Annotated in this window: 50 protein-coding genes, 1 tRNA gene and 1 pseudogene (2 of these 52 only partly in view); 34 read left to right on the top strand and 18 right to left on the bottom strand. The window is 63.0% G+C overall.

What is annotated here, in order from left to right; translation table 11 throughout:
• From ACWTU8_RS21205 to ACWTU8_RS21190, 4 genes are all read right to left on the bottom strand, one after another.
• Nucleotides 1-145, bottom strand: the beginning of a protein-coding gene (locus ACWTU8_RS21205) for a glutathione S-transferase family protein (RefSeq protein WP_455849718.1). 509 nt of this gene lie to the left of the window's left edge; only the first 145 of its 654 coding nucleotides appear in the window; the start codon lies at nt 143-145; the stop codon falls past the left edge of the window.
• 146 nt (nt 146-291) lie between these two features.
• Entirely contained in the window at nt 292-1095 is an 804-nt protein-coding gene (locus tag ACWTU8_RS21200; RefSeq protein WP_455849717.1) for an alpha/beta hydrolase, read from the bottom strand.
• 64 nt (nt 1096-1159) lie between these two features.
• The gene (locus ACWTU8_RS21195) at nt 1160-2023 is read right to left on the bottom strand and encodes a prephenate dehydratase (RefSeq protein WP_455849716.1); all 864 of its coding nucleotides are present in this window, start codon (nt 2021-2023) and stop codon (nt 1160-1162) included.
• A gap of 20 nt (nt 2024-2043) precedes the next feature.
• Complete coding sequence (locus ACWTU8_RS21190) at nt 2044-2772, bottom strand: 3-deoxy-manno-octulosonate cytidylyltransferase (protein WP_455849715.1); 729 nt, start codon at nt 2770-2772, stop codon at nt 2044-2046.
• A gap of 193 nt (nt 2773-2965) precedes the next feature.
• Between ACWTU8_RS21190 and ACWTU8_RS21185 the strand changes: the two genes are divergently transcribed.
• The 7 genes from ACWTU8_RS21185 to ACWTU8_RS21155 all read left to right on the top strand — a co-directional run bounded on the left by ACWTU8_RS21185 (nt 2966) and on the right by ACWTU8_RS21155 (nt 12708).
• Complete coding sequence (locus ACWTU8_RS21185) at nt 2966-3670, top strand: c-type cytochrome (protein ID WP_455849714.1); 705 nt, start codon at nt 2966-2968, stop codon at nt 3668-3670.
• A 158-nt stretch (nt 3671-3828) separates the two neighbouring features.
• Nucleotides 3829-5709, top strand: coding sequence for an extracellular solute-binding protein (locus ACWTU8_RS21180; protein ID WP_455849713.1), 1881 nt, complete (start codon nt 3829-3831; stop codon nt 5707-5709).
• Entirely contained in the window at nt 5709-7595 is a 1887-nt protein-coding gene (locus ACWTU8_RS21175; RefSeq protein WP_455849712.1) for an extracellular solute-binding protein, read from the top strand. Before ACWTU8_RS21180 ends, ACWTU8_RS21175 begins: the two co-directional genes overlap by 1 nt.
• Before the next feature lie 279 nt (nt 7596-7874).
• Nucleotides 7875-8969: a microcin C ABC transporter permease YejB gene (locus ACWTU8_RS21170; RefSeq protein ID WP_455849711.1), complete on the top strand. Its 1095-nt coding sequence runs from the start codon at nt 7875-7877 to the stop codon at nt 8967-8969.
• Nucleotides 8969-10108 carry an ABC transporter permease gene (locus ACWTU8_RS21165; protein ID WP_029356996.1) on the top strand — a complete coding sequence of 380 codons (1140 nt, stop codon included), beginning with the start codon at nt 8969-8971 and terminating at the stop codon, nt 10106-10108. The genes ACWTU8_RS21170 and ACWTU8_RS21165 overlap by 1 nt, the downstream gene beginning before the upstream one ends.
• The gene (locus tag ACWTU8_RS21160) at nt 10105-11736 is read left to right on the top strand and encodes an ABC transporter ATP-binding protein (protein ID WP_455849710.1); all 1632 of its coding nucleotides are present in this window, start codon (nt 10105-10107) and stop codon (nt 11734-11736) included. The genes ACWTU8_RS21165 and ACWTU8_RS21160 overlap by 4 nt, the downstream gene beginning before the upstream one ends.
• Before the next feature lie 30 nt (nt 11737-11766).
• Entirely contained in the window at nt 11767-12708 is a 942-nt protein-coding gene (locus ACWTU8_RS21155) for a 2-hydroxyacid dehydrogenase (RefSeq protein ID WP_455849709.1), read from the top strand.
• 101 nt (nt 12709-12809) lie between these two features.
• On the opposite strand, the gene ACWTU8_RS21150 is transcribed toward ACWTU8_RS21155, so the two are convergent.
• Nucleotides 12810-13169, bottom strand: coding sequence for a hypothetical protein (locus ACWTU8_RS21150; protein ID WP_455849708.1), 360 nt, complete (start codon nt 13167-13169; stop codon nt 12810-12812).
• A gap of 216 nt (nt 13170-13385) precedes the next feature.
• Between ACWTU8_RS21150 and ACWTU8_RS21145 the strand changes: the two genes are divergently transcribed.
• Entirely contained in the window at nt 13386-14396 is a 1011-nt protein-coding gene (locus tag ACWTU8_RS21145; protein ID WP_455838348.1) for a ligase-associated DNA damage response exonuclease, read from the top strand.
• 51 nt (nt 14397-14447) lie between these two features.
• Nucleotides 14448-16049, top strand: a complete 1602-nt coding sequence (locus ACWTU8_RS21140; RefSeq protein WP_455849707.1) for a cisplatin damage response ATP-dependent DNA ligase — start codon at nt 14448-14450, stop codon at nt 16047-16049.
• Between the two features lie 83 nt (nt 16050-16132).
• Here ACWTU8_RS21140 and ACWTU8_RS21135 read toward each other — a convergent pair whose 3' ends face one another.
• Nucleotides 16133-17359, bottom strand: coding sequence for a hypothetical protein (locus tag ACWTU8_RS21135; protein ID WP_455849706.1), 1227 nt, complete (start codon nt 17357-17359; stop codon nt 16133-16135).
• Nucleotides 17360-17698: 339 nt separating this feature from the next.
• Between ACWTU8_RS21135 and ACWTU8_RS21130 the strand changes: the two genes are divergently transcribed.
• Nucleotides 17699-17774: transfer RNA gene (locus ACWTU8_RS21130), tRNA-Thr, on the top strand.
• Nucleotides 17775-17835: 61 nt separating this feature from the next.
• Here ACWTU8_RS21130 and ACWTU8_RS21125 read toward each other — a convergent pair.
• Entirely contained in the window at nt 17836-18963 is a 1128-nt protein-coding gene (locus ACWTU8_RS21125; protein ID WP_455849705.1) for a PQQ-dependent sugar dehydrogenase, read from the bottom strand.
• Nucleotides 18964-19269: 306 nt separating this feature from the next.
• Here ACWTU8_RS21125 and ACWTU8_RS21120 point away from each other — a divergent pair, with 306 nt between their 5' ends.
• From ACWTU8_RS21120 to ACWTU8_RS21110, 3 genes are all read left to right on the top strand, one after another.
• The gene (locus ACWTU8_RS21120) at nt 19270-19695 is read left to right on the top strand and encodes a globin family protein (protein ID WP_455849704.1); all 426 of its coding nucleotides are present in this window, start codon (nt 19270-19272) and stop codon (nt 19693-19695) included.
• A gap of 66 nt (nt 19696-19761) precedes the next feature.
• On the top strand, nt 19762-20088 hold the full coding sequence (locus ACWTU8_RS21115) for a hypothetical protein (RefSeq protein WP_455849703.1): 327 nt from the start codon (nt 19762-19764) through the stop codon (nt 20086-20088).
• A 128-nt stretch (nt 20089-20216) separates the two neighbouring features.
• Nucleotides 20217-20753, top strand: a complete 537-nt coding sequence (locus tag ACWTU8_RS21110) for a DUF2380 domain-containing protein (RefSeq protein ID WP_455849702.1) — start codon at nt 20217-20219, stop codon at nt 20751-20753.
• A 121-nt stretch (nt 20754-20874) separates the two neighbouring features.
• On the opposite strand, the gene ACWTU8_RS21105 is transcribed toward ACWTU8_RS21110, so the two are convergent.
• The 6 genes and pseudogenes from ACWTU8_RS21105 to ACWTU8_RS21080 all read right to left on the bottom strand — a co-directional run bounded on the left by ACWTU8_RS21105 (nt 20875) and on the right by ACWTU8_RS21080 (nt 27819).
• Nucleotides 20875-22473, bottom strand: coding sequence for an indolepyruvate oxidoreductase subunit beta family protein (locus ACWTU8_RS21105; protein ID WP_455849701.1), 1599 nt, complete (start codon nt 22471-22473; stop codon nt 20875-20877).
• On the bottom strand, nt 22466-24619 hold the full coding sequence (locus tag ACWTU8_RS21100) for a thiamine pyrophosphate-dependent enzyme (RefSeq protein ID WP_455849700.1): 2154 nt from the start codon (nt 24617-24619) through the stop codon (nt 22466-22468). The genes ACWTU8_RS21105 and ACWTU8_RS21100 overlap by 8 nt, the downstream gene beginning before the upstream one ends.
• Before the next feature lie 44 nt (nt 24620-24663).
• Nucleotides 24664-25143, bottom strand: a complete 480-nt coding sequence (locus tag ACWTU8_RS21095) for a MarR family winged helix-turn-helix transcriptional regulator (protein WP_455849699.1) — start codon at nt 25141-25143, stop codon at nt 24664-24666.
• Entirely contained in the window at nt 25143-26714 is a 1572-nt protein-coding gene (locus tag ACWTU8_RS21090; protein ID WP_455849698.1) for a phytoene desaturase family protein, read from the bottom strand. The genes ACWTU8_RS21095 and ACWTU8_RS21090 overlap by 1 nt, the downstream gene beginning before the upstream one ends.
• Nucleotides 26715-26757: 43 nt before the next feature.
• A pseudogene (locus tag ACWTU8_RS21085) lies at nt 26758-26933 on the bottom strand (precorrin-3B synthase); the annotation flags it as partial.
• 94 nt (nt 26934-27027) lie between these two features.
• Nucleotides 27028-27819: a cyclase family protein gene (locus tag ACWTU8_RS21080; protein ID WP_128345086.1), complete on the bottom strand. Its 792-nt coding sequence runs from the start codon at nt 27817-27819 to the stop codon at nt 27028-27030.
• A 121-nt stretch (nt 27820-27940) separates the two neighbouring features.
• Between ACWTU8_RS21080 and ACWTU8_RS21075 the strand changes: the two genes are divergently transcribed.
• The 20 genes from ACWTU8_RS21075 (at nt 27941) to ACWTU8_RS20980 (ending at nt 49908) form a co-directional block, all read left to right on the top strand.
• Entirely contained in the window at nt 27941-29515 is a 1575-nt protein-coding gene (locus ACWTU8_RS21075) for a phytoene desaturase family protein (protein ID WP_455849697.1), read from the top strand.
• 106 nt (nt 29516-29621) lie between these two features.
• Nucleotides 29622-31148 (top strand): ABC transporter substrate-binding protein, encoded by a 1527-nt coding sequence (locus ACWTU8_RS21070; protein ID WP_065005941.1) that lies wholly within the window; start codon nt 29622-29624, stop codon nt 31146-31148.
• A gap of 70 nt (nt 31149-31218) precedes the next feature.
• The gene (locus ACWTU8_RS21065; RefSeq protein WP_455849696.1) at nt 31219-32226 is read left to right on the top strand and encodes an ABC transporter permease; all 1008 of its coding nucleotides are present in this window, start codon (nt 31219-31221) and stop codon (nt 32224-32226) included.
• Complete coding sequence (locus ACWTU8_RS21060) at nt 32219-33067, top strand: ABC transporter permease (protein WP_455849695.1); 849 nt, start codon at nt 32219-32221, stop codon at nt 33065-33067. The genes ACWTU8_RS21065 and ACWTU8_RS21060 overlap by 8 nt, the downstream gene beginning before the upstream one ends.
• Nucleotides 33064-33951 carry an ABC transporter ATP-binding protein gene (locus ACWTU8_RS21055; protein WP_455849694.1) on the top strand — a complete coding sequence of 296 codons (888 nt, stop codon included), beginning with the start codon at nt 33064-33066 and terminating at the stop codon, nt 33949-33951. The genes ACWTU8_RS21060 and ACWTU8_RS21055 overlap by 4 nt, the downstream gene beginning before the upstream one ends.
• Entirely contained in the window at nt 33944-34774 is an 831-nt protein-coding gene (locus tag ACWTU8_RS21050; RefSeq protein WP_455849693.1) for an ATP-binding cassette domain-containing protein, read from the top strand. The genes ACWTU8_RS21055 and ACWTU8_RS21050 overlap by 8 nt, the downstream gene beginning before the upstream one ends.
• 106 nt (nt 34775-34880) lie before the next feature.
• Nucleotides 34881-35492, top strand: a complete 612-nt coding sequence (locus ACWTU8_RS21045; protein ID WP_455849692.1) for a VOC family protein — start codon at nt 34881-34883, stop codon at nt 35490-35492.
• 143 nt (nt 35493-35635) lie between these two features.
• Entirely contained in the window at nt 35636-37930 is a 2295-nt protein-coding gene (locus ACWTU8_RS21040; RefSeq protein ID WP_455849691.1) for a bifunctional salicylyl-CoA 5-hydroxylase/oxidoreductase, read from the top strand.
• Nucleotides 37927-38700: an SDR family NAD(P)-dependent oxidoreductase gene (locus ACWTU8_RS21035; protein ID WP_455849690.1), complete on the top strand. Its 774-nt coding sequence runs from the start codon at nt 37927-37929 to the stop codon at nt 38698-38700. The genes ACWTU8_RS21040 and ACWTU8_RS21035 overlap by 4 nt, the downstream gene beginning before the upstream one ends.
• Nucleotides 38694-39164 carry a MarR family winged helix-turn-helix transcriptional regulator gene (locus tag ACWTU8_RS21030; RefSeq protein ID WP_029357027.1) on the top strand — a complete coding sequence of 157 codons (471 nt, stop codon included), beginning with the start codon at nt 38694-38696 and terminating at the stop codon, nt 39162-39164. Before ACWTU8_RS21035 ends, ACWTU8_RS21030 begins: the two co-directional genes overlap by 7 nt.
• Nucleotides 39161-39973, top strand: coding sequence for an enoyl-CoA hydratase family protein (locus ACWTU8_RS21025; RefSeq protein ID WP_455849689.1), 813 nt, complete (start codon nt 39161-39163; stop codon nt 39971-39973). The genes ACWTU8_RS21030 and ACWTU8_RS21025 overlap by 4 nt, the downstream gene beginning before the upstream one ends.
• Before the next feature lie 104 nt (nt 39974-40077).
• Nucleotides 40078-41226 carry an acyl-CoA dehydrogenase family protein gene (locus ACWTU8_RS21020; protein ID WP_455849688.1) on the top strand — a complete coding sequence of 383 codons (1149 nt, stop codon included), beginning with the start codon at nt 40078-40080 and terminating at the stop codon, nt 41224-41226.
• A gap of 77 nt (nt 41227-41303) precedes the next feature.
• Nucleotides 41304-41699, top strand: coding sequence for a RidA family protein (locus ACWTU8_RS21015; protein ID WP_455849687.1), 396 nt, complete (start codon nt 41304-41306; stop codon nt 41697-41699).
• Nucleotides 41700-42058: 359 nt separating this feature from the next.
• Nucleotides 42059-42787, top strand: a complete 729-nt coding sequence (locus ACWTU8_RS21010) for a GntR family transcriptional regulator (RefSeq protein ID WP_455849686.1) — start codon at nt 42059-42061, stop codon at nt 42785-42787.
• A gap of 172 nt (nt 42788-42959) precedes the next feature.
• Nucleotides 42960-44099, top strand: coding sequence for an aminotransferase class V-fold PLP-dependent enzyme (locus tag ACWTU8_RS21005; RefSeq protein ID WP_455849685.1), 1140 nt, complete (start codon nt 42960-42962; stop codon nt 44097-44099).
• Nucleotides 44100-44198: 99 nt separating this feature from the next.
• Entirely contained in the window at nt 44199-44996 is a 798-nt protein-coding gene (locus tag ACWTU8_RS21000; protein ID WP_455849684.1) for an ABC transporter substrate-binding protein, read from the top strand.
• Nucleotides 44997-45166: 170 nt separating this feature from the next.
• A complete protein-coding gene (locus ACWTU8_RS20995) occupies nt 45167-45841 on the top strand; it encodes an amino acid ABC transporter permease (protein WP_065005955.1) in 675 nt (224 codons plus the stop codon).
• A 61-nt stretch (nt 45842-45902) separates the two neighbouring features.
• Complete coding sequence (locus tag ACWTU8_RS20990) at nt 45903-47180, top strand: cysteine desulfurase-like protein (protein WP_455849683.1); 1278 nt, start codon at nt 45903-45905, stop codon at nt 47178-47180.
• A 463-nt stretch (nt 47181-47643) separates the two neighbouring features.
• Nucleotides 47644-48339, top strand: a complete 696-nt coding sequence (locus ACWTU8_RS20985) for an RNA polymerase sigma factor (RefSeq protein WP_135933562.1) — start codon at nt 47644-47646, stop codon at nt 48337-48339.
• A 513-nt stretch (nt 48340-48852) separates the two neighbouring features.
• Nucleotides 48853-49908, top strand: coding sequence for a hypothetical protein (locus ACWTU8_RS20980; RefSeq protein WP_455849682.1), 1056 nt, complete (start codon nt 48853-48855; stop codon nt 49906-49908).
• A 375-nt stretch (nt 49909-50283) separates the two neighbouring features.
• On the opposite strand, the gene ACWTU8_RS20975 is transcribed toward ACWTU8_RS20980, so the two are convergent.
• The 5 genes from ACWTU8_RS20975 to ACWTU8_RS20955 are packed head-to-tail and all read right to left on the bottom strand — an operon-like array spanning nt 50284 to nt 55566.
• On the bottom strand, nt 50284-51114 hold the full coding sequence (locus ACWTU8_RS20975) for a dipeptide ABC transporter ATP-binding protein (RefSeq protein ID WP_455849681.1): 831 nt from the start codon (nt 51112-51114) through the stop codon (nt 50284-50286).
• The gene (locus tag ACWTU8_RS20970) at nt 51111-51986 is read right to left on the bottom strand and encodes an ABC transporter ATP-binding protein (protein WP_287087585.1); all 876 of its coding nucleotides are present in this window, start codon (nt 51984-51986) and stop codon (nt 51111-51113) included. The genes ACWTU8_RS20975 and ACWTU8_RS20970 overlap by 4 nt, the downstream gene beginning before the upstream one ends.
• A gap of 2 nt (nt 51987-51988) precedes the next feature.
• Nucleotides 51989-52906, bottom strand: a complete 918-nt coding sequence (locus tag ACWTU8_RS20965) for an ABC transporter permease subunit (protein WP_455849680.1) — start codon at nt 52904-52906, stop codon at nt 51989-51991.
• Nucleotide 52907: 1 nt separating this feature from the next.
• Entirely contained in the window at nt 52908-53915 is a 1008-nt protein-coding gene (locus ACWTU8_RS20960) for an ABC transporter permease subunit (protein WP_029357038.1), read from the bottom strand.
• Nucleotides 53916-53973: 58 nt separating this feature from the next.
• A complete protein-coding gene (locus ACWTU8_RS20955; RefSeq protein ID WP_455849679.1) occupies nt 53974-55566 on the bottom strand; it encodes an ABC transporter substrate-binding protein in 1593 nt (530 codons plus the stop codon).
• A 429-nt stretch (nt 55567-55995) separates the two neighbouring features.
• On the opposite strand from ACWTU8_RS20955, the gene ACWTU8_RS20950 reads away from it, so the two are divergent.
• A protein-coding gene (locus tag ACWTU8_RS20950; RefSeq protein ID WP_455849678.1) for a long-chain-fatty-acid--CoA ligase crosses the window boundary here: on the top strand, nt 55996-57544 show its 5' portion. It continues 314 nt past the right edge of the window; the window shows 1549 of its 1863 coding nt (coding positions 1-1549); the start codon lies at nt 55996-55998; the stop codon falls past the right edge of the window.

Genomic DNA, 57544 nt, shown 5'->3' with positions numbered 1-57544 from the left:
CGGGTTCGTTCATCGCTTTGAACGAAACAAGACGAACCTTGTAGGGCTGGCCGACTTCTTCAAGCGCCCAACGAACGCGCATGTCACGCGCCAGTCCCCTTCCGCGATCGGGCGACCGTTCAAAGGCGGTGATGGTGGGGATCATTGGAAGGCTCCGGATGATTGCATGACGCCATCGTGCGTGACGTCGTCGATTGAGATCAGTTTCCTCATCTCGTCGCGTCCCTTCTTCGATTGAGGCAACCAAAGGACGAATGTCGAGCCGGAATTCCGACATCTGGGAACTGCTCGTCAATCGCGCGTGACCGCTGCAACGGAGGCGCGTAGCGCTCCGGCGAAATCGGGATGGCCATAGAGGTCGTTGTGGCCAGCCGCTATGGCGATGTGGCTGCGCAGATCACGGGCAGCCTCGCGCAGAGGTGCCGAACGTGCGGCAGGAACGATGGTGTCGTTTTCGGCGGTAATTACGGCCGTGGGCACATCGAGGTCGCGCAGGGATTCTGCCGCCTCCATGCGGTGCCGCAGCAAGAGGCGAACCGGCAGCCAGGGATAGTGGTGAGCGGCGAGTTCTCTCAGCGAATCGAAGGGTGTAACCATGACGATGCCGCGCAACGGCCGGGCCGCCGCCAGATCGACCGCAACCGCAGCGCCGACGCTAAGGCCGATGGCGACGATGCCGGCTTTGGCATCGGTGGCCAGGTGGTCGTGGGCGCGTCGGGCGTCCTCGAACAGGGCGGCGGCCGACGGGCTTCCGCTGCTCGGCGCATATCCGCGGTAGTGCAGCGCAGCGACCTGATGTTCTGGGAAAAGCTGGTGCAGCATGAGGGCAAGTGCGTCGGCATTCCAGGCATTGCCGGCGAATCCCAGCAGGAGCGGGCGCGGCGTGGCCGGCGTCTGCCTTGCCGGCAGGCGCACCAGAACGACGCGCTCGCCGTCCTTCGTCGCCAGTTCGACATGGCGGGCCCCGGCCGGCAGATCGGGTCCGAACGCCGCAAGGCCGGCCGGAAAGATCAGCCAGGACTGAAGCACATACACCACAGTGACAACGGCCGCATACAATGCAGCGACTGCGAGCATCAGTTTCAGAAGCCACATCGCAGGAATGTCGCCCGACGCTCGTCACCTGGCAAGGCGCTAAGTCCGGACGCCGCAGGGGGAGCTAATCCGCCACTTTCCATTGCTCGCGCGATTCGCTGGCCGGGTAGACGCCAAGGATCCGCATTTCGCGCGAGAAGAAGGCAAGCTCGTCGAGTGCCAGCTTGACCAAAGGATCGTCGGGATGGCCCTCGATATCGGCATAGAACAGGGTCGCGGTGAATGCGCCGAGCTGGTAGCTCTCCAGCTTGGTCATGTTGATGCCGTTGGTGGCAAAGCCGCCCATCGCCTTGTAGAGCGCGGCCGGCACGTTGCGGACGCGGAAGATGAACGTCGTCATCATCCTGGCTTCGGCGGAAGGGCGTTGTGCCCACTGCCTGTTCTTGGTCAGCACGACGAAACGGGTGACGTTGCTGTCGGTGTCCTCGACATTCTCCTCGATGATGTCGAGCCCGTAGAGCGTCGCGGCCAAGGCCGGCGCCAGCGCCGCCATGGTGCGGTCCTTCAGCTCGGCGATCAGCTTGGCGGCACCCGCCGTGTCGCCGGCGACCACCGGCTTCCAGCCGTTCTTGCGGATGTATTTGCGGCACTGGCCGAGCGCATGGATGTGGCTGTGCACGGTCATGATCTCGTCGCGCCTGACGCCCCGCAAGACCATCAGCTGGAAATGGATCGGCAGGAAATATTCGCCGACGATGTGCAGCTTCGATTCCGGTAGGAGGTGGTGGATGTCGGCGACGCGCCCGGCAATCGTGTTCTCGATCGGGATCATGGCGAGGTCGGCCTTGCCGGTCTCGACCGCATTGAAGGCATCCTCGAAGGTCGGACACGGCAACGGCTCCATATCAGGGAACATGTTGCGGCAGGCAGTGTCGGAATTGGCGCCCGGCTCGCCCTGGAAGGCTATTCTGTTGGTTTTTTCAGGCATTCTCAGGTTGACCGGATGTTTCAGGTTGAAAGGAGGGTTCTGGCGCGTTCGAGATCGTCCGGCGTGTCGACGCCGAACGGCGCCGACTGCACAATCTCGGCGTCGATGCGCATGCCGGCCTCCAGCGCCCGCAACTGCTCGAGCTTCTCGCGCCGTTCCAACGGCGATGGCTTCAGCGCGACGAAGCGTTCGAGCGCTGAGCGGCGATAGGCATAGAGGCCGATGTGGTGATAGAGCGGCCCCTCGCCCCAGGGTGCCGTGGCGCGGGTGAAATAGAGCGCCCGCAGCCGTGCCTCCGACAGCGGCGAGCCGACGATCTTGACGACATGCGGGTTGGTCTTTTCCTCGTCGCGGACGATCTCGATACCGAGCGTGGCGATGTCGACCGTCGCATCCTCGAAAGGCCTCAGCGCGGCATTGATGATGTCGGGATCGATGGTCGGCAGGTCGCCTTGCACATTGACGATCGTTTCGACCTTACGCCCGGGGTCCAGCGTGGCCAGCGCCTCGAAGATGCGGTCGGAGCCCGATTCGTGGCCGACGCGCGTCATCACCGCCTCGAAACCGTGCGCGCGCACCGCTTCGGCCACGCTTTCGGTATCGGTGGCGACCACCACCCGGCCGAGCCCGGCTTCGGCAGCGCGGCGGGCGACATGGACGATCATTGGGACGCCGGCGATGTCGGCCAGCGGCTTGCCCGGCAGGCGGGTCGAGGCCATGCGGGCCGGGATGAGAATGAGCGTGGACATCGGGTGATGAAGCGTCCGAAAAAGAGGAAGGGAAAAGTGGCAAAAGGTCTCACTGGAAGCGCCCTTATAGGTGTTGCAACGCCAGAGCAAAAGACCTAGTTTCCGCCCGATTTGACCGCCTTGTGGGGTGGTTCACGATTACCGACGGACGGAGTGGACGGATCGGTCCGCCGGAAAAGGGAGCCTGGGGCGTATGGACTCTTTCGAAATCAACAAGCTGATCGGCGGCCTGCTCGGAACCGTGTTCGTCGTCTTCTCGGTCGGCATTGTGTCCGACGCGCTGTTCGCCTCCCCCGCACCGGAAAAACCCGGCTTCGCCATCGAGGCGACCGAGGAGCCTGCCGAGGGCGGCCCGGCAGCCCCCGCTGCAGAAGCCAAGCCGATCGCCGACCTCCTGGCCAACGCCAATGTCGAGGCGGGTGCCGCCGTGTTCAAGAAGTGCCAGGCCTGCCACTCCGGCGAGAAGGGCGGGCCGAACAAGGTCGGCCCTGATCTCTGGGACCTAATCGACCGTCCCGTCGCCGAGCATGAGGGCTTCGCTTATTCGGCCGGCATGGAAGAGTTTTCCAAGGGCGGCGCCGAGAAGTGGACCTATGACAACCTCAATCACTTTCTCCTCTCGCCGAAGAAGCTCGTGAAGGGCACGGCGATGGGCTTCGCCGGCCTGCCGAAGGACGAGGACCGCGCCAACGTCATCGCCTATCTGCGCACGCTGTCGGACAGTCCAAAGCCGCCGCCGGCACCCGGCGCTTCGGCCGAGAATGCCGCCGCGCCCGCCGAAGGCGCGGCGCCGGCCAAACCGGCAGAAAGTGCAGCACCGGCCAAACCCGCAGAGGGTGCAGCGCCGGCCGCACCTGCACCGGCCCCAGCTGCTCCGCCACCAGCGCCGGCGCAATAACGCAATTGTAATCGTACATTCCTTGAAAAAGCCGGGTTCAGCCCGGCTTTTTCAATGGGAAAAGCGCATGTGCGGCGACAAAGGCGACCTGTCGCGGTTTTCTTGAGCGTCAAATGAACTAGATTGTCGGCTGACAGCTATCGCGCAGAGGAGAAGGCATGACGGTTGGCCGAACGTTTCTCAGATCGACGCTGGTTGTGGCGGCTTTCGCCGGCGGCCTGCAAGCAGCCTTCGCGGACGAATGGCGCACCACCTCGTCGCTGATCGGCGAATCCAAATACGGCAACAACTTCCAGCGCTACGACTACGTCAATCCGGACGCGCCGAAGGGCGGCACCCTAAATTCGGTGGTGCTCGGCACGTTCGACAGCTTCAATCCCTATATCGTCCAGGGTTCCTTCGCCGCCGGCTTCGTCCCGTTCGGCGGCGGCCTGCTCTATGACACGCTGATGGAGCAGGCGACCGACGAAGGCAGCGTCAGCCATCCGCTGATCTCCGACGCCTACAAACATCCGGACGACTATTCCTCGGCGACCTACCGTCTCGATCTGCGGGCCAAGTGGCACGACGGCAAGCCGATCACCACCGACGACGTGATCTGGTCGTTTCAGGTGCTGAAGGCCAACAGCCCGATGTACAGCCGCTATTTCGAGAACGTAACCGATGCCGTCGCGATCTCGGACCGCGAGGTCGAGTTCCATTTCGACCAGAAGGGCAATCGGGAGCTGCCGAAGATCCTCGGCGATCTGGTGGTGCTGCCGAAGCACTGGTGGGAAGGCACCGACGCCAACGGCAAGAAGCGCGATATCACCAGGCCGACGCAGGAGCCGCCGCTCGGCTCGGCCGCCTACAAGATCGCCAGCTTCAAGCCTGGCACTGAGATCGTCTGGCAGCGCGTGCCGGACTACTGGGGTGCCAAGCTGCCGGTGAAGATCGGGCGAGAGAATTTCGACAGGCGGCGTTTCAGCTACTTTCTCGACGACAATGCCTCTTGGCAGGCCTTCACCAAGGGCGGCTTTGAGGATTTTCGCGTTGAGTCACGGGCCCAGAGATGGGCAGTCGAGTACACCTTTCCCGCCATCAAAGCGGGGGACGTCATAAAAGCGGAATATCCCACAACCTCGCCGGAACCCATGCAGGCCTACGTGATGAACACGCGCCGGCCGCTCTTTCAGGACGTGCGCGTGCGCCAGGCTCTGACCTACGCTTATGATTTCGAGAGCATGAACCGCACCATCTTCTTCGGCGCCTATACGCGCACGGACAGTTATTTCGAAGGTGGCGATTTAGCCTCAAGCGGCCTGCCGCAGGGCAAGGAGCTGGAAATCCTGCAGCAATATCGCGACAAGCTGCCGCCCGAACTGTTCACCCAGGAGTTCAAGCTGCCCGTCTACACCACGCCGCAGTCGGGGCGTGAAAATCTTCGGAAGGCCTATGATCTCTTCAAGCAAGCGGGTTGGGTCAATCGCGGCGGCAAGCTCGTCAACGAAAAGACCGGCGAACCGTTCAGGATCGAATTTCTCGGCAACGACCCCGTAGACGAACGCGTCGCCGGGCCCTTGATTGACAATCTCAGACGTCTCGGCATCGATGCCACGCTGCGCATCGTTGACGACAGCCAGTACACGAACCGGACCCGCGCCTTCGATTTCGATATGCTGGCGGTTGCCGGCTTCCAGCAATCCAATTCGCCGGGTAACGAACAGCGGGATTTCTTCAGCTCCACTGCAGCCGATACATCCGGGTCACGCAATTTGGCAGGGATCAAGAACCCGATCGTCGACGCCCTCATCGACCGAGTGATCTTTGCCACCGATCGGGACGATCTGATAGGGGCCACCCACGCACTGGACCGGGTGCTGCTCTGGAACTACTACATGATCCCACAGTGGCACTTGGGAAAAATTCGTATCGCCTACTGGAACAAATTCGGCATCCCGGAGAAGCAACCGGCCTATAGCGGCGTCGACCAGAATTCCTGGTGGATCGACCCGGACAAGGAAAAGGCGCTGGCGGCAAAATACAAGAGTGGCAATTGATGACGGCGCTCCCCCGCCGCGCTCCTCTGGCCCGCCGCGACTTTCTGGCCCTGGGCGCCGCGGCCACGGCGGCAGCTTTGCTGCCCGGCCGGGCCTTCGCCGCCATCGCGACCGGCGTCAAGCTGCACGGGCTGTCGGCCTTCGGCGACCTCAAATATTCCCCAGGTTTCACACATTTCGACTATGTCAATCCGGACGCCGCCGAGGGCGGCCAGATGAATTTCGCACCGCCGAACTCCATCTTCAATCAGAGCTTCCTGACGTTCAACACGCTGAATTCCCTGGTGTTGAGGGGCGAATCGCCGCCGCGCACCGAACTCTGTTTCGATTCGCTGATGGCAAGCGCACTCGATGAGCCGGATGCGGTCTATGGCCGGCTTGCCGAGTCCGTCACCTTATCGCCGGACCGCAATGGCTTCCGCTTCAGCCTGCGACCGCAAGCGCGCTTCCACGACGGCTCGCCACTGACGGCGGAGGACGTCGCCTTCGCATTGAAGCTTTACAAGGACAAGGGCCACCCGAACCTCTCCCAGGTGTTGCGGCATATGACGGAAGCGGTGGCGGTCGATCCGGTTACCCTCGACCTTACCTTCAACGGCAAACAATCCGCGCAGAATATCCTTGCGATCGTCGCAATGCCGATCGTGTCCAAAGCCTTTTATACGGTCAATGATTTCGATGCCTCGACGATGAAACCGCCGCTCAGCTCCGGACCATATAAAATAGGGCGCGTGGCCGCCGGGCAGACCGTCGAATATGAACGCGTCGCCGACTATTGGGGCAGGGATCTGGCCGTGAACCGCGGCCTCTATAATTTTGACCGCATCCGTATCGACTTTTACATCAATCGCCAGGCAGCGTTCGAAGCCTTGAAAAAGGGGGACACGCATTTTCGCGAGGAATTTACCTCGCGCGTATGGGCGACCGGTTACGACTTCCCGGCGCTGAAGGACGGCAGAGTCGTCAAACGCGAATTTCCCGGCGAGAAAACGCCATCCATGCAGGCTGTCGCGCTGAACCAGCGTCGTCCGCAATTCCGCGATGTGCGCGTCAGACGAGCGATTGCCAATTGCTTCGATTTCGAATGGACCAAGCGGGTTTTGTTTTACGGCGCCTACGAGCGCTCGCAATCCAACTTCGAACGGTCGGATTACAAGGCCGAGGGCCTGCCCTCGGCCGAGGAATTGGCCCTGTTGGAGCCGTTTCGAGCCGAGCTGCCGCCGGAAACCTTCGGCGAAGCGGTGATGCAGCCTGTCTCCGACGGTTCGGGCCACGACCGTAAGCTGCTGCGCGCGGGTTCGAGACTGCTTGCCGAAGCCGGCTGGAAGCGGGCGGGCAATTTCGTCGTCAATGAAAAGGGCGAGCGGCTGCGGGTGGAAATGTTGGCCGAGGACGATGGCATCGTTCGGCTTTTCTCGCCGTGGGCCGAGAACATGAAAACGATCGGCATCGACGCTTCTATCCGGCAGGTGGATTCGACGCAGTATGAACAGCGGCACAGCAATTTCGACTTCGATTTCACCCTGCTCGCGTGGTCGATCGGGGCGACGCCGACTGCCGACGGCCTGGAGATACTCTATGATTCCCGGATGGCGAAAACGCCGGGAATGCGCAACTATCCCGGTACGGAAAGCAAGGCCATCGATGCGCTGATCGAGGCAGCCGGCAAGGCGCAAAGCCGGATCGAACTGGTCACGGCGCTCAAAGCACTCGATCGGGTCTTGCGCGCGCGCCTAGACTGGATTCCAACATATTATCTCGCGAATCACCGAGTAGCCTATTGGGACATGTTCGGCTTTCCCGAGCAGAAGCCTGATTTCGGCTTTCCGGTCGAGGCGCTGTGGTGGTTCGACAAGGACAAGGCGGCAAAGATTGGCAAAGCCTAAACTTCTTGCGGGCGTTGGCGCCGCCCCTCACCTGCCTGCCGGCATCCTCTCCCCGTATAGCGACGGGGAGAGGGGCGCTTCCATCGAGGGTTTCGCCAATCACAAGCGTGGCGATAAAAGCGCCGAGATTGCGGCCAGCCCCTTTCTCCCCGTCACTATACGGGGAGAAATGTCCGGCCGGACAATGAGGGGCGGCGCCAGTTTCGAAAATTGGTTCGAGGCGATTGCCTTGGCGGCATCTCCAGACACAATGATCTCCCTCAAGGAAGACAACATCTGATGGGCGCCTATATCCTGCGCCGCATCCTGCTGATGATCCCGACCCTGTTCGGCATCATGGCGGTGTCCTTCGCCGTCATCCAGTTCGCGCCGGGCGGGCCTGTCGAGCAGGTCATCGCCAGGCTGACCAACCAGGGCGGCAGCGATCGCCTTGGCGGTGGCGGTGGCGACGCCGGCGCCAGCAATTTCGACGTGGCCGGCGACGTCGGTTCGAAATATCGCGGCGCGCAGGGGCTCGACCCCGAATTCATCGCCAAGCTGGAAAAGCAGTTCGGCTTCGACAAGCCACCGCTCGAGCGCTTCGGCATGATGCTGTGGAACTATATCCGGTTCGATTTCGGCGACAGCTATTTCCGTGACATCTCGGTGATCGATCTGATCCTGGAGAAGATGCCGGTATCGATCTCGATCGGGCTGTGGATCACGCTGCTGTCCTACCTGATCTCGATCCCGCTCGGCATCCGCAAGGCAGTCAAGGACGGCTCGGCATTCGACGTATGGACCAGCGGCGTCGTCATTGTCGGCTACGCCATTCCGGGCTTCCTGTTCGGCATCCTGCTGATGGTGCTGTTTGCCGGCGGATCCTTCTACGACTGGTTTCCGCTGCGCGGCATCACCTCCGACAATTGGGACCAGCTGTCCTGGCCGGCGCGGATCTTCGACTATCTCTGGCACATGACCTTGCCGCTGACGGCGCTGGTGCTGTCCGCCTTCGCCACCACGACGCTGCTGACCAAGAATTCGTTCCTCGAGGAAATCCGCAAGCAATATGTGGTGACCGCGCGCGCCAAGGGCCTATCGGAACGGCAGGTTCTCTATGGACACGTCTTTCGCAACGCCATGCTGATCGTCGTTGCCGGCTTTCCCGGCGCCTTCATCTCGGCCTTCTTCACCGGCTCGCTGCTGATCGAGAACATCTTTTCACTCGACGGCCTCGGCCTGCTCGGTTTCAGGTCGGTGGTCGAGCGCGACTACCCGGTGGTGTTCGCCAATCTCTACATCTTCTCGCTGCTTGGCCTGATCGTCGGGCTCCTGTCCGACCTGATCTATACCTGGGTCGACCCGCGCATCGACTTCGAGCGGAGAGACGTCTGATGGCCGGGGCCGCAGCCGAAACGGCGCCGGACCGGATTGCCCGGCCCTGGCTGTCGCCGCTCAACCAGCGGCGCCTGCAGAATTTTAGGGCCAACCGGCGCGGCTATTGGTCGTTGTGGATCTTTCTCGTGCTTTTCGTGCTGTCGCTGTTTTCCGAATGGATCGCCAACGACAAGCCGGTCCTCGTTTCCTACAAGGGCGAGATCCTGTTTCCGGTCCTGGTCGCTTATCCCGAGGAGAAGTTCGGCGGCTTTTATGCGGTCACCGACTATCGTGACCCGGTCATCCAGGACGAGATCAATGCCCATGGCTGGATGATCTGGCCGCCGGTCCGCTACTCCTACCGGACCGTCAACAACGCGATCCCCGAGGCGGCGCCCACCAAGCCGTCCTGGCTCTATGACGTCAAGACACGCTGCAACCAGTATCCGCAAGGTACCGCCGACCCCAATTGCGCCGTCGGCAACTGGAACTGGCTGGGCACCGACGACCAGGCCCGCGACGTGCTGGCGCGCGTTATTTACGGGTTCAGGGTCTCGGTGCTGTTCGGCCTGATCCTCACCGCCGGCTCGGCGCTGATCGGCGTGACGGCCGGGGCATTGCAGGGCTATTTCGGCGGCTGGACCGACCTTCTGTTCCAGCGCTTCATAGAGATCTGGTCGGCGATCCCGGTGCTTTATCTCTTGCTGATCGTCGCCGCCATCCTGCCGCCCGGCTTCTTCATCCTGCTTGGACTGATGCTGCTGTTCTCCTGGGTGGCGCTGGTCGGCGTGGTGCGGGCCGAGTTCCTGCGCGCCCGCAACTTCGAATATGTCAACGCCGCCCGCGCGCTCGGCGTACCCAATGGCACCATCATGTTCCGGCATCTGTTGCCAAACGCCATGGTGGCGACGCTGACCTTCCTGCCCTTTCTGCTCAGCGGCTCGATCTCGACGCTGACCTCGCTCGACTACCTTGGCTTCGGCCTGCCGCCCGGCTCGGCGTCGCTGGGCGAGCTCCTGAAGCAGGCGCAGCGCAACCTCAACGCGCCATGGCTGGGCATTTCCGGCTTCGTCGTCATCTCGCTGATGCTGTCGCTGCTGGTCTTCGTCGGCGAAGCGACCCGCGACGCTTTCGATCCGCGCAAGACGTTCAGATGAGCGAAGCCCCTCTCCTCTCCGTGCGCGATCTCAGCGTCGCCTTCGCGCAGGAGGGCCGCCAGTCGATGGCCGTCGACCACATCTCCTTCGACATCGCCAAGGGCGAGACGGTGGCGCTGGTCGGCGAATCCGGCTCCGGCAAGTCGGTCTCGGCGCTGTCGGTGCTGAAGCTGCTGCCTTATCCGGCTGCCAGCCATCCATCAGGAAAGATCCTGTTCCAGGGCGCCGACCTGCTCGCCACCGACGAGAAGGCATTGCGCCGCGTGCGCGGCAACAAGATCACCATGATCTTCCAGGAGCCGATGACCTCGCTCAATCCGCTGCACACGATCGAGCAGCAGATCATCGAGGTGCTGGCGCTGCACCAGGGCCTGGGCGACCGCCAAGCCAGGGCGCGCACCCTGGAGCTGCTCAACGAGGTCGGTATCCGCGAGCCGGAGAAACGGCTCGACGCCTATCCGCACCAGCTTTCCGGCGGCCAGCGCCAGCGCGTCATGATCGCCATGGCACTGGCCAACGAACCGGAACTGCTGATCGCCGACGAACCGACGACGGCACTCGACGTCACCGTGCAAGCGCAGATCCTCGAACTGCTTGCGGAGCTGAAGAGCCGCAAGGGCATGTCGATGCTGTTCATCACCCACGATCTCGGCATCGTCAGAAAGATCGCCGACCGGGTCTGCGTGATGACCAAGGGCAAGATCGTCGAGACCGGACCGACGAAAGATATCTTCGCCAACCCGCAGCACACCTATACGCGGCATCTGCTGGCCGCCGAACCGAAGGGCAAACCGCCCGCCGCCAACGCTGCCGCCAAGCCTGTGATGACCGGCCAGGACATAAAAGTCTGGTTTCCGATCAAGAAGGGCTTTTTCCGGCGCACCGTCGACAATGTGAAGGCGGTGGACGGCATCGACGTCACCGTGCGCGCCGGCCAGACGCTCGGCGTCGTCGGCGAATCCGGCTCTGGCAAGACGACGCTCGGCCTGGCGCTGGCCAGGATGATCTCGTCGACCGGGACCATTCGGTTCAACGGGCGCGATATCAATGAACTGTCATTCAATGCCATGCGGCCGCTGCGGCGCGAGCTGCAGATCGTCTTCCAGGATCCGTTCGGGTCGTTGAGCCCGCGCATGTCGGTCTCCGAGATCATCGAGGAAGGGCTGGAGATCCACGAGCCGAAGCTGTCGCACGATGAGCGCGACAAGCGCATCGTCGAAGTGCTCGGGGAAGTCGGGCTCGATCCCGCCACGGGCAATCGCTATCCGCACGAGTTTTCCGGCGGCCAGCGCCAGCGCATCGCCATCGCCCGCGCCATGGTGCTCAACCCGCGCTTCGTCATGCTGGACGAGCCGACCTCGGCGCTCGACATGAGCGTGCAGGCGCAGGTGGTCGATCTTCTGCGCAACCTGCAGGCGAAGCACGACCTCGCCTATCTGTTCATCAGCCACGACCTGAAGGTCATCCGCGCGCTTGCCAACGACGTCATCGTCATGCGCAATGGCAGGATCGTCGAAGCCGGCCCATCCGAACAGATTTTCGAACGGCCGCAGACCGACTATACCAAGGCGCTGATCTCGGCCGCATTCAGGATCGAAACGGCGCCGGTCGGCATCGTCAGCGAGTAGCCTGTACCGCATAAGGAAATAGAATCCGCAATGGAAAAAGGCCGTATCCTGCTTGCCCTCACCGGTATCCATCCAGGCCGTTGGCGCGAACTCTTGTCGGCGGAACGCGAGGTGGTGCTCGAGCCGGACGGCGCCAGCGATCCCTCGATCACCTATGCGGTGGTGTGGAAGCAGCGACCCAACCTTCTGTCGTCGCTGCCCAATCTGCGCGCTGTCTTTTCGATCGGCGCCGGCGTCGACCACATCTTCGCCGATCCCACTTTGCCCGACGTGCCGATCGTCAAGGTCGTGGCCGACAACCTGACCCAGTACATGACCGAATACGTCGTCTGGCGGGTGCTCGATCACCATCGCCAGGGCATGCTCTACCGGTCGCAGCAGCAAAAGAAGATCTGGCACGAGCCACCGCAGCGACCGGCCGGCGACATCTCCGTCGGAATCATGGGGCTCGGCACACTTGGCCGCGCGGCGGCGTCGGTGCTTTTGTCGCTCGGCTTTGCGGTCAATGGCTGGTCGCGCAGCGAGCGGCCGATGAACGGCGTTTCGACCTATGCAGGCGAGGCCGGATTGGTCCCCTTCCTCAACGCCACCGACATTCTGGTGGTGCTTTTGCCACTCACGCCGCAGACGCAAGGCGTGATCAATTACGGCGTGCTGAAGGAATTGAGGAAACGCAACGGCCTCGGCGGCTCGGTGCTGATCAATGCCGGGCGCGGCAAGTTGCAGAAGGACGCCGACATTCTGCGTGCGCTGGAGGACGGCACACTCAAGGAAGCGAGCCTCGACGTGTTCGAGGTCGAGCCGCTGCCGAAGACCAGCCGGCTGTGGACCCACCCGAAAGTGTTCGTGACGCCGCATGCGGCGGCGACCTCCGACCCCGTGCATCTGGTGCCGATTATGCTGCGCCAGATGGCCGCCTTCGAGCGCGGCGGGAAGCTCGAGAACGTGGTGGATCGCGACGCGGGGTATTAGAGCGCCGCGCGTCCAATTGAACGCGCAAAGGACGCTTTAACATTTTTTGAATCGACGCATGATCCTTCCCGGAAATCGATTCCGATTTCCGGGATCATGCGCTAACCCGGCAGGCCAAGCTTGGTCTGCTTGGCCGGCTTGCCACATTCGCGGCGGGCGATCGACCGGTTCATGGCATCGATCCGGCCGCTCGCCTGTTCGACCTCTCGCTGGGCCTTGGAACGGGCGTCCGGCATGAACGGGCCGAGGCCCACCCCGGTATCGGAGAAGGACGGCTTGGCATCCTGTGGAAGGCGGTATTGCTGTGCCAGCCGGTTGCGTTGCGCCAGCAATTGATTGCAGGGCACGCTGTCATATTGCAGCGAGGACTGGACATTCGCGTCCTGTCGCTCGGCAATCGAGGTGCCGATGCAACCGGCTATTGCCAGGCAAGATGCCAAGACCACCAAGTTCCAGCGCATGCAACGTCCTCCGTGTCGGTGTCCTGCCCTTTCGGGCATTCGAATCGGACTTTTTTCGCAGCCGCCGCCACGTGTGGCGCAGGTGAACGAAAATGATCGCCGACGAGGCCTGATGCGGTTTCACGATAGACGTCCCGCCGACAGTTGCCTGTAAGCCGAGTCAGCAGTCACTTGCAACAGGCTTCCCGCGCCGCAATTAGCAACTATCTTGGAGCCATGCGCGCCAGTGACCTGCTTCATCCCCGGCCCGAGGGTCTCTATTGCCCACCCGGCGATTTCTTCATCGACCCGGTGCGGCCGGTCAACCGGGCGCTAATCACGCACGGCCATTCCGACCATGCCCGTTCAGGCCACCGCTCGGTGCTGGCCACACAACAGACGCTTGACATTATGGGGCTGCGCTACGGCGAGGACTTTGCCGGGACGACGCAAGCGGCAGCACTTGGCGAGGCGATTGCGCTGAACGGCGTCACCGTAACCTTCCATCCGGCCGGCCATGTGCTGGGCTCGGCGCAGATCGAGGTCGTGCATCAGGGCTCATGCATCGTCGCTTCGGGCGACTACAAGCGCCATAGGGACGCGACTTGCGAGCCGTTCGAACCGGTCAAGTGCGACGTGTTCATCACCGAGGCGACTTTCGGCCTGCCGGTGTTCCGTCACCCGCCCGATACCGAAGAGATCGCCCGCCTGCTGAAATCGACGGCGCAGTTTCCCGAACGCGCGCATCTGGTCGGCGCCTATGCGCTCGGCAAGGCGCAGCGCGTCATGCGGTTGCTGCGCGACGCCGGCTACGACAAGCCAATCTACATCCACGGCGCGCTGGCCAAGCTCAGCGACTACTATCAGAGCCAGGGCATCGACCTCGGGACGCTGGAGCCGGCGACCGTCGAAAGCGGTGGTAAGGACGACTTCACCGGGGCCATCGTCGTTGGCCCGCCCTCGGCCTTCGCCGACCGCTGGGCGCGACGCTTTCCCGATCCGATCTCGTGCTTTGCGTCCGGCTGGATGCGCATCCGCCAGCGCGCCAAGCAGGGCGGCGTCGAACTGCCGCTGATCATTTCCGACCACGCCGACTGGGACGAGCTGACCGCCACGATCAGGGAGACCGGCGCCGGAGAAATCTGGGTGACGCATGGCCGCGAGGAGGCCCTGGTGCGCTGGTGCGAACTCGAAGGCATCGCCGCGCGGCCGCTGCATCTCGTCGGCTACGAGGATGAGGGCGATTGAGCTGATGGAACGAACAATCGTCAACGCAGCGCTGACGCGGTTCTCACCGCCATGAATCGCTTCGCCGAACTCCTCGATCGCCTTGTCCTGACTCCGTCGCGTAACGGCAAGCTGACGCTGCTGAGCGATTATTTCCGCAGCGTCGAGGATCCGGATCGCGGCCTGGCGCTGGCTGCCATCACCGGCGACCTGACCATCGCGGCGGTCAAGCCGGCTATGCTTCGCATGCTGGTGATGGAGCGGATGGATCCGGTGCTGTTCGGCTATTCCTACGATTATGTCGGCGACCTGGCCGAGACCGTGTCGCTGGTCTGGCCGCAATCGCCCGCGGATATCGCCAGCCATGAGCCGACGCTCGCCGAGGTCGTCGCAAAGCTGCAGGCGGCGAGCCGTTCCGACGGGCCGAAGGTGCTGGCCAGACTGCTCGACAGCGCCAGCATCTCGGCGCGTTTCGCCATCATCAAGCTGGTCACCGGCGGGCTGCGCATCGGCGTCTCGGCGCGATTGGCCAAGCAGGCGCTGGCCGATCTCGGCAAGGTCGACATCGCCGAAATCGAAGAACTCTGGCATGGGCTGACGCCGCCCTATGCCGAGCTGTTCGCCTGGCTGGAAGGCAAGGCAGAAAAACCCAGAAAGACGGCCCTGGCGCTGTTCCGGCCGGTGATGCTGTCGAACCCGATCGGTGACGGCGATCTCGAAAAGCTCGACCCGGCCGACTACGCCGCCGAATGGAAATGGGACGGCATCCGCGTCCAGGCCGTATCGGAAGGCGGCATTCGCCGGCTCTATTCGCGCACCGGCGACGACGTCTCCGGGGCCTTTCCGGACCTCGCAGAGGCGATGGATTTTTCCGCCACCCTCGACGGCGAGCTTCTGGTCGGCGATCCCCTGCAGGCGACCGGTACGTTCTCGGACCTGCAGCAGCGGCTGAACCGCAAGAGCGTGACACCGAAGATCCAGCAGCAATACCCAGCCTTCATGCGCTGCTACGACGTGCTTCAGGTCGGCGACGAGGACTTGCGCGCGCGCTCTTTCCGCGAGCGGCGCGGCCGCCTCGAAGCCTTCGTGCAGACGCTCGATCCGAGCCGCTTCGATCTTTCGCCGCTGGTCGAATTCACCGACTGGCAGGCGTTGGAGAAATTGCGCCGCAAGCCGCTGCATCCGGTCATCGAAGGCGTAATGCTGAAGCGCTGGGATTCGCCCTATCTCACCGGCCGGCCCAAAGGTCCATGGTTCAAATGGAAGCGCGATCCGCACACGGTCGACGCCGTGCTGATGTATGCCCAGCGCGGCCACGGCAAGCGTTCGAGCTTCTATTCCGATTACACGTTCGGCGTCTGGTCCGGCCCGGAAGGATCGGAGGAACTGGTGCCAGTGGGGAAAGCCTATTTCGGCTTCACCGACGAGGAACTGAGGCAGATCGACAAATATGTCCGCGACAACACGATCGAGCGTTTCGGCCCGGTCCGCTCGGTGCGGGCCGACCGCAGACAAGGCCTCGTGCTGGAGGTGGCGTTCGAAGGGCTCAGCCGCTCGACACGGCACAAATCCGGCGTCGCCATGCGCTTTCCCCGCATTTCACGGCTGCGCTGGGACAAGCCGGCGGCCGAGGCCGACCGCATCGAGACGCTGCAGGCGCTGCTTGACAGTTAGATTTTTGTTTTGAGCATCGGATTTTCCCAAAACCGGTTTCCACCCCGGGTCAAGCCCGTGAGCATGCTTTTGGGTCCGATGCTCTACGGAACAATCGAGACGCGGATCTCGTAGATGTCGACCGACTTCCCCTGCTTTTCGAAGTCGGAATTGATGGCGATGGTGCCGGCAGCGCCCGGACGCTTGTCGGGAAACCGCACGTCGAAGAGATATTCGTTGCGCTCGTGGCCGACCGCGTAGCGCTTGCGGCCGCAGTCGCCGAGTTCGCCGAAATTGCAGTCGACGGAGATCTGCGTCTCCTTGCCCTCCTCGGAGCGGGCGATGATGTCGAACGTGGCGTGCTTGCCGGCGAGTTTTTCCAAAACGCCTTGCCCGACGTCGAAGCTGATCGCCGAACCGGAGGCGCCCGACCGGATGCGCAGGAAGGAACCGCTGTCGTCCTGCATGACTTCGGCCTTGGCATCCGAAGGCGCACTGACAAGCGTCGGGTCGCTCGGCGAAAACACATTGATCCAGTCGCGCTCCACATCGCCGGGGTTCAGCGGCGAGGCCGTGTCGCCTGGTGGCGTGAAATCATCGTCTTCCACAGTCGGAGCCGTTTGCGGCGGGGCCGTGTCGAGTTCGGCCGCTGACTTGAAGACGCCGGTCTGCGCAGCGAAATAGAGACCGATACCGACAGCTGCGAGCAGCGTCACGCCGAGGAAGATCGCGGTGAGAGGCAGGCGGGGGCCTCGCACACGCCTGTCGTCGCGGTCGGGCATCACCTCTGCGTCATCGTCTCCGGTCGATGGAGGGGACGACAAGTCGATCTCCGGCGCACCGGGAAAAGCCGCTTCGGGCATGATATCGGGAACGACCGGCAAGACGCGCGAGCGCGGAGCGTCGGAAGCAGGGGGCGCGTAGGAAGCAGGGGGCGCTTCGGATGCAGGAGGCTTCGGCGGACCGTCGATAACGACGTCAGGCGGGGACGCGGGTTCAGCATCTGCGCCGCCATCCGGTTCGGCTTCGGCCTCGGCTTCGGCTTCGGCTTCGCTGTCAGCCGGCTGCTTCACCGCCGGTGCGGCAGCGTCATCATCGGTCGGCCGGCCCACGCCGGAAACCGCCGGCAGGAACTCGGATTCGATTTCGGTGATCTTGGCCTGCACCGCCTTGCGGCGCTTGATGGCGACTTCCACCGTCACGCCCGGGTTGGCCTGCAGGGCACGGTCAAGTGCGGCGAAAGCCGATCGATAGACCCGCTCGCGAAACGCGCGGTCTTCGGCATTGCCTTTCTCCAAGGCATTCCGGATCGCTTTTTCGATCGCGTCCAAACGGGACCCCTCTGCACGTACGGTCACATTGTCATGATCGTTAGCCGTAGGCGATCAATCAATCAACGGGCCAGCGGCCGCATTCTGCCTTGGCGAGGCATCCAAAGCCCATTTCGGCGGTTTTCGGTAAAGGAATCAACATTTTTCGCCGATTTCCCGATGCAGCGGCGACGCGACCGCGCGCAACCTGCCGGTACCGCATCGCGCCACCGAATGACGGATCGGCGCGGCGGCCGCTTGTAGGCGCGGCATGAGCCACACGAAATGCCAAGTCCCATCTTGAATTTATGGTGGGTTGCGTCTATCACCCAGCGCATCTTGGAGGCCTCGGCTTCCCGGGCCGCTTTAGCTCAGTTGGTAGAGCACATCATTCGTAATGATGGGGTCAGGTGTTCGAGTCACCTAAGCGGCACCACTATTTCATTTTTCAAGGCTTTGCGCTTCTTTCCATCGGAAGTCTGTCGCGCCGCATGGGGTCACTGCGACGCTGCCGGCGCCAGTCGCAATATCCTTCCCGCTGGCTCGTCGGTCAACGCCATTACCGCGCCGTCGGGAGCCTGCACCACGTCTCGGATACGCCTGCCGAGAGCGAGGACTTCCTCGCCGGCGACCTGCTTTCCGTCGATCCTGACACGAACGATGCCTTCCGCCGAAAGTCCGCCAATCAGGAGGTCGCCTCGCCAATCGGCAAACATGTCGCCGGTGTAGAAGGTCATGCCGGAAGGCGAGATGACCGGCGTCCAGCTATGGATGGAATCGGCAAACTCCGGCCGGGTCGAAGGATCGGGGATGCGTTCGCCCGAATAATGCCGGCCCCAGCTAACCACAGGCCAGCCGTGATTCCTGCCCGCTTCCGGAATGTTTAGCTCATCGCCGCCGCGCGGTCCCATTTCCGCCGTCCAGAGCACGCCGGTTTCGGGATGGATCGCTGCGCTTTGCACATTGCGATGCCCGTAGGACCATATCTCGTCGGCGCCGTCCTTGCCGACGAAAGGATTGTCGTCAGGCACAGAACCATCGGGATTGATGCGGACGACCGTGCCGAGATGATTGTTCGCGTCCTGCGCCTGTTGCGCCTTGCCGCGATCGCCGAGCGTGACGAAGAGCTTGCCGTCCGGCGCGAATACCAGGCGGGAGCCGTAGTGGTGCCGGCTGGACACGGCTGGTTCCTGCCGGAAGATCACTTCGAAGTTCGAAAGCGCGCTGCCGTTCTTATCCAGACGTCCACGGCCGACGGAGGTGGCCGCGCCGCCGCCGCGTTCCTCCGAGTAGGAGAGATAAACCGTCCGGTTGTTGGCAAAGTCCGGATCGAGCGCCACATCCAGCAGACCGCCTTGTCCGCTGGCGAGGACGTCCGGCACACCGTCGATCGGATCGGAAACGGCCCCCTCGGTCGAGACGAGCCGCAGGCGCCCCGGACGCTCGGTGACCAGCATTGCGCCGTCGGGCAGGTAGGTCGCGCCCCAGGGATGTTCGAGCCCTTCGGCAAAGGTCTCGACCGCAATGCGCCCGGTCTCGCTCTCGATGCTGCCGTCCTGCGCGAGCGTGGTCGAGGGCGCACCGAAGGCAAGAAGAAAAGACGAAGCAATGAATATCTGCAGCATGATTTCTCCATCCGAACGGGGGCATAGGGGAGGAGCCGCCGGCTCCCCGATATAATGACCGACTGCCGATGCAGTTCCAAGCTGGCGCGCGCGCCTAGGTTTTCAACTATGACCAGGTCCGGATCGAGCGAGATGAGCACGGGGCCCTGTGGCACCCTTAGTACGATCTACCTAAAAAGAAGCCAAATGAGCGCGAACTGAAAAACCATCGAGACACAACTGAAACACATCTGCGCGCAGGCGACATGCACGCGAAACGCTTTGGGGCGATGGTCACCCCAAGCCAGGAACGCAGGAGCGTCGCCGATGACACCCGACCAGATCAGACTTGTCCAGGATAGTTTTCGCGAGGTCGTCCCGATTCGCGTGGCCGCCGCCGCGCTGTTCTATGACCGCCTGTTCGCGATCGACGCGGACCTTCGCGCGCTGTTTCCGGTGAGAGACATGACCGAGCAAGGCGCCAAGCTGATGGCGAGCCTGGGTTTCGTCGTGCACGGATTGGACCGTGCCGACACCATCCTCCCAACGGTGCGCGTGCTCGCCAAGCGTCACGAGACCTACGGCGTCGAGGAGCGTCATTACCCGATCGTCGGGCAAGCGCTCATCGAGACCCTGGCAGTCGGCCTCGGTCCGGCTTTTACACCGGCTGTCCGCGACGCTTGGGAGGCAGCCTACGGGTTGCTCGCGAATGTGATGATCGCGGCTGCCCGTGAGGATCAGCTCGCAGCGTGATTTTATTGGATGCAGCCGAAGGCAACCATCCAGCCGAACGGCAAATCATAAATAGAGGAGAAAACGATGTTCAGATACACAGCTCTTGCAGCGCTTTGCGTTGTGGCAGGTGCCGCTTCTGCCGGCGAACTCACGGCCCGTCAGGGTGGGAGCGTCGATCTCGGCAACTTTCACGGCGTCGTCTACTACACGGAGGCGGCTGACGGCTACCGGGTGGTCACCACGATGACGGCGGGCGAAGAAAGTTTGCCAGTACGTTTGGTCGCGACCCTCACCGAGGGCCAGGCGTTCGTGATCTCGGTTCCGGGCGAGTTGGCAGGGGCCGGCCAGGCACTCGAAATCTCGCGCGCCCAAGGCAAGCTCGTTGTCGCCAAGGTGGAGTCCACTCAGTAACGGGCGGAAAGTTGACGTTGCGACGTAACTGGATAGCCTTGCGCTTGCTTTCCGCGTCTTCCATCAACGCGACGAGACAATCGGCACCGCCAAAGGGGATGACTATCGTCCCAACCTCGGAGAAAAAGATGCTCAAGGTGCAATGCGCAGAGGTTCGTTTTCGACTTTTTGAGTGCGGACGATTTCTCCTGACGCTGATCGGCGCTGGCGTGCTTGCGTCGGCCGCGTTTGCCGATGCCGAGCCCACGATCCTCGCCGTCGCGGATTTCGAGTTCAAGGATACATCAGGCGAAGTCAGGGACCAGACCGCCGAACACGAGGCGCGACTGAAGGCATTTGGCGTTGCGTTGCATGATGGTCTTTCGGGCAACCAGAAGATCGACCTCGTCGCACTACCCTGTCAGGCAGAACAGTGCACCATTAAAGACCCCGGCCTTGTCGATCTCTCCAAGCGGGCAAGAACAGTCAGCGCGAAATATCTCCTGATCGGTCAGGTGCACAAGATGAGCACGCTGGTTGGCTGGGTGAAGTTCGCAGTGCTGGATTTGAACGACAACAAACCTGTCTGCGATCGCTACCTGACCTACCGCGGGGATACCGACGAAGCGTGGCGACGCGCAGCAGAGTTCACGGCGCGCGACATCGAGAAGCACTGCATTCCGTAGCTATCCACAGGAAGCCCGGCGACCGAATAGGTCGCAGCAACGCAGCAGCGTCGGTGATCAGACCGGCAGGAATGCGATGACGTCTATGTTCAGTGACGCAAGCGTCACCTGGATCTGCCGATCAGCTTGATGAACCCGGGCCATCGCCCAACGACGCCACCGTTTTCAGCGCGCCGTCGAGCATGTCGCCCTTCTCGTCCTTCAACGCGGCTTCGCGCAAGCGGCGGATCCAGTCCGCGGCGTCGGCGCGGCCCTTGAGCAGATCGAGTGCCGACAGCAGGCGGTCGAATTTCGACTGGGCGCGGGCATGGGTGTCGCTGTAGCCCTTGATCAGGCGGCGACAGTTGAGGATTTCGACGGAGAGTGCGTAGTCCTCCCTGACATGGCCGAGCGCCAGCGCATACCAGCGCTCGAGATGTGCGGTCTCGACCTTGTGGCGCAGCAGGCGACGGCGCCAGCGACGCAGGCCGCCGATGAACCACAGCGCGACGAAGCCGGCGAAACTGTCGGTGCGGATGCGGCGGCCATGGTTGATGCGGCGGTCAAGGAAGGCGGCAAGCTTCGGCCGCGCCTCGATGTAACTGCCGAGGCCGGACGGCAGCGTGCCGCAGAATTCCTCGATGCGCGGATGGAAATATTCGGTCACCTGGAGGATCGTTCCCTCCTTAACACCGACCTCGCGGCGCACCCGCTTGTCGCGCGTCGAACGCGTCTTCAGGTCGGCGACGCGGATCATGTCGTCGTAGCACATGGCGTTGGCCAAATGCTTTGCCGCTGATATCGATAGCGCGTAGTCATGTTCGGCATTGTCCAGAGCGACGGCCCGGTCGAGCCGGTCGAGATACTCGCCGCCATAGGCGATGTCCTGATAGTCGACGACTTTTTTCAGACCGCGAAACGCCATGTCGTGCAGGGGAAGCGGTAGCGCATCGACGCGCGCCGCAAGGTCCTGCCAGCCCTTCAACAGGCTTTCCGGGCCGCTCACCTTTGCCGCCGCGCCCGAGCCGGTTTCAGCAGCTTTCGGCTCTGCGATCTTGTCGCCCAGAGGTGGCGTGTTCGGGATGTCGCGGGCGCGATCAAAGGACACGCCGAAGGCGGCGAGGCTGGCCTTCACGCCGCGGCCGCCGGCACTGATCGCCTGTTCATAGCTCTCGCGTGTGAACGGCAAGACATCGGAGCCGGCCAGCGCGCCGAGCAGGCTGGCCGAGATCATCGAGCCGTTGTCGGCGGCGATCTTCTCCATGTCGAAGGCGATGAAGCGCTTGGCCGCCGTTTCAGCCGTGGCATGCACCTTTGAGGACGAGGCGCGGCCATCGCCGGGCTCGATCTTTTCCGAGACCGCGGCGATGCGATGCGACGAGGCAATCAGCGTCGTGCGCTCCGGCGTGACGAAGCCGCGGATGATGGCGCGGCCGGCTTCCATCAGTTCGGCGGCGATCAAGATGTCGACGTCGCCCTGCGAGGGCGACAGCGCAAAGACCGGCAGGCGGCCGGTGTCGCGGCACATTTCGACATAGTAGATCGTGGCGCCGGTGCGCTGGGCGACGCCGGCGACCGAGGTCGATTGCGCGACATAGCCATTGCGTTCGGCGACGTCGGTGATCCAGTCGGCGAGCACGCCGCCGCCCTGGCCGCCGACCGCCAGCACGGCAAGCTTGATGACGCGCTCGCCTTCGGGAGCACCGGCGTTCGAGCGCGATGAGGGAACGGCGTCAAGCATCGGCGAATGTCAGGCGCCGGCTTTCACGGCGCCGCTGCAAGAGGCTGATCGTGGCGCGACGCGCGGCTTCGAGGAAACGGTCCCAGCGGCTGGGATTGTGCACCACGTCGGCGCGGTAGAAGGACGGGCACAGCACCGCCGCATCGGCAACCTCGCCGCAATTGCCGCAGCCGACGCAGCTCTGGTCGATATGCGCCACCGGATCGTCGCGCAGAGGATCGTCCAGCGACTTCACCGACAGCGACGGGCAGCCGGAAAGCCGCATGCAGGCATGGTCGCCGGTGCAGATGTCCTCGTCGACGCCGAATTTCGGCTTGACGATCCTTTTCCCGCCCTTGATCGCCTTGTCGACCAGCGGCTTTTCGCGGCGCTGCCGGTTCAGCATGCATTCGGACGAGGCGACGATGACTTTTGGGCCCTTCTCGTCCGTCGTCAGCGCCTCGCGCAGCGTGTCCTGCATCTTGGTCACGTCATAGGTGCGGTCGATGTGGCGCAGCCATTTGACGCCCATGCCCTTCACCGCCTCGGTGATCGGATGCTTGGTCGATTTCGTCTTGTTGCCGGCGCGGGATGAAAGGATGTCCTGCCCTCCCGTCGCCGCCGAATAGAAATTGTCGACGATGACGATGACGCCGTCGTTCTTGTTGAACACGGCGTTGCCGATCGATGAGGTCAGGCCGTTGTGCCAGAAGCCGCCGTCGCCGACGAAGGAGATCGACCGGCGCTTGGCATCGGGCGAATTGAACGCTGAGGCCGAGGCCGGCCCCAGCCCGTAGCCCATGGTAGTAGCGCCAAGCTCGAAAGGCGGCATGATCGAAAACAGATGGCAGCCGATGTCGGAGGCGATGTGGTGCTTGCCGAGCTCCTGCTCGACCAGCTTGGTGGCGGCGAAGATCGGCCGTTCCGGACAGCCGACGCAGAAGCCGGGCGGACGGCCCGGAACGACGTTGATCAGGTCGGCGGTATCGAGCCCGTCGCCGATCTTGTTCGGCGCGCGGACTTCGCCCGGCAGCAGGTGCGGGATGGTGGCGCGCAGGAACGATCCGATGCCGTCGAGCATGACCTGGCCGGTGTATTCGCCGGCCATCGGCAGGTGCTCCTTGCCGACGAGTTTCGTGCCACGCCCGGCCTTGTGCAGCATCGATGCGAAAGCCTGCTCGATATAATTGGGCTGGCCTTCCTCGACGACGAGCACAGCGTCCTTGCCCTCGCAGAAGGACAGGAACTCGTCGTCGACCAAGGGATAGACGGCATTCAGCACGTAGAGCGGCACGTCTGTCACACCATAGGTGTCGGCAAGGCTTAGCCGTTGCAGCGCTCGGACGACCGAATTGTACATGCCGCCCTGCATGACGATGCCGACCGAGCCGTGCTCGGGACCGAAGAACTCGTTGATCTTATTCTTGCGGATAAAATCGACCGCCGCTGGCCAGCGTTTCTGCACCTTTTCCTTCTCGTGTAGGAAGGAGGCGGGCGGCAGCACGATGCGGCCGGTGTCGCGGCGCGGCGCGTCGAGCGCATCAGCCACCGTCATGGTCGGCCGCTTGTTGTCCTTGGCGATGAAACGGCCATGGACGTGGCAGCAGCGGATGCGGACCTGCAGCATGACAGGCGTGTTGGAAACCTCGGACAGCTCGAAGCCGTCCTCCACCGCCTTGACGATCGACGGCAGGTTCGGCCGCGGGTCGAGCAGCCAGACCTGGCTTTTCATGGCAAAGGCGTGGCTGCGCTCCTGCATGATCGAAGAGCCTTCGCCATAGTCCTCGCCGACGATGATCAGCGCGCCGCCGGTGACGCCGCCCGAGGCGAGATTGGCGAGCGCGTCCGACGCGACATTGGTGCCGACTGTCGACTTGAAGGTCGCCGCACCGCGGATCGGATAATGCACAGATGCGGCCAGCATGGCGGTGGCGGTGGCTTCCGAGGCGCTCGCCTCGAAATGCACGCCGAGCTCGCCCAGAATATCCTGCGCATCGGCCAGCACATCCATCAGATGGCTGATCGGCGCGCCCTGATAGCCGCCGACATAGCCGACGCCGCATTGCAGCAGCGCCTTGGTGATGGCGAGAATGCCCTCGCCGGAAAACTCCTCGCCGGCGCCGAGCCTGAGCTTTTCGACTTCCTTGGCAAAAGACCGTTCGGCCATTTTGGGCTCCTTCCGTTACCGCCGGCATCCGGCAGCGCGTAAGATCAAATGTCGTGCTTGCGAATGTTCTTCAGCATCTTCTGCAGCGTCGCGATCAGCGCCGCATATTCGGCATCGTCGACGTCGTCGAACATCGCCTCGAACGCGTCGTGCATGGCCGGCCAGGCGCGGCCGAACTCGGCGCGACCCTCGTCGGTCAGGAACACATGGCGGATGCGGCTGTCGGTGACTCCCTGCTCCCGCCGCACAAACCCTTGCCCTTCCAGCGTGTCGAGCGTCCGGCTCAACGTGGATTGTTCGATGACCGTGTAGACCGAGAGATCGTTGACGGTGACGCCGTCGGCGACCGACAGCACGGCGAGTGTGCGCACCTGTGGGATGGTCAGGCCCTGCTTGCGAAAATCGTCGCGCAAGGTGGCGTTGTAGCGGCCCATGATGCGGTTCATCAGATAGGGCGCGAATTGCTGCAGTCCGATCTGGCCCAATGTCGAGATGCGCTGGCGCTTTTCAACCTTCTGTTCCATCACAGCCTCCCCGCCAGCAGAAAGCCGGAACCGCCGCCAAGCCCGGCGCCGGGATGGGTCGAGGCTCCGATATGGTAGAGGCCCTTAATCCCGGTGTCGTGATTGCGGCTCGTCTTGAACGGCCGCCACAGGAACGACTGGTCGATGGTCGATGAGCCGCCATAGGGATCGCCGCCGACCAGATTGACGTTGATCGCTTCCAGATCGGCCGGCGAATAGGCGCGGCGTGCAATGACGCTGTCCTTGAACCCGTCGATATGGCTGGCGAGGATCGCTTCGGCACGGTCCGCGTAGGCCTCGCGCAGCGCGTCGGTCCAGCGGCCGTCGGCCGGTGTCTGCAGTTTGCCGGCGGCATCGCCCTTGATATGGCGTGGCGCCTCGGGCAGTTGCAGCCACAGGATCGCCTTGCCTTCCGGACAGCGCGAAGGATCGAGCGCATGCGGCTGGCCGACGCAGATGGTCGGCACCTCCGGCAGCGTGCCCCGCGTGGCCTCGTTGCAGGCTTTCGACACGCCGTCGAGCCCCGGTGTCAGATGCAGCAGCGCGACCTTTGCCAGGCCCTCGCCGCGCCATGCGGGCGGCTTGTCCAGGGCATAGTGTATTTGGAAATTGCCCTTGCCGTAGCGGTATTTCTGCGCCGCCTCGAGGTCGGCTTTCGGAGCCGCGTCGCCGAGCAGCCGCCCGTAGAGATGGGTCGGCGTGACCGAGCAGATCACGCTCTTCTTCGCGGTGACCGTTTCGCCCGAAGCCAGCCGTACGCCCGTGGCTCGGCCTCCGCTTTGGATGATGGAGGCAACGTCCCCTTCAGTCCGGATCACGCCGCCGCGCTCCTTGATCAGCGCTTCGAAGGCGGACAGTAGATTCCTAGCGCCGCCCTTGACGATCGGCGCGCCGGCAGCTTCCAGCGCAAAGGCGATAACCCTGGCGATCTGGCCGGAGAACGCGTCTTCAGGCCCAAGACCGGCATGCAGCACCCAGGGCGCCCACAGCGCCCGGGTGATCTCCGACTGGTAAGTGTTCTCCAGCCAGCCGCGCGCCGGCACCAACGCATCTCCGAGAAAGGCGGCAAGGCCGCGCGGGCCGCGCCGCCAGGCTTCGCCCGCCAGCAGCCTGGTCGTGGGGTAAGACCACAGGCTGCCGCCGAGCAGCCCGAACAGCAGGCCGGCATTGCGCTCGATCTCGCCGACGTCGCTGCCGTGTCGGTCGCCATCGCCTGCGGCAAGCGCATTGGCAGCCGCGACATTGGCGGGCCGATCGGTGCGTAGGACGGCATAGCTGCCGTCCGGCCGCAGCACGCCGGTCGGCGTGCTGGTGTTGCAGAATTCCAGGCCGTGCCGCGCCAGATCCTTGCCCAGCGCCGCATAGGCAGGCGAGGTGATGAACAGTACGAAGGTCGTCGCCATCACGTCGTGGATGAAGCCGGGCGCGGTGATCTCCTCAGTGCGCATGCAACCGCCGATGCGGTCGTTGCGCTCGAGCACCAGCACCTTTGCCCCCTTGCCGCCAAGCATCGCCGCGCAGACCAGCGCGTTGATGCCGCTACCGACGATGATGTGATCGGGCGCGTTCATCTGCGATTGCTCCTCGTCCTCGGGAGGTTGGAGTCAATTGCGCGGGTTGGCGTTCCTTCGCGCCCCCCTCTGTCCTGCCGGACATCTCCCCCACTTGGGGGGAGATCGGCCGTCGCTACGGCCTTCACCAATCTCCAATGTCGCAGGAACAAGCGCCTCGCCAAAGCTGCCAATCTCCCCCCTCGTGGGGGAGATATCCGGCAGGACAGAGGGGGGCGCCGTAGAGCGACAGCGCTACAAGGCTGCCGCTCCAAATCCGTCACTACAGCATTGCCTAAAAGCATGATCTTCTCCCGAAGACCGCCACCTCGTCCTAATGCCTTGGCACCAGAGCCAGCGCGCGGATCGGGCTGCCGGTGCCGTGCTCGATTTTGAGCGGTGCGGCGATCAGGATCGCGCCTTTCGGCGGCAGCCGGTCGAGATTGCACAAGCTGGCGAGGCCGTAGCGGTTGGCTTTGTGCATCAGGCTGTGCGCTGGGAATGGCGGCTCCATTCCCCCTGCTTTGCCGGCATCCGTGCCGATCGTCTCGCTGCCCCAGCCCTTGATGTCTTTGCTGATCAGGTACTGGATGGCCTCGGCCGTCGGTCCGGGGGTGTGCGGTCCGGTCTCGTCGGCGTTGAGGAATTCGGCTTCCGAGCCGTTGCGCTTATACCAGTCGGTGCGCATCACCACCCATTCGCCGGCGTTAATCGGGCCGTGCTCGGCTTCCCACGCCTTGATGTGGTCGACTGTGAGGAGGAAATCGTTGTCGGCGGCGGCTTGCTTCGAGCAGTCGATGACATTGACCGGGCCGACGAAATTCTGAACCGGAATGGTGTCGGTGGCACCGTCCGGATAATCCTTGCCGGTAATCCAGTGCTGCGGCGCGTCGAAATGCGTGCCCGAGTGTTCGCCGAGCTTCAGCCAGTTCCATGCCCACCACGGACCGTTCTTGTCATAGTGGGAGATGGCGTGGATCTCGACCTTCGGCGTGTCCACCGCCAGCTCCGGCGGCAGCTTGATCAGCGGCGTGTTGGGCCCGAGCGGCGCCGTCAGGTCGACCACCTGGATGGTGCCTGAAAGAAGCTGGCCGGCGACCTCGCCGAGGAGTTGTTGCGTGTCCATGGTCTCTATTCCCTCTTTCTTGGTGATGATCAAGGCTCTTTGCGGCCTTTAATATCCTACTAGACTAAAACATATGCATCTGCAATTATCTTTAAGCATAAAGGAAATGGGTTGGGTGGGTGTGAGCGAGTTTGACGCCATATTCGTCGGGGCAGGCCACAACAGTTTGGCATGCGCCGCGCATCTGGCGCTCAAAGGTTGGAACACCGGGATTTTTGAGCGCAGCGCAACTATCGGCGGCGCTGTCCAGAGCCGCGAATTCACGCTTCCGGGCTTCCGGCACGATTTCGGCGCGATGAATCTGAGCCTGTTCGCCGGCTCGGCCTTTCACAAGAAATATGCAAATGAATTGAAAAGCCATGGGCTGGAATTTGCGCCGGTCGCCGATTGCTTTGCCAGCGCCTTTCCCGACGGACGGTGGTTCGGCGTCAGCAACGATCTGGAAAAGACCGCGTCGCGCATGGCAGCTTTTTCCGCAACCGACGCCGCCACATGGCGCCGGCTGGTCGGCGCCTTCCCGGTGGAAGCCGAGCATCTGTTTCGGCTGCTCGGCTCACAGATGAGCGGGCGGGCGCTGGCCGGCACCGCATGGAACCTGTGGCGCAAGAAGGGCCTTGCCGGCGCGCTCGACACCGGCCGGCTGCTGCTCTCATCACCACGCTCGTGGCTCGAGGAGAATTTCGAGTCGCCGCATGTCAGGGCGACGCTCGCCACCTGGGGCATGCATCTCGACTTCGCCCCTGACATCGCCGGCGGCGCGGTGTTCCCCTATCTGGAATCGATGGCCAACCAGTGCTTCGGCATGGTGCTCGGCAAGGGCGGCGCCGATACCATCATCCGCGCGCTGACCGGCATGGTCACCGTTGCCGGCGGCCAGATTAGCACCGGTGCTGAGGTGGCCGAGATCACGGTGTCCGGCGGCCGAGCGACAGGCGTGCGGCTTGCTTCCGGCGAGACCCATACTGCCACCAAGGCGGTGATCGCCGGCGTTGCACCCGGGGCGCTAGCCGGAAAGCTTTTGCCTGATGGTTCCGGAGACGCCGGCTTCGACACGGCGATGAAAAAATTCCGACATGCGCCGGGCACGATGATGATCCATCTGGCGCTTGACGATCTGCCGGACTGGCGCGCCGGCGCCGAGCTTCGGCAATTCGCCTACGTCCATCTTTCGCCGTCGCTCGACGCCATGTCGCGGACCTATCAGCAGGCAATATCCGGCATGCTGCCGGACGAGCCGGTCCTTGTCGTCGGCCAACCGACTGCGGTCGATGCATCGCGGGCGCCGGAAGGCAAGCACGTTCTATGGGTACAGGTGCGGATGCTGCCCGCCGAAATTTTTAGCGATGCGGCCGGCAAGATCGCGCCAGCTCATTGGGATCGGGTCAAAGAACGCTACGCCGAGCGCGTTCTCGACATCATCGAGACCTATGCGCCCAACCTTCGCCGGAATATCCTCGGCCGTGCCGTGTTCTCGCCCCTCGACCTCGAACGCGAGAACCCCAACCTCGTCGGCGGCGACCAGATTTGCGGCAGCCATCATCTGGCGCAGAATTTCCTGTTTCGTCCGGCGCGCGGCTTTGCCGGCTGGAATACGCCGGTCATGAATTTGCATCTCACCGGTGCTGCAACATGGCCGGGCGCCGGCACAGGCGCGGCCTCGGGCTATATGCTCGCCCAACAGCTCGGCGGGAGGTAGAATTCAAAACACTTGCGGGTGAAGGAGAGGCAATGCGCGGTTGCCCAAGGAGCCTGAACCCACTGCATGATAACGACGCGCATAGAAAACCAACAGGGGAACGACCATGACAATCAACAGACGAGAATTGCTCGGATATGGCGCAGCAGCACTTGGCGCCACCGTCATCGGCCTGCCGCAAATAGCCAAGGCAGCCGGCGAACTGACCATCGCGTACAACGTCAACCTGCCGTCCTGGGACCCGACAACCGGGCCTTCGGCGGTCAACCCGACGATCCAGGGCCTCTACCAGTCGGTGTTCGATCAGTTCATCCCGCAGAAGCCGGACCTTTCCTTTGCGCCGGGCCTGCTCACCGAATGGGGCTGGAACGACGACCGCAGCAAGATCATGATGACGGTGCGCGAGGGCGTCACCTGGCATGACGGCTCGCCGTTCACCGCCGAGGACGTGGTATGGTCGCTGCAGCGGGCGGGCGACGAAAAGACAGGGAATCCGATCCAGTTCGTCTGGAAGAACGTCAACAACTTCAAGATCGCCGGCAACAAGATCACTGGCGACGTCGTGCAGTTCGACCCGGTGTATTTTAAGTGGATGTCGTTCCTGACCGGCTACATCATGCCGAAGGCTTACTACGAGAAGGTCGGCGCCGAAGGCTTCGAGAAAGCCCCGATTGGCACCGGCCCTTACATGGTCGACAAGTTCGAGCGCAACGCCTTCCTGCGGCTCAAGGCCAACCCGAACTACTGGGGCGGCAAGCCGGCTTTCGAGAATGTGACGATCAAGTTCGTCACCGACGCGGCGAGCCGCGTTGCCGAAATCGAGTCCGGTTCTTCGCAGGTGACGCTCGAAATCCCCTATGAGGAATATGATCGCCTGGTCGCCAAGGACGGGCTTGCCGGCTCGTGCAAGAACGTTTCCGACATCGGCATGATCTTCTTCAACGACATCGATGTGATGCTGGACAAGAACGTCCGCCAGGCCGCGGTGATGGCGGTCGACAAGAAGCTGCTCGTCGAGCGGCTGCTGCGCGGCTACGGCCAGCCGATCGATACGCTGGAGACGCCGGAATACGAGGCCTACGACCCGTCGATCAAGGTCGAGCACAATCCGGAAAAAGCTAGGGAATTGCTGGCCGCGTCGGGCTACTCGCCGGAGAAGCCGGTCAAGTTCACGATTCAGACGACTAAGGGCTTCAAGCCCAAGGATTACGAGATGGTCCAGGCGATCGTCGGCATGTGGCGCAAGGTCGGCATCGAGGCGTCGATCGAGGTCTACGAGATCGCCAAGCACTACGAGCTGCGCGCCGCCGACAAGCTGGCCCCGGCCGCCTTCTACAATTGGGGCAACGCCATCGGCGATCCGACCACCTCGACCGGCTTTGCCACGTATGGCCCGAGCCCGCATTCGGTGTGGGACAGCCAGGATCTGATCGACATGATCAACCCGCTATGGGGCGAGAAGGACGAGACCAAGCGCATCGCCGGCTGGAAGGCTGTCGACAAATACATCGCCGAACAGGCCTATGTGCTGCCGCTGATCCAGTATGCGCAGCCGATCGTGCACGCCAAGGGCGTCAATGTCGTGCAGCATGTTTCCGGCGCGCTTTTGCCGGCGCTGATGACCCCGGCCTGACATCGGCCAGGGATCGACGCGCGCCGACCGCAATGACGGCGCGCATTTTCCGCCACGCATACAGGCGACCATGCTGCTGCAAAGATTCCTGATCCGTCTTTTGACGATGGCGATCACGCTGCTCGGCGTCGCCGTCGTGGTCTTTGTCGTCATTCGCGTCGCGCCCGGCGATCCGATCGCGATGATGCTGCCGCCCGGCGCGACCGATGCCGACATCGCCCGGCTGCGCGCGCTCTACGGGCTCGACAAAACAATCGTCCAGCAGTTCTTCATCTGGCTGTCCGGCGTCATCAGGGGCGATTTCGGCACCTCGATCTCGCTCCGGCAGGATGTGCTGGGCCTGGTCTTCAACCGGCTGCCGGCGACACTGGAACTCGCCATCGTCGCGCTGTTGATGGCGCTGGCGATCGGCGGCACGACGGCGATCCTTGGGGCGCGCGAACGCGGCACGGCAGTCGAAGCCGGTATCGACATCGCCAGCGGTGCAGCGCTTTCCATTCCCGACTTTTTGTGGGGCCTGGTGCTGATCCTTTTGTTCGGCGTGCTGGTGCCGGTGTTCGACATTTCCGGCCGGGTGTCGCCGCAGCTCGACCTGCCCTTCGTCACTCAGTTCTATCTGTTCGAGAGCATGGTGCGGCTGCGCTTCGACCTGACCAAGGACCTGCTTGGGCACATGCTGATGCCGGCCGTGGCCCTGGCGCTGCCGCTCGCCGCGATCATCTCGCAGCTGTTGAAACAGTCGCTGAAGGAAGTGCTCGACCTCGATTACGTCGTGTTGGCGCGGGTGAAGGGCTTTTCGGAAACGCAGGTCATTTTGCGTGAGGCGCTGAAGAACGCCGCCCTGCCGACGCTCACTCTGGTCGGCGTGCAGTTCACCTTCCTGATCGGCGGCACGGTCATCGTCGAACGGCTGTTTTCCTATGAAGGCCTCGGCAACATGGCGATCGACGCCGTCATCAACCGCGACCTGCCGCTGATCCAGGGCATCGTGCTGGTCTTCGCGCTGCTGTTCGTGCTGATCAACCTCACCGTCGACATGATGTATGCGCTGCTCAATCCGAGGCTGCGCCATGGATGAGGGCCGCATTTCAAGACATGGCTCGGGCGCAAGGCTGTGGCTGGCCGGCGGCTGGCTGCTGCTGGCTTTGCTTGCCGCGATCTTCGCGCCGCTGGTCGCACCGCAGAACCCGCTGGCGCAGGATCTGATGTTCGAACGCCTGCCGCCCTTCTGGATGAGCGGCGCGGAGCCCGGCTTCTGGCTCGGCACCGACAGCCTCGGCCGCGATCTCCTGTCACGGCTGATCTTCGGCGCCCGCATCGCCTTGATCGTCGCCTTCGCAGCGGCCTTGGCCGCCTGCCTGATTGGCTCGACGCTCGGCCTGATAGCAGGCTATTTCGGCGGCTGGGCCGATCGCATCATCTCGCGCATCGTCGACGTCTGGATGGCGTTTCCGCCGGTGCTGTTCGCCATCCTGCTGGTTGCCGTGCTCGGCACCGGTCTGAGCTCGGTCATCATTGCCATCGCCGTCATCGACTGGACGCGCTTCTGCCGGGTGATCCGCGCCGAGACCATGGGCCAGGCGCGCATGGATTATGTCGAGAACGCCCGCATCGCCGGCTATGGCCGCATCGGTATCATGCTGCGCGAAGTGCTGCCCAATGTGGTGCCGTCGATCGTCGCGTTGCTGTCGCTCGAAATGGGCATCGCCGTGATCGTCGAGGCGATCCTGTCCTTCGTGAACCTGTCGATCTCGACCGACGATCCGACCTGGGGCGGCATCATCGCCGAGGGCCGCCTGTCGATCCATCAGGCGTGGTGGGTGCTGGTGTTCCCGCTGGTCACCCTGATCCTGACGGTTCTGTCGTTCAGCCAATTCGGCGAGGGTCTTAAGGCGCGTTTCGATCCGGTGCTGCGATGAACGCCACGAGACCTTGCCTCGACATTCAGTCCTTGAGCGCCGTGCTGCCGAATGGCGCGCGCGTGCTGCGGTCGGTGTCGCTCGCCGTTCAACCGGGCGAAGTTCGCGCGCTGGTCGGCGAGAGCGGCGCCGGCAAGACGATGATCGGCAAGGCGGTACTCGGCGTGCTGCCGCCCAGCGTGCGCGTCGTCGATGGCGATATGCTGCTCGAGGGCGAGGACCTCGGCCGGCTTCAGCCAAAGGCGAGGCGCACGCTGATCGGAGCGCGCACCGCACTGATCCCTCAAGACCCGCTGACCGCGCTCAATCCGTCGCGCCGCATCGGTCCGCAGATGACCGACCGGCTGGTGCGCATCCTCGGATGGAGTGGGCCGCGAGCCGACGCCCGCATCCGCCACTTGCTCGACGCGGTACAGATCCGCGACCCGGACCGCGTCCTCAAATGCTATCCGCACGAGCTTTCCGGCGGCATGCGCCAGCGCGTGCTGATCGCCGCAGCCTTCGCCGCCGAACCAAGGTTGATCGTCGCCGACGAGCCGACCACGGCGCTAGACGTAACCGTGCAGAAGCAGATTTTGCGGCTGATCGCGCAATTGCAGCGCGAGCACGGCACGGCGATCCTGTTCGTCACCCATGATCTCGGCGTGGTCGCCAAGATCAGCCAGAAAGTGTCGGTGCTCTATGCCGGCAAGGTGGTGGAGGAGGCCGAGACGGCGGCGCTGTTCGCGGCTCCGCAGCACCCCTACACGCGAGCGTTGATGGCGGCAACACCGCGCTACACCGATCCGTTCGCCTCGCTGAAACCGGTGGACGAGGCGGTATTGGCCGGACTGGCCTCGGAGATCGCCGCTGCCGACCAGGCCTGGAGGCGGCCGCATGGCTGATCCGCTGTTTTCCGTGCGCGGGCTGAAAGTCGCGTTGCCCGACTTTACGCGCAAACCACTGATCGGCCGGGCGCCGATGGCCGAGATCCTCAAAGGGCTTGATTTCGAGCTGCCCAGGGGATCGGTGACCGGCATCGTCGGCGAATCCGGATCCGGCAAATCGACGCTCGGTCGCGCTTTGGTGCGCCTCCTGGAGCCGAGCGCCGGCAGCATCATCTTCGACGGCCGCGATATCACGCATCTGCCGGAGGCGGAGCTCAGGCCGCTGCGCCGCAACCTGCAGATGATCTTCCAGGATCCGATGTCGTCGCTTAATCCGCGCCGCACCACCTTCAGCATTATCGCCGCCCCACTCAGGCAAAACGGGTTTGGCGACAATCTCAAGGGTCGTGTCGCGGAGGCGCTGCAGCGCGTCGGCCTGCCGCTAAGTTTCGCCAGCCGCTATCGTCACCAGCTGTCGGGCGGCCAACGCCAGCGCGTCGGCATTGCCCGGGCACTGGCGCTGGCGCCGAAATTCGTGCTGGCCGACGAGATCGTCTCCGGCCTCGACGTGTCGACCCAGGCACAGATCCTGACGCTGCTGGAACGGCTGGCCGCCGAAATGGGCCTGACCGTCGCCTTCATCAGCCACGACCTGTCGGTAATCCGGCGGCTTTGCCGGCAAGTGATCGTCATGCGCGAAGGCGTGATCGTCGAGGCAAGCGCCACCGACGCTTTGTTCGCGAACCCGCGGCAGGCTTACACGCGCGATCTTCTCGCAGCCATCCCGCTGCCCGAGATCGATGACGGCTGGCTGCTGCCTGCCGCGAAGGCGCCGGCATGACATCGGTCGCAACGATCATTCACAGCACATCTCATTCGCACGCCGAAGAGCGGGCCTCGGGCGTGCGCCCGGCAAGTCACCCATGTCCCGCGAGAGGATGACTGAGATGAAGAATGCACTCCTAACTGCAACGCTTGCGGCCGCCGTCCTGGGCACCATCGGTGGAACCATCAGCACAGCCTCAGCCGATTCCATTCCTGGCATGCGCGGACACGATCACACCGGGGTTACAGTCCCCGACATGAAGCAGGCCGTCGACTTCTTCACCGAGATCGTCGGCTGCAAGAAGGCGATGTCCTTCGGGCCGTTCGCCGATGATAAGGGGACGTTCATGCAGGATCTGCTGGGAGTCGACCCCAAGGCGGTGATCGAGGAGATCACCCTGGTCCGCTGCGGCTACGGGTCGAATATCGAGCTGTTCAAATATACCGCGCCCGAACAGAGAGACCTGCAGGCCCGCAACAGCGACATTGGCGGCTTCCACATCGCCTTCTATGTCGACGATATCGCTGCCGCGAAAGCCTATTTCGATGAAAAGGGCGTCAAGACGCGTATGGGGCCGCTGCCGGTTACCGAAGGGCCGGCGGCCGGCCAGAGTATCCTTTATTTCCAGGCGCCCTGGGGCCTGCAGCTGGAAGCGATCAGCTATCCCAACGGCATGGGCTATGAAAAGGACGCAGAGACGGTGCTGTGGAGCCCGAAGTCCCCGGAAAAATGATCCGGCAGGCGCGTGCTTGCGGGTCTGACCGCAGGCACGCGATAGGCACCTGAGACGAATCGCTTCAATTATAAAACTTCAAGCTTGAAATAATATACGTCAGGCGCGATACTGAAGATAGGAAGCGAGAGGAGATCGCACAGATGAAGGTTGCGGTTCTCGGCGGCGGACCAGCCGGCCTCTACTTTGCCATTTCGATGAAGCTCAGGGACGCCGCGCACGAAGTGACCGTGTTCGAGCGCAACCGCGCCGACGACACATTCGGCTGGGGCGTCGTACTGTCGGCCGAAACGCTCGACAATCTGACCAGGAACGATCCGGTCAGTGCCGTCTGGATCAGGAAGAATTTCGCCTATTGGGACGACATCGCCGTCATCCATGATGGGGTGCGCACGGTCTCGACCGGCCATGGCTTCTGCGGCATCGGCCGCAAGCGGCTGCTCACCTTGCTGCAGCGGCGGGCCCGCGAGCTCGGCGTAAAGCTGGTCTTCGAGACCGATATCGCCGACCCCAGACCCTACATGAAGAGCCACGATCTGGTGGTTGCCGCCGACGGCTTGAATTCGAAGGCACGGAGCGCATTCGTCGACGTGTTCAAGCCCGATATCGACACCCGCAAATGCAAGTTCGTCTGGCTTGGCACCCAGCAGAAGTTCGACGATGCCTTCACCTTCATCTTCGAGAAGACGGAGCATGGCTGGGTGTGGGCGCATGCCTACCAGTTCGACAAAGATACCGCGACCTTCATCGTCGAATGCAGCGAGCAGACCTGGGGGCGCTTCGGCTTCGGCACGATGTCGCAGCAGGAATCGATCGTCGTCTGCGAACAGATCTTCGCCAGGCATCTCGCTGGCCATTCGCTGATGACCAATGCCAACCACATCAGAGGTTCGGCTTGGATCAATTTTCCGCGCGTGCTGTGCGAACGCTGGTCCTACAAGAATTTGGCGCTGATGGGCGACGCAGCGGCAAGCGCGCATTTCTCGATCGGCTCCGGCACCAAGCTGGCGCTGGAAAGCGCGGTGGCGCTGGCCGACTATGTCGATTCCGAGCCCGGCCTCGAGGCGGCGTTTCGCAAATATGAGGACGCCCGCCGCACCGAAGTGCTGAAGCTGCAGTCGGCGGCGCGCAACTCGCTCGAATGGTTCGAGGAGGTCGAGCGCTATCTCGGCCTCGATCCGGTGCAGTTCAATTATTCGCTGCTGACGCGCTCGCAGCGCATCAGCCACGAGAATTTGCGGCTGCGCGATGCCGAGTGGCTGGCCGGCGCCGAAGAATGGTTCCAGCGCCAGGCCGGCGCCGGCGGCAACAGTCTTCGTCGCGCGCCGATGTTCGCACCGTTCCGGCTGCGCGACATGGCGCTGCAGAACCGCATCGTCGTTTCGCCGATGGCGCAGTACAAGGCCGTCGACGGCTGCCCGACCGACTGGCACTTCGCCCACTATGCCGAACGGGCCAAGGGTGGCGCCGGCCTCGTCTACATCGAGATGACTTGCGTCAGCCCCGAAGGCCGCATCACGCCTGGCTGTACCGGCTTTTACGCGCCCGAGCACGAAGTCGCCTGGAAGCGGCTTGTTGATTTCGTCCACACCGAGACCGAGGCGAAGATCTGCGCGCAGATCGGCCATTCCGGCGCCAAGGGTTCGACCCGGCTCGGCTGGCAAGGAACCGACGTGCCACTGACATCAGGCAACTGGCCTGTCATGGCGGCGTCGGCGGTGGCATGGTCGCCTGAGAATCAGCTGCCGAAGGCGATGGACCGCGCCGACATGGATTTGGTGCGCGATCAATTCGTCGCTTCGGCCGAGATGGCTGAACGCTGCGGCTTCGACATGCTCGAAATCCACGCCGCGCACGGCTATCTCCTGTCCTCCTTCATCACGCCGCTGACCAACCGGCGCACGGACGCCTATGGCGGCTCGCTCGAAAACCGCATGCGCTACCCGCTCGAAATTTTCCATGCCGTGCGCGCCGCCTGGCCTGATGAAAAGCCTGTTTCAATACGCATCTCGGCCAATGACTGGGTCGGCATCGAAGGCGTGACACCGGCCGATGCGGTCGAAATCGCGCGGCTGCTGCATGAGGCCGGCGTCGACATCTGCGACGTGTCGGCCGGCCAGACTTCCGCCGAGGCAAGGCCGGTGTATGGCCGTATGTTCCAGACGCCGTTTTCCGACCGCATCCGCAACGAGGTCGGCATGGCGACCATGGCGGTCGGCAACATCTACGAACCGGACCATGTCAATTCGATCCTGATGGCCGGCCGGGCCGACCTGGTCGCGATGGCACGACCGCATCTCGCCGACCCCTACTGGACGTTGCATGCGGCCGTCACGCTCGGCGACCGCGGCGTCAAATGGCCGGATCCCTATCTGCCTGGCCGCGACCAGATCTACCGGCTGGCCGAACGCGACGCGGCAGCGGGGCTGAAGGTATGAGCGTCGTTGAAACGATGGCGGGACGGCATGCGCTGGTCACCGGCGGCGGCTCCGGCGTCGGCCGCGCCATCGCGCTGGCGCTCGCCGATGCCGGCATCGATGTCACCATCTGCGGCCGGCGCGAGGCAGCGCTGGTCGAGGTCGCCAGGGAAAACGACCGCATTTTCGGCATCGCCGCCGACGTCACCAATGAGGCGGCGATGGCGTCGCTCTACAGCCAGGCCGAGGCGGCGCGCGGGCCGATCGATATCGTCGTCGCCAATGCCGGCATGTCCGGCAGCGCGCCAGCACCGCGGACCTCGCTTGCGGACTGGCAGCGCACGCTCGACGTCAACCTGACCGGCGCGTTCCTGACGGTGAAACCGGCGCTGGCCGGCATGGTCGCACGGAAGATCGGCAGGATCATCTTCGTTGCTTCGACGGCCGGGCTAAAAGGCTATCCGTATGTCGCCGCTTACGTTGCCGCCAAGCATGGCGTCGTCGGCCTGATGCGAGCGCTGGCGGTCGAGACCGCCAAATCCGGGGTGACGGTCAACGCCGTCTGCCCGGGCTTCATCGAAACCGACATGCTCGAGGAATCCATCCAGCGAATTGTCGAAAAGACCGGCCGCTCGGCCGAAGAAGCACGGACGAGCCTTGCCTCGACCAACCCGCAAGGCCGCTTCATCCAGCCGGAAGAAATTGCAGCCGCGGTGCAGTGGTTGTGCGGCGATGCTGCCCAATCGATCACCGGACAGACGATTTCGATCTCGGGAGGCGAGACATGGTAGCCGGTCCCCTGCCCGCGCCGTCCGGACCCGGCAAGGATCGGCTGCGGCTGTGGGTGCGGCTGCTGCGCGCCTCGCGCAGCATCGAGGCCGAGCTGCGCGAGCGCCTGCGGCAGGAATTCAACACGACGCTGCCGCGCTTCGACGTGATGGCGGCACTCTACCGCGCGCCGGAAGGCATGTTGATGAGCGACCTGTCGCGCTTCCTGCTGGTGTCCAACGGCAATGTGACCGGGATCGTCGACCGGCTGGTTTCGGAAGGGCTGGTTACCCGCGCCCGGCGCAATGGCGACCGCCGCACCTCGATGGTGCGATTGACGGAGGAAGGTTCGAAGGCTTTCGCTGTGATCGCCGCCGCGCATGAAAGCTGGATCGGCGAGCTGCTGGGCAACGTGAGCGAGGACGAGGCGCGCCGGCTGACCGGCATGCTGAATTCCTTCCGCAGCAATTGGGAGGGACGGGAATGACAAAGATGGCCGGCCGCATGCCGAAGCATTTCCTCTGGCAGGTCGAAGGCAAGATCGCAAATATCCGGCTCGACCGGCCGGAGCGCAAGAACCCGCTGACCTTCGAAAGCTATGCCGAGCTGCGCGATACTTTTCGCGACCTCGTCTATGCCGACGACGTCGATGCGGTGGTGTTCCTGCCTAATGGCGGTAATTTCTGCTCCGGCGGCGATGTTCACGACATCATCGGCCCGCTGGTGAAGATGGACATGAAGGCATTGCTCGCCTTCACCCGAATGACCGGCGATTTCGTCAAGGCGATGCTCAATTGCGGCAAGCCGATCATTGCGGCGGTCGACGGTGTTGCGGTGGGCGCCGGCGCCATCATCGCCATGGCGTCCGACATCCGTATCGCCACGCCTGAGGCCAAGACCGCGTTCCTGTTCACGCGTGTCGGTCTTGCCGGCTGCGACATGGGCGCCTGCGCGATCCTGCCGCGCATTATCGGCCAGGGCCGCGCCGCCGAGCTGCTTTACACCGGCCGGACGATGAGTGCTGAGGAGGGCGAGCGCTGGGGTTTCTACAACCGGCTGGTCGATGCCGCAGCACTTGAAGCCGACGCGCTCGACATGGCGGCGCGCATCGTTTCCGGCCCGACCTTCGCCCACGGCATCACCAAGACGCAGTTGAACCAGGAATGGTCGATGGGCCTCGACCAGGCGATCGAGGCGGAAGCGCAGGCGCAGGCGATCTGCATGCAGACCGGCGATTTCAAGCGGGCGTACCAGGCTTTCGTCGCCAAGGAAAAACCGGTGTTCGAGGGCAATTAGGATGAGAGCTGCATCCATAAGAACGGACAGATTGGCGGGACAGCGCCCCCCTCTGTCCGACAGAGGGGGGCGCCGTGGAGTGCAGTTCGGGACGAGGCATTCCCATGCCTGACCGCTCCTTCCTCAACTGGCCGTTCTTCGAGGACCGCCATCGCGAGCTTGCCGAGCGGCTGGACGCCTGGTGCGGAAGAAACCTGCCGGTCGCGCATGACGATGTCGATGCCGCCTGCCGCGAGCTGGTGGCGAAGCTCGGCCAAGACGGCTGGTTGAAACCGACGGCGCTCGACATCGCAAACCCCGGACCGCTTGACGTGCGCACGCTGTGCATTACGCGCGAGACGCTGGCCCGGCATCACGGACTGGCCGACTTCGTCTTCGCCATGCAAGGGCTCGGCACCGGGGCTCTGAGCCTGTTCGGAACGCCCGACCAGCAGCGCTGGCTGGCGAAGACACGCGCCGGCGAAGCGATTTCCGCGTTCGCGCTGTCGGAGCCACGCTCCGGATCTGACGTCGCCAATATGGAGATGACGGCCGCGCGCGACGGCGACGACTATGTTCTGTCAGGCGAGAAGACCTGGATTTCCAATGGCGGCATTGCCGATCTCTACGTCGTTTTCGCTCGCACTGGCGAGGCGCCCGGCGCCAAGGGGCTTTCCACCTTCATCGTGCCTGCAGACACCGAGGGCCTGACAATCGCCGAGCGGCTGGAGGTGATCGCGCCGCATCCGCTTGCACGCCTGTTCTTCGACAATGTCCGCGTTCCGGCCTCGGCATTGATCGGCAAGCCAGGCGACGGTTTCCGTCTCGCCATGTCGGTGCTCGACGTGTTCCGCTCGACGGTCGGCGCGGCGGCACTCGGCTTTGCCCGGCGCGCGCTGGACGAAAGCATCACAAGAGTGGCCGAGCGCAAACTGTTCGGCGCTGCGATGGCCGAGCTGCAAATGGTGCAGGGCCACATCGCCGACATGGCGCTTGATGTCGATACCGCCGCCCTGCTGGTCTACCGCGCCGCCTGGACCAAGGACATGGGCGCCGCCCGTGTCACCCGCGAAGCGGCGATGGCCAAGCTGTTCGCCACCGACAAGGCGCAAGAGGTGATCGACAAGGCCGTGCAGCTGCATGGTGGTGACGGCGTGCGTAAGGGCCACATCATCGAAAGCCTCTATCGCGAGATCCGCGCGCTGCGCATCTATGAGGGCGCATCCGACGTGCAGAAGGTGGTCATCGCCAGGCAAGTGATGGGAGCGGCCTGAGACCGAACTTGCGACAGAAAATTGCTGGTTTCGAATTTTGAACACTGCGACCGGATTTGAGTATCGGGAGGCTTGATATGCACACCATCCTGCAGCCAGAAGGCTGGGCGAAACCAATCGGTTACGCCAATGGCGTCGCCGCGCGCGGGCAGCTGATCTTCATCGGCGGCCAGGTCGGCTGGACCGGGCAAGGCCAATTCGAAACCGATAATTTTGTCGGCCAGGTGCGGCAGACGCTTACCAACATCGTCGCGGTGCTCGCCGAGGCCGGCGCCAAGCCTGAGCATATCACCTCGATGACCTGGTACTTTACCGACAAGTCCGAGTATATGGCCAACCTCAGGGGTATCGGCGAGGCCTATCGCGAGGTCATCGGACGACATTTTCCGGCCATGGCCGCCATGCAGGTGATGGCGCTGGTCGAGGATCGCGCCAAAGTCGAGATCCAGGCGACAGCGGTGATCCCGGACTGAGGCGAGGCGTGCCTCCCTTCTCCCCTTGTGGGAGAAGGTGGATCGGCGCGTAGCGCCGAGAACGGTTGAGGGGTGTTGGACGGAGCGCGGTCGACGCCAAGCTGGAACACCCCTCATCCGACCGAGCTTCGCTCGGCCACCTTCTCCCACAAGGGGAGAAGGGAGAGCCACACGCTGGCGCCCTTTTTCTCCCAGTTTCTTCAACGGAAGAGGGGGAGGCTGAGAGCGATTGCCCCAGCGTGCCAGCCTGACAGCTTGGCTTAACGCCCATCTTGTGATCAGATGATCACGCCTGCTTCGGGTGGGGCGATTACCGCGTGTAACTTGCACATAGCTTCTGTCGGGAGAAAAGCGAAACCGTGGCTCTGGGATTTGAACCGGTATCGGGACGTGTGACCGTCCAGGATGGTGTCTACCAGCAGCTTCGGCATGCCCTGATGGTCGGCAGCTTCGATCCGGCCCAGGTGCTGACCATCGCCTCGCTGGCCGAAGCCTTCGGCACCTCCAACATGCCGGTGCGTGAGGCCTTGCGGCGGCTCGCCGCCGAGAACGCGCTGGAGATATCGCAGAATGGCTCGGCCTGCGTGCCGGTCGTCACCCGCGCGCGGCTCGACGATCTCTGCCGGGCGCGCGTCGCCGTCGAAGGGCTGGCGGCCGAGCTCGGGGCGCCGCGCCTGACCGCTTCCGAGATAGCCACATTGCAGAGGATCACCGGCGACCAGCAAGCGATCGGGCGCGATGGCAGCATCTACGAACTGATCGCCAAGAACCAGCAGTTCCATTTCACCATCTACCGCGCCTCCGGCTCCGACGTGCTGTTTCAGTTGATCGAGACGCTGTGGCTGCGCTTCGGCCCCTATATGCGGCTGTTGTCCAACCATGTCGCGCCCTTGATGCGCGCCGGCACGATGGAGCCGTCCGGGCGGCACACTGCGATCATCGCAGCACTGAAGGATCGCGATTTTGCCCGCGCCCGCGAAGAGGTGATTGCAGACATCAGGACGACGCAGGAGACGCTGCGCGCAATCTGCCCCGACGTGCCGGAAACCAGGCCGGTCGAGTTCGCCGGGTTCGGCAAGGCCTCCTGAAGCTCCGCTGCGGATTGAACGCCAAATTGACGCCGCAAAGTGCCGATCCGCGACCACTCGCGGTCGGAAAAAATCGCCCCCGATTTTCCCGATTGAATCGCATTTCTTCGCGGGCAGCGATTGATCCGTATTCGGTTTTGTGATCACATGATCACAAGGGAGCAAAAGCGTCGTGCCTGGTTATTTTCTCTACCATTCGATCGGGACGTTTCCCGGTAAGGCGGAGCGCATGGCTGCTGCCCTGTCGGAATTCTCGGGCGTATGGTCGGCGGAAGATGACGGCCAGTGGCCGGCGGCCCTTGCCGCGCGGCAGCGCTTCGTCGATGCCTGGGGCCGGCTGATCGATGCCCCGCAAGGCACCCTGACCACCGCCGAGAACGTCACGTCAGCGCTTTATAGTCTGATCGGCGGCCTGCCGTCCGAGCGTCTGGCGGGAAAGCGCCTGCTGGTCGCGGCCGACTGTTTCCCGAGCCTGCACTTCCTGCTTGCCGGACTTGCCGAGCGCTTCAACTTCGTGCTCGACACCGTGCCACTGCGGCCTGGCGAGAGCTGGGTGCGCGACGAGGATTTCATCGCCCGCTGGCAGGACGATGTCGGTCTGGCCTTGCTGACCTTCGTCACCTCCACGGCCTCACACCGCTGCGACGTGGCGCGACTTGCCGAGCATGGCCGGGAGATGGGCAGCATCGTCGGTGTCGACATTACGCAAGGCGTCGGCGTGACGCCCTTCTCGATTGCGAAGACGCCGGTCGATTTCGTCGTCTCGACCTCGTTGAAATGGCTGTGCGGCACTTCGGGCGCCGGCGTCCTGCAGGTGGCGCCCGATCTGGTGTCCGCCTGCCGGCCGGAACTTCGCGGCTGGTTTAGCCAGCCGAACCCGTTCTCCTGGGATCTCGACAGTTTTTCCTATGCAAGCGATGCGCGCCGTTTCGACCATGGCACGCCGGCCATCCTGGCCAGCGTCGCATCGCTGCCCGGCCTCGAATGGGTCGCCGAGACAGGCGTCGACGCCATCCGCTCACAGAATGCCAGCATGACCGAGCGCATCATCGGCTGTGCGATGGACAATGGCTGGGTATTCCGTACGCCGCTCGATCCAGACAAGCGCGGCGGCAGCGTCATGCTGACCTTGCCGCAAGGCGTCGACCCGGTGAAAACGGTGTCGACGCTGCGCAGTGAGCGACTTTACTGCGACGCGCGCGGCGCGACGCTCAGGCTGTCGCCCGGTATGGTCACCACGGACGACGCGGTGGACGCACTGCTGGAGCGTCTGCAGCAGTTGATCGGCTCGCGACAACGCCGCGCATCCTGACTCAGGCGCCGCCTCGCCTGCAGTGTCCGGAAATACGGCGCTGAAAAGGGGCGGAAGTGAAAAGCGCCACAGGGAGTGGCCGAACCAGAGGGAACGAAAATGAGCTTCACTCGCCGTAATCTGCTTCTTCTCGCTGCCGCCATCGGCATTGCCGCCGGCCCGGTTGCCGCCTATGCCCAAGAGACGCTGAATGTCGGCGCCTATCCGACCAATCCGCCCTTCGAATACAAGAACGAAAGCGGCACCTTCGAGGGCTTCGAAGTCGACATCGTCAACGAGGCGGCCAAGCGCATCGGCATGACCACGGAAATCGCCGATCTCGGATTTCAGGCCCTGTTCGCCGCCACCACGTCGAAGCGCATAGACGTTGCCATCTCCTCGATCACGATCACGCCGGAGCGGCTGAAGTCGCAGGCGTTCACGCAGCCCTATTACGATTCCGACATGGGCATCGCCGCCAAGGCGGACAGCCCGATCAAGTCCGAGGCCGACCTCAAGGGCAAGATCATCGGCGTGCTTTCCGGCTCGACCGGCGAAGCCTGGACCAAGCAGCACCAGGAGGCCGGCGGGTTCAGCGAGGTGAAGGGTTACGACACGCAGCAGAACCTGCTGCTCGATCTCAGCGCCGGTCGCGTCGACGCCGCGGTCAGCGACATTCCGGGCCTGGAATATTCCTTCACCAGGATGAAGGACCTCGCCGTAAAAGAGCGTATCAAGACCGGCGAGCAGTACGGCCTGATGATGGCCAAGGACCACCCGCTGCTCGGCAAGCTGAACGACGCACTGACCGCGATGAAGAAGGACGGCACGCTGGCCGCGATCCACAAGAAGTGGTTCGGCAGTGACGCACCCGCCGATTCTTCGACCGTCAAGGAAATGCCTATCCCAAAGGCCTGAGCGGCAGCGGCTGAAATCGTGCCGGCTTTCCACGCCGGCGATAACGTTGCGCGTATCCTGACGCGCAACGGAGCCTTTCTTCCACGCATGATCCGCTCCGAAACCCGATTTTTGGTTTCGGCAGCATGCTTTAGCGTCGCGGGACGCCAAATCTTTCGGGAATGCTCCCCATGTCGCTGCTAGAGACCTTCTTCAACGCCGATGTCATGATCTCCAGCCTGCCGGCGTTGCTGCGCGGCTTCCTGAACACGCTGCTGCTCGGACTGTTGAGCATCGGCATCGGTATCCCCGTCGGCCTGGCGATCAGCCTAATGCGGCTCTATGCGCCGAAGCCGCTGCGGCTGCTGGCGGTCGGCTATATCGATATTTTCCGGGCGATGCCGGTGCTGGTCGTGCTGATCCTGATCTACTACGCGCTGCCGTTCCTCGGCATACGCCTGTCGTCCTGGACCTCCGCGGTGACGGCATTCGCCATCATCATGGCGGCTTATTCGGCCGAGGTGTTCCGCTCCGGCATAGAAAGCATTCCGCGCGGCCAGTTCGAGGCGGCGCAGGCACTCGGCCTGCCGTTTTTACTGACCTTGCGCAAGGTGGTGCTCCCGCAGGCGATCCGCGTGGTCATTCCGCCGATGACCAGCAACTGCGTTTCGATGTTCAAGGACACGTCGCTCGCCTCAACAGTGGCGCTGCCCGAACTACTGAAGGAAGCGACCAACGCGCAGTCACTCTATGCCAACCCCTCGCCGCTGATCGGCGCGGCGCTGGTCTATCTCATCTTTCTCTGGCCGATGGTCCGTCTCGTCAGCCTGCTGGAACGCCGCTTCAAAACCGAAAAGACCCGCTGACGTCGCCGATTTCCCCATCTGCCAATTTTCATATCTGTCAGCCACTTCGCAGGAGACCATCTTGAACAAGCATCAGCCCCACAATGCGAGCGACGTCTCCTCAGCCTTCCCGGTCGACACGATCCGCGCGATGTTTCCAGCCCTGCAGCAGGCCGGCGACTTCATCTTCATGGACAATGCGGCCGGCGCGCAGATCCCGCAAAGCGTGCTCGATGCGGTGACCAACCATCTGGTCGCGCATAACGTACAGCGCGGCGGTCGCTACGGCCGCAGCGTCACCGTCGATCAGGCGATCGCCGACGCGCGCGAAAGCGTGGCGCTGCTGATCAATGCCTATAGTCCTGCGGAAATCTGCTTCGGCATGAACGCGACCTCGTTCATCCGGCTCGTCAGCCTCGGCATCGGCCAGATGCTTGGAGAACGGGACGAAATCGTCATCACCGATATGGACCATGACGCCAACATCGCCACCTGGCTGGCACTGGCGCCCGCCGGCGCCTTCAAATGGTGGCGGATGCGCGACGACGGCAATCTCCACGTCGACGATTTGCGCCCGCTTATCTCCGACCGCACCCGGCTTGTCGCCTGCACCGTCACCGCGCATTCGATCGGCTCGATCGTCGATGTTGCTGCAGTGGCTGGCATCGCGCACGCGGCCGGCGCCGAAGTGTTCCTCGACTGCGTGCATTACGGGCCGCACGGGCCGATCGACGTGCAGGCCTGGGATTGCGACTATCTGGTCTGCTCCGGCTACAAGAATTTCTCGCCGCATATGGGCTTCCTGTGGGGCCGCTTCGAGACGCTGAAGCGGCTGCCGACCTTCCGCGAGGACTTCATTCCCGACGAGCCGCCCTACAAGGTCGAGGCCGGCACCTTCATCTACGAGAATGTCTCGGGCATGGACGCGGCGGTGCGCTATCTCGAGTCGATCGGCCGCAACTTCCTGGCCGAGAACAACCGGTCGCGGCGCGACAACCTCGTGGCCGGCATGAATGCCATCCGCGACTATGAGCTGGTGCTGGCGCGCGAAATGCTCGGCGTGCTCAAGGAGTGCGGCGCAACGATCTATGGCGTCGCCGACGAAACCCGCCTCAACGAGCGCGTGCCGACCTTCTGCTTCAACATCGGCACGCTGTCACCACAAATGATCGTCGAGGCTATGGCCGAGATGCAGATCGGCATCCGCGACGGCCATATGTACGCGCCGCGGCTGATGAAGCGCCTGAACCTCTCGATGGACAGCGGTGCCATCCGCGCCTCGCTGGTGCATTACAACACCGTCGAGGAGGTCCGGCGCTTCGGCGAGGCGCTGCGCGCCGTTGTCGCAAAGCTGTCCTGATTGGCGTAGAGCGAGATGCATTTAGGTTTGAACTCTCGCTCTAGCTGTTTTTAGCCGCGCGAGTGCTTCCACTTGGCTGCCAAACGCTCCAGGTCAAAACTCGATCATCTTGCAGGCGCGAATGGCTAAGAGGCGTCAGGAACGCGCCAGGTCAGCTCGTTTCGGAGAAGCTGGCCGAACATCCGCTATGGCGCAAAGCGGTCGCTCGGTCACATCAGCACTCCATTGCATTCCGCCTCTCGGCGATAGCAGCCATCGTCTCAGGTTCGATGTACAGATCACGCGCCGCCGCTGCATGCGATTGCGATAGGGATGTACAATTCTCAGTAATCGGCGCCATCATCCACAGTTGGTCTTGGCAGCGCACAGGCCGTGCAGGACTCGCGAACATCTCTTCGGCAGGCACTCTCGTGTTGAGCTGGCCCGCACGCCACAGGTACCGGTGAAGCGCTTGGAAAGCACCATGACGAAGCCGATCGCACCGACCGAGGCAGTGAGAGTGGAAGACCTCGACGATGCGGCATTGGTCGATCGCGCGCAACAGCGCGACGGGGCTGCTTTCTGGTTGATCATAAAACGTCACAACCAGCGCCTCTATCGAATCGCTCGCGCCGTCCTGGATGACGACGCCGAGGCGCAGGACGTGCTCCAGGAGACCTACATCCACGCCTTCATGCATTTGTCCGAATTCCGCGCGGAGGCACAGCTCTCCACCTGGCTCACCCGGATCACGCTGAACGAGGCGCTGGGCCGCCGCCGGCAAAGGCGACCGACGGTCGACGTAAAGGCGATCAAAGCCATGCCCGCTCCGTTCAGCGCATACAACGCTGACCCGGAGGAGGCATCCGCCCTCGCCGAGATCCGCCGCCTGCTGGAACGCGCGGTCAGTGACCTTCCGGAGCACTTTCGCATCGTGTTTGTTATGCGCGATGTCGAGGAAATGAGCACTGAGGAGACGGCCCTCCTTCTCGGTTTGCGACCTCAGACCGTGAAGACTCGGCTGCATCGCGCGCGCCGGCTGCTGCGTGAGACGCTGCGGGACAAGCTTGCCACCGTGTTTACCGACACCTTTCCCTTTGCGGGCGCGCCTTGTGACCGCCTCATGCAATCGGTCCTCGACCGGCTTGGAATTAGTCTTCTGCAATTGCAGGCTCACTAGGCGGCAGAGCGACCGAGCACGGGTTGTGCGAGTCGTGCCGACTTCATCTTTAATCGCTCCTCGGAGGTCCTCCGGCGGGCAGCGGGGATGTCGGGAACCTTTTGACAGTTGGGACCATCCAATGCTCATCGGCCGCAGAGCGCCGGTGAAGATCTTTGTTGGATCCGGCCAACCATGGAGGCTGCCGACCGGCAAATCTATTAGGGAGGACTGCCAATGCTCATGCGTGTTAAGGTAATCGCCTGCTTTTCCGTTCTCGTGCTCTCCTCAACTCTGATACCGACCGCTGCCCAAATGAGCGCGAAGGGATCGACAAGCGGGAAGGATTTTGACGACGCGGCCGCTGACCAGGCTAAGCAGTATCTTGAAGAAGGCCGCGAGACATTCCGCTTCGATACGTTCGGCAGCGAGGATTTCTGGGGTGGAAAGCTCAAGCTTCACGACGCGATCGCTGGCGAAAAGCTAGGTGGCGCAGGACCAGGGCTCAGCCCGCAAAGGGCCCTCGAACTCGGTTTGAAGGTCGATGTGAACGCCATCCCGAAGGATGTGGCCGAGGCACTTAACAAAGGTGAAGTCGATCTCGCGGACCCGGCCAGCACGCTTCTCCTGCTCAAAGCCAACGCCGTTGTCGGAGTAACCGGTTTTTTTGGCGAGGACGGGAAGACGCTGACTTCCGTCGGCATTCAGTGCGCGGTGTGCCATTCGACGGTCGACGACTCATATGCGCCGGGCATCGGGCACCGACTCGACGGCTGGCCCAACCGCGACCTCAATATAGGGGCGATCGTGGCCTTGGCGCCGGATCTGACCGCCTTCGTAGAAATGCTGCAGATCCCCGAAGCGGAGGTGAAGAAGGCAGTAGAGGCTTGGGGGCCAGGAAAATTCGATGCGGAACTGAATCTCGATGGCAAGGCCTTCCGGCCAGACGGCAAGACTGCCGCCACGCTCAATCCGCCGGCCTTCGGGCTAGCGGGCGTAAACAACCACACGTGGACCGGCTCCTGGGGGACGGTGAGCTACTGGAACGCCTACGTAGGCAATCTCGAAATGCATGGGAAAGGCGTGTTTTACGATCCGCGGCTGGACGACGCCGAGAAGTATCCGGTCGCCGCCAGAACGAAGCAAGGCCACAAGCAGGACAGCGAAGACCGGATTACTGCCAAGCTGCCCGCCCTCCACTTCTACCAGCTCTCTCTGCCGACCCCAAAGCCGCCGGAAGGCGCCTTCGACAGTGCCGCTGCAGAGAACGGGATGGCGCTGTTCAACGAGAAGGCCAGATGCGCCACTTGCCATGTCCCGCCAATCTTCACGGAGCCGGGCTGGAACCTGCACACGGCGGAGGAGATCGGGATCGACGATTTCCAAGCGATGCGCTCTCCTGACGAGAGGTACCGAACCGCGCCGCTGCGTGCCCTGTGGGATGTCGAGAAGATCCACAAAGGCGGGTTTTACCACGATGGGCGGTTCGCCACGCTTGGTGACGTACTCGAGCACTACAACAGTCATCTCGGCCTCAATCTGACCGATCGGGAAAAGAGCGATCTAATCGAGTATCTGAAATCGATTTGATCTGAGGTTCGGCGTGAATCCGGTCTTCCCTTTGGCAGTGCTAGTCTAATGGGTTCGCTTCTTACATGACGGGTCCGCCTGTGACACGAGGGGCCGGAACCACGCCGAAGAGTGTGGCGCTACACCAGAATTCTCCAAATCAGAGGCGCCGCTGCGGCAAGGTGCACCCATTTCCTGAAGCCGAACGCGTGCGAGATCGTCGCAGGCGAGATCAGCCCGGATGGCTGGTGCCGCTTTCGCGAACCGTTGCCGGCCTGAGGGATTGATCGGTTCATAACAAGGACTGCTTTCCCGCCTAATCCAGACCTGCTGCTCTGCTTGTTGAAGGTCGCGAATGGGTCAAACTCGGTCATTCAGAGCAGTTTGGTTTTGACTCTAGGCCGCCTTCTTCTTCGCCAGCCTCGCCTTGATCGAGGCGACGTCTGCGCGCGGCGTGGCCGCGAATAGCGTCTTGGTGTAGCTGTGCTTGGGGTCGGCAAAGACTTCGTCGCGCGAACCGTATTCGACCGCCTCGCCGTAATACATGACCATCACGTCGTCCGCGATGTAGCGCACCACCGACAAATCGTGGCTGATGAAGACATAGGTCAGCTTGAACTCGTCCTGGAGGTCGGCGAGCAGGTTGAGCACTTGCGCCTGCACCGACAGATCGAGCGCCGAAACCGGCTCATCGAGCACCAAAAGGCTCGGATTGAGCATCAGCGCGCGGGCAATGGCGATGCGCTGGCGCTGGCCGCCCGAGAACATGTGCGGGTAGCGGTTGTAGTGCTCGGGACCAAGGCCGACCTTCTTCAGCATCTTCATGGCGAGATCGCGCCGTTCGTCGGCCGGCTTGTCGGTGTTGATGAGCAGCGGCTCGCCCAGCACGTCGCCGATCTTCTGGCGCGGATTGAGCGAACCATAGGGGTTCTGGAAGACGATCTGCACCTTGCGGCGCATCTCCTTCGACAGCCCACCCTTGGCGATGTCGACCTTGTTGCCGTCGATGAAGAGCTCGCCTGATGTCGCCGGATCGATCAGGGTGATGATGCGGGCGAGCGTGGACTTGCCGCAGCCGCTTTCGCCGACGATGGCCAGCGTCTTGCCCTTGTCGACGCTGAACGAGACGCCCTTGACCGCATGCACCGTGCGCGTGGGACGAAACAGGCCGCCGCCGACATGATAGTCGCGCACGATATTCTTGCCTTCGAGAACCGTCACACTCATGGCGCGGCTCCCGTTGCAGACCCGGTTCCCGCAGCAGAGGGGGCCGGCTCGAACAGCATATCGGAAATGGTCGGCAGCCGGTCGCCGACGGCGTTTTCCGGCAGCGCCGACAGGAGCGCGCGCGTGTAGTTGCTCTTCGGCTGCTCGAACAGCGACAGAACGTCGGCCTCTTCCATCTTGCGGCCCTTGTACTGGACGATGACGCGGTCGGCGGTCTCGGCCACGACGCCCATATTGTGGGTGATCATGATCAAGCCCATGCCGTATTTGGCCTGCAGCCCGACCAAAAGGTCGAGTATCTGCTTCTGGATGGTGACGTCGAGCGCGGTGGTCGGCTCGTCGGCGATCAGCAGCTTCGGATTGCAGGCGATGGCGATGGCGATCATGACGCGCTGGCACTGGCCGCCCGACATCTGGTGCGGGAACGAGTTCAGCCGCTCTTCCGGATCGGCGATGCCGACCAGCTTCATCAGCTCGATGGCGCGGGCCCGGCGCTGGGCGCGGTCCATGCCCATGTGGAAACGCAGCACCTCCTCGATCTGGAAGCCGGCGGTGAAGCACGGATTGAGGCTGGCGATCGGCTCCTGGAAGATCATCGAGATGTCCTTGCCGACGATCTTGCGGCGCTCGGACGGACTGAGCTCGAGCAGGTCGATGCCGTCGAAGGCCATGCGGTCGGCCTTTACCGTGGCCGTGTTCGGCAACAGCCCCATCACCGCCAGCATCGCCACCGATTTGCCGGAGCCGGATTCGCCGACGATCGCCAGCACCTCGCGCGGCTCGATCGACAGGTCGATGCCTTGTACGGCCATGAACGGTCCGGCAGCGGTGTCGAAGGACACGGTGAGGTTCTTGATCTCGAGAAGAGGCATGGTCACGACCTCTTCAGCTTGGGGTCGAAGGCATCGCGCAGGCCATCGCCGATCAGGTTGATGGCAAGCACCGTGATCAGGATGGCAAGGCCGGGGAAGGTCACGACCCATGGCGCGCGCAGGATGAACTCGCGGGCCGTGGCCAGCATCGTGCCCCATTCCGGCGTTGGCGGCTGCGCGCCGACGCCAAGGAAGCCGAGGGCCGCGGCCTCGAGAATGGCGTTGGAGAAGGACAGCGTCGCCTGCACGATCAGCGGCGCCATGCAGTTCGGCAAGATCGTCTTTACCATCAGCCTGAGATGACTGGCACCGGCCACCTTGGCGGAGATCACATATTCGCGGTTCTTTTCGGCCATCACCGCCGCTCGCGTGAGCCGCGCGAAATGCGGCTGCAGCACCAGCGCAATCGCCAGCATGGCGTTGAACAGGCCGGGTCCGAGGATCGCCACCAGAACCAGGGCAAGGAGCAGCGAGGGGAAGGCCAGAATGACGTCCATGATGCGCATGATCAGCGTATCGACCCAGCCGCGGAAATAGCCGGCGAGCACGCCGAGGACGATGCCGCTGGTCAGCGAGAAAACCACAACGACCAGGCCGATGAACAGCGAGAACCGCGCCCCGAAAATCAGCCGCGAAAGCATGTCGCGGCCGACCGCGTCGGTGCCGAGCAGGAACATCGATTTGCCGCCCTCCTGCCAGACCGGGGGCGTCAGCAGCGAATCGCGAAACTGTTCGTCAGGCGAATGCGGCGCGACCAGCGGTGCGAAAATCGCGATCAGCACCAGAGCCGCGAACACGACCAGGCCGGTGACGGCGCCGGTGTTCATCGAGTAGTAATGCCAGAACTCGGTGAAGGCGCGCTGCCGGCCGCCGGTCGGAATGGCGGCGGCGGTGGCTTCTGCCGTGGTTTGGTCGGTCATCTCACTGCACCCGGATACGTGGGTTGATGACGGCGTAGAGCACGTCGACGATCAGGTTCACCGCCATGACGATTAGCGCGATGATCAGCAAGCCGCTCTGGACGACGACATAGTCGCGCTTGGCGATCGCGTCGATCATCCACTTGCCGATACCGGGCCACGAAAAGATCGTTTCGGTCAGGATGGCGCCGGCCATCAGCGTGCCGACCTGCAGGCCGATGGTGGTGACGACAGGGATCAGCGCATTGCGAAAAGCGTGGAGCCCGATGACGCGACGCGGCGCCAGGCCCTTGGCGCGGGCGGTGCGGACGTAGTCCTCGCCCAGCACCTCCAGCATCGCCGACCGCGTCTGGCGCGCTATAACGGCGAGCGGAATCGTCGCCAGCACGATCGCCGGCAGGACCAGATGACTGGCGGCGGACCTGAAAGCGCCGCTCTTGCCGGAGATCAGGCTGTCGATCAGCATGAACCCCGTCGTCGGCTTGAAGAAATACTGAAGGCCGATGCGCCCGGAAACCGGTGTCCAGCCGAGATAGCCGGAAAAGAAGATGATGAGCAGCAGCCCCCACCAGAAGATCGGCATCGAATAGCCGGTCAGCGCCACACCCATCGTCGCCTGGTCGAACCATGATCCGCGCTTGACCGCGGCGAAGATACCGGCGGGAATGCCGATGAGCACGGCAATGATCAGCGCGATCGTCGCCAGTTCCAGCGTCGCCGGAAACAGCGCCTGGAATTCACCGAGCACAGGCCGCTTGGTGGCGAGCGATATGCCGAAGTCGCCGGTCAGGACCCTGCCGATATACTCCAGATACTGGATGACATAAGGCCGGTTGTAGCCAAACCGCTCGATAAGCTCCGCGTAGCGTTCGGGGCTGACGCCGCGCTCGCCGGCCAGGGCCAGGATCGGATCGCCCGGCAGAAGACGGACGAAAGCGAACGCCGCCAGCGATATGCCGAACACGGTCGGGATGATCAAGGCGAGCTTGTGGAGGAGATAGCGGAGCATCTTACTTCATAGAACGGCGGCGCTGGAAGTCCAGCGCCGCCGTCCAATCTCTGAGGAGTTATTCGGTGACGTCGACGCCGTCGAACCTATGAATGCCGAGCGGGTCCATGACGAACCCCGAAACCTTCTTGTTCATCGGCATGAAGACCTTGGAATGGGCGATGGTCAGCCATGGGGCCTCACGCTTGAACACGACCTGAGCTTCCTCGTAGATTTTGGTGCGCTCGGCGACGTCAGTGGTCGCCTTGCCCTTCTGCAGCAGGGCTTCGAACTCCTGGTTGCACCAGATCGCATAGTTGGACTGGCCGATGGCATCGCAGCCGAGCAGGAACAGGAAGTTGTCCGGATCGCCATTGTCACCGGTCCAGCCCAGTTGGAAGGCGCCGTCGCGGTCCTTGGCCTTGCCGCGTTCGCGATACTCGGTCCATTCGTAGCTGACGATCTCGGCCTTCACACCGATCTTGGCGTAGTCGGCCTGAATCAGTTCGGCTACTCGTTGGGCGTTCGGATTGTATGGGCGGCTGACTGGCATTGCCCAGATCTTCATCGAGAGATCCGTGACGCCGGCATCAGTCAGCATCTTCTTGGCCGCGTCCGGATCGTACGGATCATCCTTGATGTCCTTGTTATAGGACCACATTGTCGGCGGGATTGGGTTTATGGCCGCCTGGCCAGCGCCCTGATAGACCGCATCGAGAATGGCCTGCTTGTTGACGGCCATGTTGAGGGCTTTGCGGACCTCGACCTTGTCGAAAGGCGCCTGCGTCGTGTTGTAGGCCATGTAGCCGATGTTCAGGCCTTCCTGCTCGTCGACCTTGAGGTTTGGGTCAGCCTGCAGGCCGGCGATGTCGGCCGGCGCCGGGTAGGACATGATATCGCACTCGCCTGCCTTCAGCTTCTGCGCGCGCACGGCCGGATCAGTCGTGATGGCAAAGATCAGATCGTCGATTTTCTGGCGGCCGCCATAGTAGCCGTCCCATGCCGCATAGCGGATGACCGCATCGACCTGGTAGTCGACGAACTGGAACGGACCGGTGCCGATCGGCTTCTGGGTGAATTGCTGCCTGGTGCCGGCCTTGTCGAGCTGGTCGGCATATTCCTTGGAGACGATCGAAGCGAAATCCATGCCGAGGTCCGGCAGGAAAGCGACTTCAGGCTTGTTCAGCACGAATTTCACCGTCAGGTCGTCGACCTTGACGATTTCCTTGAGAAGATCCGGGAAGCCCATGCCGGAAAAATATTCCCATCCGGTGCCTTCCAGATAGCTGTACCACGGGTTTTCCTTCTTCCACTGACGTTCGAAGGAGAAGATCACGTCGTCGGCGTTGAGATCGCGCGTCGGCGTGAAGTAGTCGGTGGTCTGGAACTTCACACCCGGCCGAAGCTTGAATGTGTATTCGAGACCGTCGTCGGAAACCGTCCAGCTCTCGGCGAGGCCGGGTGTGATGGTGGTCTTGCCGTGTTCGAACTCGACCAGGCGCGAATAGATGGTGCGCGACGACGCGTCGAAGTCGTTGCCACCGCTCCACGGCGACGGGTCGAAGCCGGCCGGCGACGCCTCCGAGCAGTAGACCAGCTGTTTCGCATTGGCCATGCCGCCGAGGACACTTGCGGCCAGCAACGCGGCCGCAAAAGTCAGTTTCTTTTTCATGGAGGACTCCCTGATGTTCTTCCAAGCCCCTCTATCAGGCTCGCGAAGCGCGCATATAAGCACCGTTTTTCCGGCTTTGGAACACCCCGTTTGCCTACCCCATGGGAAGCAGAATTTAGTCCTCCGGAATCCTCGAGAAAGAGAATGAAATGTCAATTTCTGCCGATCACGGCATTATTAACGACTGCATTTTTTTATTGATCTTCAACCCGGCGTTGGTGAGGAACCGCGACCATCGGCTTGTCATTGGCGCGGAAGATTTCTTTCCAGTCTTGCCGCAGGGTCAGACTTGCACGGCTGCCGATAGTCGCAATACATAGATGGCAGGCTGGATTTCCTGGATGCCGGCAGCAGCGGAGGACGTCTCTGTCATTCGGAGGCAACGCGGCGGGCAAGCAGAGACAATAAGAACAACCGAGGGAGGGACAGGTGGCAAAAGCACCAAGGACGACGGCCCCCGCGAAAGCGAGGGCCAAAACTGCCGCAAAACCGGCCAGCTCTCACAAGCCAAAGGCGCCGACGGCCAAAGCCGTTGCCAAGCCGAAAGCGGCACCGACATCGGCTACGTCGGCGTCGAAGCCGGGTCCGGCCGAGAGATTGCCGAAAGCGGTTGGCGCCGGATCGCCGGAAAGGCCTTGGCTCAAGAGCTACCCGAAGGTCGTTCCTGCCGAGATCGGCGCCCCGCCCTTCGGCTCCATCGGCGATCTGCTCGCCGACGCCTGCAAGCAGTATGCCAGCCGGCCGGCCTTCACCTGCATGGGCAAGACCATCACCTATGCGGAAGTCGAGCGGCAATCGGCCGCCTTCGCCGCCTATCTGCAGTCTACGGGACTGCAGAAAGGCGCACGCGTGGCGCTGATGATGCCGAACGTGCTGCAATATCCGGTGGCGATGATGGCAGTGCTGCGTGCCGGCTATGTCGTGGTCAACATCAACCCGCTCTACACGCCGCGCGAGCTGGAACATCAGCTCAGGGATTCAGGCGCTCAAGCCATCGTCATTCTCGAAAATTTCGCCAACACCTTGCAGGCGGTGATCGCCAAAACGGCTGTCAAGCATGTCGTGGTCGCGGCGATGGGCGACATGCTTGGCGGCCTGAAAGGAACGATCGTCAATCTCGTCGTGCGCCGCGTGAAGAAGATGGTCCCGGCCTGGTCGCTGCCGGGCCATGTCAAGTTCAACGCCGCGTTGAAAGCAGGCACCGGCATGAATTTCAAGCCGGTGAAGGTCGCTGCCGACGATGTCGCCTTCCTGCAATATACCGGCGGCACCACCGGCATCTCGAAGGGCGCGGTACTGCTGCACAGCAACGTGCTGGCCAATGTGGCGCAGAACGCGCTCTGGATCGAGGACGCCTTCACGGTCAAGCCGAAACCGGCGCATCTCAACTTCATCTGCGCGCTGCCGCTCTACCACATCTTCGCGCTGACGGTGAACGCACTGATGGGCATGCAGCTCGGCGGCCAGAACATACTCATTCCCAATCCGCGCGACATTCCCGGCTTCGTCAAGCAACTCGGCAAATATCCGATCCACATCTTTCCAGGCCTCAACACGCTGTTCAACGCGCTGCTCAACAATGAAGATTTCCGCAAGCTTGACTTCAAGCCACTGATCCTGACGCTGGGTGGCGGCATGGCGGTGCAGAAGGGTGTTGCCGAACGCTGGAAGGCGTTGACCGGCTGCCCAGTCACCGAGGGCTACGGGCTTTCGGAAACCTCGCCGGTGGCCACCGCCAACACATTCAGCAATGGCACCTTCACCGGCACGATCGGCCTGCCGCTGCCCTCGACCGAGATCGCCATCCGCGACGGCGACGGCAACGATTTGCCGCTCGGCGAAGTCGGCGAGATCTGCATACGCGGACCGCAAGTGATGGCCGGCTACTGGAACCGGCCGGACGAGACCGCCAAGGTGATGACCAAGGATGGTTTCTTCAAGTCGGGCGACATGGGCTTCATGGACGAGCGCGGCTACA

The organism is Mesorhizobium sp. BHbdii (assembly GCF_053848045.1).
The sequence above is the reverse complement of the archived record's forward strand: the minus strand, read 5'-3'. Positions and strand labels throughout refer to the sequence as shown.

Excerpts from the sequence above, each read along its gene's own strand:
- ACWTU8_RS21200 (WP_455849717.1), bottom strand. The coding sequence starts at position 1,095 with ATGTGGCTTCTGAAACTGATGCTCGCAGTCGCTGCATTGTATGCGGCC.
- ACWTU8_RS21195 (WP_455849716.1), bottom strand. The coding sequence starts at position 2,023 with ATGCCTGAAAAAACCAACAGAATAGCCTTCCAGGGCGAGCCGGGCGCC.
- ACWTU8_RS21190 (WP_455849715.1), bottom strand. The coding sequence starts at position 2,772 with ATGTCCACGCTCATTCTCATCCCGGCCCGCATGGCCTCGACCCGCCTG.
- ACWTU8_RS21185 (WP_455849714.1), top strand. The coding sequence starts at position 2,966 with ATGGACTCTTTCGAAATCAACAAGCTGATCGGCGGCCTGCTCGGAACC.
- ACWTU8_RS21180 (WP_455849713.1), top strand. The coding sequence starts at position 3,829 with ATGACGGTTGGCCGAACGTTTCTCAGATCGACGCTGGTTGTGGCGGCT.
- ACWTU8_RS21175 (WP_455849712.1), top strand. The coding sequence starts at position 5,709 with ATGACGGCGCTCCCCCGCCGCGCTCCTCTGGCCCGCCGCGACTTTCTG.
- ACWTU8_RS21170 (WP_455849711.1), top strand. The coding sequence starts at position 7,875 with ATGGGCGCCTATATCCTGCGCCGCATCCTGCTGATGATCCCGACCCTG.
- ACWTU8_RS21165 (WP_029356996.1), top strand. The coding sequence starts at position 8,969 with ATGGCCGGGGCCGCAGCCGAAACGGCGCCGGACCGGATTGCCCGGCCC.
- ACWTU8_RS21160 (WP_455849710.1), top strand. The coding sequence starts at position 10,105 with ATGAGCGAAGCCCCTCTCCTCTCCGTGCGCGATCTCAGCGTCGCCTTC.
- ACWTU8_RS21155 (WP_455849709.1), top strand. The coding sequence starts at position 11,767 with ATGGAAAAAGGCCGTATCCTGCTTGCCCTCACCGGTATCCATCCAGGC.
- ACWTU8_RS21150 (WP_455849708.1), bottom strand. The coding sequence starts at position 13,169 with ATGCGCTGGAACTTGGTGGTCTTGGCATCTTGCCTGGCAATAGCCGGT.
- ACWTU8_RS21145 (WP_455838348.1), top strand. The coding sequence starts at position 13,386 with ATGCGCGCCAGTGACCTGCTTCATCCCCGGCCCGAGGGTCTCTATTGC.
- ACWTU8_RS21140 (WP_455849707.1), top strand. The coding sequence starts at position 14,448 with ATGAATCGCTTCGCCGAACTCCTCGATCGCCTTGTCCTGACTCCGTCG.
- ACWTU8_RS21125 (WP_455849705.1), bottom strand. The coding sequence starts at position 18,963 with ATGCTGCAGATATTCATTGCTTCGTCTTTTCTTCTTGCCTTCGGTGCG.
- ACWTU8_RS21120 (WP_455849704.1), top strand. The coding sequence starts at position 19,270 with ATGACACCCGACCAGATCAGACTTGTCCAGGATAGTTTTCGCGAGGTC.
- ACWTU8_RS21115 (WP_455849703.1), top strand. The coding sequence starts at position 19,762 with ATGTTCAGATACACAGCTCTTGCAGCGCTTTGCGTTGTGGCAGGTGCC.
- ACWTU8_RS21110 (WP_455849702.1), top strand. The coding sequence starts at position 20,217 with ATGCTCAAGGTGCAATGCGCAGAGGTTCGTTTTCGACTTTTTGAGTGC.
- ACWTU8_RS21105 (WP_455849701.1), bottom strand. The coding sequence starts at position 22,473 with ATGCTTGACGCCGTTCCCTCATCGCGCTCGAACGCCGGTGCTCCCGAA.
- ACWTU8_RS21100 (WP_455849700.1), bottom strand. The coding sequence starts at position 24,619 with ATGGCCGAACGGTCTTTTGCCAAGGAAGTCGAAAAGCTCAGGCTCGGC.
- ACWTU8_RS21095 (WP_455849699.1), bottom strand. The coding sequence starts at position 25,143 with ATGGAACAGAAGGTTGAAAAGCGCCAGCGCATCTCGACATTGGGCCAG.
- ACWTU8_RS21090 (WP_455849698.1), bottom strand. The coding sequence starts at position 26,714 with ATGAACGCGCCCGATCACATCATCGTCGGTAGCGGCATCAACGCGCTG.
- ACWTU8_RS21080 (WP_128345086.1), bottom strand. The coding sequence starts at position 27,819 with ATGGACACGCAACAACTCCTCGGCGAGGTCGCCGGCCAGCTTCTTTCA.
- ACWTU8_RS21070 (WP_065005941.1), top strand. The coding sequence starts at position 29,622 with ATGACAATCAACAGACGAGAATTGCTCGGATATGGCGCAGCAGCACTT.
- ACWTU8_RS21065 (WP_455849696.1), top strand. The coding sequence starts at position 31,219 with ATGCTGCTGCAAAGATTCCTGATCCGTCTTTTGACGATGGCGATCACG.
- ACWTU8_RS21060 (WP_455849695.1), top strand. The coding sequence starts at position 32,219 with ATGGATGAGGGCCGCATTTCAAGACATGGCTCGGGCGCAAGGCTGTGG.
- ACWTU8_RS21055 (WP_455849694.1), top strand. The coding sequence starts at position 33,064 with ATGAACGCCACGAGACCTTGCCTCGACATTCAGTCCTTGAGCGCCGTG.
- ACWTU8_RS21050 (WP_455849693.1), top strand. The coding sequence starts at position 33,944 with ATGGCTGATCCGCTGTTTTCCGTGCGCGGGCTGAAAGTCGCGTTGCCC.
- ACWTU8_RS21045 (WP_455849692.1), top strand. The coding sequence starts at position 34,881 with ATGAAGAATGCACTCCTAACTGCAACGCTTGCGGCCGCCGTCCTGGGC.
- ACWTU8_RS21040 (WP_455849691.1), top strand. The coding sequence starts at position 35,636 with ATGAAGGTTGCGGTTCTCGGCGGCGGACCAGCCGGCCTCTACTTTGCC.
- ACWTU8_RS21035 (WP_455849690.1), top strand. The coding sequence starts at position 37,927 with ATGAGCGTCGTTGAAACGATGGCGGGACGGCATGCGCTGGTCACCGGC.
- ACWTU8_RS21030 (WP_029357027.1), top strand. The coding sequence starts at position 38,694 with ATGGTAGCCGGTCCCCTGCCCGCGCCGTCCGGACCCGGCAAGGATCGG.
- ACWTU8_RS21025 (WP_455849689.1), top strand. The coding sequence starts at position 39,161 with ATGACAAAGATGGCCGGCCGCATGCCGAAGCATTTCCTCTGGCAGGTC.
- ACWTU8_RS21020 (WP_455849688.1), top strand. The coding sequence starts at position 40,078 with ATGCCTGACCGCTCCTTCCTCAACTGGCCGTTCTTCGAGGACCGCCAT.
- ACWTU8_RS21015 (WP_455849687.1), top strand. The coding sequence starts at position 41,304 with ATGCACACCATCCTGCAGCCAGAAGGCTGGGCGAAACCAATCGGTTAC.
- ACWTU8_RS21000 (WP_455849684.1), top strand. The coding sequence starts at position 44,199 with ATGAGCTTCACTCGCCGTAATCTGCTTCTTCTCGCTGCCGCCATCGGC.
- ACWTU8_RS20995 (WP_065005955.1), top strand. The coding sequence starts at position 45,167 with ATGTCGCTGCTAGAGACCTTCTTCAACGCCGATGTCATGATCTCCAGC.
- ACWTU8_RS20985 (WP_135933562.1), top strand. The coding sequence starts at position 47,644 with ATGACGAAGCCGATCGCACCGACCGAGGCAGTGAGAGTGGAAGACCTC.
- ACWTU8_RS20975 (WP_455849681.1), bottom strand. The coding sequence starts at position 51,114 with ATGAGTGTGACGGTTCTCGAAGGCAAGAATATCGTGCGCGACTATCAT.
- ACWTU8_RS20970 (WP_287087585.1), bottom strand. The coding sequence starts at position 51,986 with ATGCCTCTTCTCGAGATCAAGAACCTCACCGTGTCCTTCGACACCGCT.
- ACWTU8_RS20965 (WP_455849680.1), bottom strand. The coding sequence starts at position 52,906 with ATGACCGACCAAACCACGGCAGAAGCCACCGCCGCCGCCATTCCGACC.
- ACWTU8_RS20960 (WP_029357038.1), bottom strand. The coding sequence starts at position 53,915 with ATGCTCCGCTATCTCCTCCACAAGCTCGCCTTGATCATCCCGACCGTG.
- ACWTU8_RS20955 (WP_455849679.1), bottom strand. The coding sequence starts at position 55,566 with ATGAAAAAGAAACTGACTTTTGCGGCCGCGTTGCTGGCCGCAAGTGTC.